Source organism: Cysteiniphilum sp. GTC20157, from assembly GCF_055396795.1.
This window is the reverse complement of sequence record NZ_AP044698.1, coordinates 1,151,170-1,208,840: the sequence shown is the minus strand read 5'-3', so window position 1 is coordinate 1,208,840 and position 57,671 is coordinate 1,151,170. Positions and strand designations below refer to the sequence as shown.

Annotated in this window: 62 protein-coding genes (2 of these 62 only partly in view); 21 read left to right on the top strand and 41 right to left on the bottom strand. The window is 37.7% G+C overall.

Going from position 1 to position 57,671, the window contains the following annotated elements; translation table 11 throughout:
- Nucleotides 1–1,097 carry the 5' portion of an MFS transporter gene (locus tag ACZ5V8_RS05500; protein WP_440616083.1) on the bottom strand. 196 nt of this gene lie to the left of the window's left edge, so the window shows 1,097 of its 1,293 coding nt (coding positions 1–1,097); it begins with the start codon at nt 1,095–1,097; its stop codon lies off the left edge, out of view.
- A 177-nt stretch (nt 1,098–1,274) separates the two neighbouring features.
- Here ACZ5V8_RS05500 and ACZ5V8_RS05495 point away from each other — a divergent pair, with 177 nt between their 5' ends.
- The 5 genes from ACZ5V8_RS05495 (at nt 1,275) to ACZ5V8_RS05475 (ending at nt 6,427) form a co-directional block, all read left to right on the top strand.
- Entirely contained in the window at nt 1,275–1,577 is a 303-nt protein-coding gene (locus ACZ5V8_RS05495) for an ArsR/SmtB family transcription factor (protein WP_464218678.1), read from the top strand.
- Between the two features lie 29 nt (nt 1,578–1,606).
- Nucleotides 1,607–3,793 carry a heavy metal translocating P-type ATPase gene (locus ACZ5V8_RS05490; RefSeq protein ID WP_440616086.1) on the top strand — a complete coding sequence of 729 codons (2,187 nt, stop codon included), beginning with the start codon at nt 1,607–1,609 and terminating at the stop codon, nt 3,791–3,793.
- 262 nt (nt 3,794–4,055) lie between these two features.
- Entirely contained in the window at nt 4,056–5,213 is a 1,158-nt protein-coding gene (locus tag ACZ5V8_RS05485; protein ID WP_440651682.1) for an iron-containing alcohol dehydrogenase, read from the top strand.
- A gap of 150 nt (nt 5,214–5,363) precedes the next feature.
- Nucleotides 5,364–5,825, top strand: coding sequence for an excinuclease (locus ACZ5V8_RS05480; RefSeq protein WP_440616087.1), 462 nt, complete (start codon nt 5,364–5,366; stop codon nt 5,823–5,825).
- A gap of 68 nt (nt 5,826–5,893) precedes the next feature.
- On the top strand, nt 5,894–6,427 hold the full coding sequence (locus tag ACZ5V8_RS05475) for a hypothetical protein (RefSeq protein ID WP_440616088.1): 534 nt from the start codon (nt 5,894–5,896) through the stop codon (nt 6,425–6,427).
- A gap of 6 nt (nt 6,428–6,433) precedes the next feature.
- On the opposite strand, the gene ACZ5V8_RS05470 is transcribed toward ACZ5V8_RS05475, so the two are convergent.
- The gene (locus ACZ5V8_RS05470; RefSeq protein WP_440616089.1) at nt 6,434–7,297 is read right to left on the bottom strand and encodes a class I SAM-dependent methyltransferase; all 864 of its coding nucleotides are present in this window, start codon (nt 7,295–7,297) and stop codon (nt 6,434–6,436) included.
- 9 nt (nt 7,298–7,306) lie between these two features.
- Entirely contained in the window at nt 7,307–8,242 is a 936-nt protein-coding gene (gene pyrB, locus ACZ5V8_RS05465; protein WP_440616090.1) for an aspartate carbamoyltransferase, read from the bottom strand.
- A gap of 97 nt (nt 8,243–8,339) precedes the next feature.
- Here pyrB and coaE point away from each other — a divergent pair, with 97 nt between their 5' ends.
- Nucleotides 8,340–8,945: a dephospho-CoA kinase gene (gene coaE / locus ACZ5V8_RS05460; protein ID WP_440616091.1), complete on the top strand. Its 606-nt coding sequence runs from the start codon at nt 8,340–8,342 to the stop codon at nt 8,943–8,945.
- Here the strand turns inward: coaE and truA are convergent.
- From truA to ACZ5V8_RS05435, 5 genes are all read right to left on the bottom strand, one after another.
- The gene (truA, locus tag ACZ5V8_RS05455) at nt 8,909–9,706 is read right to left on the bottom strand and encodes a tRNA pseudouridine(38-40) synthase TruA (protein WP_440616092.1); all 798 of its coding nucleotides are present in this window, start codon (nt 9,704–9,706) and stop codon (nt 8,909–8,911) included. The two genes, coaE and truA, sit on opposite strands and share 37 nt — an antisense overlap.
- 52 nt (nt 9,707–9,758) lie before the next feature.
- Nucleotides 9,759–10,289: a M15 family metallopeptidase gene (locus ACZ5V8_RS05450; RefSeq protein WP_440616093.1), complete on the bottom strand. Its 531-nt coding sequence runs from the start codon at nt 10,287–10,289 to the stop codon at nt 9,759–9,761.
- A complete protein-coding gene (locus tag ACZ5V8_RS05445) occupies nt 10,282–10,863 on the bottom strand; it encodes a DUF4823 domain-containing protein (RefSeq protein ID WP_464218677.1) in 582 nt (193 codons plus the stop codon). The genes ACZ5V8_RS05450 and ACZ5V8_RS05445 overlap by 8 nt, the downstream gene beginning before the upstream one ends.
- A gap of 88 nt (nt 10,864–10,951) precedes the next feature.
- A complete protein-coding gene (gene folE / locus ACZ5V8_RS05440; protein WP_440616096.1) occupies nt 10,952–11,527 on the bottom strand; it encodes a GTP cyclohydrolase I FolE in 576 nt (191 codons plus the stop codon).
- A 13-nt stretch (nt 11,528–11,540) separates the two neighbouring features.
- Nucleotides 11,541–12,317 carry a type III pantothenate kinase gene (locus ACZ5V8_RS05435; protein WP_464218676.1) on the bottom strand — a complete coding sequence of 259 codons (777 nt, stop codon included), beginning with the start codon at nt 12,315–12,317 and terminating at the stop codon, nt 11,541–11,543.
- Between the two features lie 174 nt (nt 12,318–12,491).
- Between ACZ5V8_RS05435 and ACZ5V8_RS05430 the strand changes: the two genes are divergently transcribed.
- Nucleotides 12,492–13,682: a Bcr/CflA family efflux MFS transporter gene (locus ACZ5V8_RS05430; protein WP_464218675.1), complete on the top strand. Its 1,191-nt coding sequence runs from the start codon at nt 12,492–12,494 to the stop codon at nt 13,680–13,682.
- 1 nt (nt 13,683) lies between these two features.
- On the opposite strand, the gene ACZ5V8_RS05425 is transcribed toward ACZ5V8_RS05430, so the two are convergent.
- The 7 genes from ACZ5V8_RS05425 to ACZ5V8_RS05395 form a co-directional block, all read right to left on the bottom strand.
- Nucleotides 13,684–14,316: a hypothetical protein gene (locus tag ACZ5V8_RS05425; RefSeq protein WP_464218674.1), complete on the bottom strand. Its 633-nt coding sequence runs from the start codon at nt 14,314–14,316 to the stop codon at nt 13,684–13,686.
- 261 nt (nt 14,317–14,577) lie between these two features.
- Nucleotides 14,578–15,744, bottom strand: a complete 1,167-nt coding sequence (locus ACZ5V8_RS05420; RefSeq protein WP_464218673.1) for an acyl-CoA desaturase — start codon at nt 15,742–15,744, stop codon at nt 14,578–14,580.
- A gap of 108 nt (nt 15,745–15,852) precedes the next feature.
- The gene (locus tag ACZ5V8_RS05415; RefSeq protein WP_464218672.1) at nt 15,853–16,863 is read right to left on the bottom strand and encodes a glucokinase; all 1,011 of its coding nucleotides are present in this window, start codon (nt 16,861–16,863) and stop codon (nt 15,853–15,855) included.
- A gap of 38 nt (nt 16,864–16,901) precedes the next feature.
- Nucleotides 16,902–17,786, bottom strand: coding sequence for an SGNH/GDSL hydrolase family protein (locus tag ACZ5V8_RS05410; RefSeq protein ID WP_464218671.1), 885 nt, complete (start codon nt 17,784–17,786; stop codon nt 16,902–16,904).
- On the bottom strand, nt 17,770–18,489 hold the full coding sequence (locus ACZ5V8_RS05405) for a glutamine amidotransferase-related protein (RefSeq protein WP_464218670.1): 720 nt from the start codon (nt 18,487–18,489) through the stop codon (nt 17,770–17,772). The genes ACZ5V8_RS05410 and ACZ5V8_RS05405 overlap by 17 nt, the downstream gene beginning before the upstream one ends.
- 25 nt (nt 18,490–18,514) lie before the next feature.
- Complete coding sequence (locus ACZ5V8_RS05400) at nt 18,515–19,423, bottom strand: ParB/RepB/Spo0J family partition protein (protein WP_440616107.1); 909 nt, start codon at nt 19,421–19,423, stop codon at nt 18,515–18,517.
- Entirely contained in the window at nt 19,420–20,061 is a 642-nt protein-coding gene (locus tag ACZ5V8_RS05395) for an AAA family ATPase (protein ID WP_440616109.1), read from the bottom strand. Before ACZ5V8_RS05395 ends, ACZ5V8_RS05400 begins: the two co-directional genes overlap by 4 nt.
- 182 nt (nt 20,062–20,243) lie before the next feature.
- Between ACZ5V8_RS05395 and ACZ5V8_RS05390 the strand changes: the two genes are divergently transcribed.
- Both ACZ5V8_RS05390 and ACZ5V8_RS05385 read left to right on the top strand, forming a co-directional pair.
- Nucleotides 20,244–20,846, top strand: coding sequence for a UPF0149 family protein (locus ACZ5V8_RS05390; RefSeq protein WP_464218669.1), 603 nt, complete (start codon nt 20,244–20,246; stop codon nt 20,844–20,846).
- 27 nt (nt 20,847–20,873) lie between these two features.
- Nucleotides 20,874–21,743: a MipA/OmpV family protein gene (locus tag ACZ5V8_RS05385; RefSeq protein WP_464218668.1), complete on the top strand. Its 870-nt coding sequence runs from the start codon at nt 20,874–20,876 to the stop codon at nt 21,741–21,743.
- 149 nt (nt 21,744–21,892) lie between these two features.
- On the opposite strand, the gene ACZ5V8_RS05380 is transcribed toward ACZ5V8_RS05385, so the two are convergent.
- The 7 genes from ACZ5V8_RS05380 to ACZ5V8_RS05350 form a co-directional block, all read right to left on the bottom strand.
- Nucleotides 21,893–24,145: a heavy metal translocating P-type ATPase gene (locus ACZ5V8_RS05380; RefSeq protein WP_464218667.1), complete on the bottom strand. Its 2,253-nt coding sequence runs from the start codon at nt 24,143–24,145 to the stop codon at nt 21,893–21,895.
- Complete coding sequence (locus ACZ5V8_RS05375) at nt 24,138–24,587, bottom strand: heavy metal-responsive transcriptional regulator (protein WP_464218665.1); 450 nt, start codon at nt 24,585–24,587, stop codon at nt 24,138–24,140. Before ACZ5V8_RS05375 ends, ACZ5V8_RS05380 begins: the two co-directional genes overlap by 8 nt.
- Before the next feature lie 173 nt (nt 24,588–24,760).
- Nucleotides 24,761–25,276 carry a peptide deformylase gene (gene def / locus ACZ5V8_RS05370; RefSeq protein WP_464218663.1) on the bottom strand — a complete coding sequence of 172 codons (516 nt, stop codon included), beginning with the start codon at nt 25,274–25,276 and terminating at the stop codon, nt 24,761–24,763.
- Nucleotides 25,277–25,355: 79 nt separating this feature from the next.
- On the bottom strand, nt 25,356–26,030 hold the full coding sequence (gene ung, locus ACZ5V8_RS05365) for a uracil-DNA glycosylase (RefSeq protein ID WP_464218662.1): 675 nt from the start codon (nt 26,028–26,030) through the stop codon (nt 25,356–25,358).
- Nucleotides 26,031–26,035: 5 nt separating this feature from the next.
- On the bottom strand, nt 26,036–26,536 hold the full coding sequence (locus tag ACZ5V8_RS05360) for an SEL1-like repeat protein (RefSeq protein WP_464218661.1): 501 nt from the start codon (nt 26,534–26,536) through the stop codon (nt 26,036–26,038).
- A 14-nt stretch (nt 26,537–26,550) separates the two neighbouring features.
- Nucleotides 26,551–27,330, bottom strand: coding sequence for a 23S rRNA (guanosine(2251)-2'-O)-methyltransferase RlmB (gene rlmB / locus ACZ5V8_RS05355; RefSeq protein WP_464218660.1), 780 nt, complete (start codon nt 27,328–27,330; stop codon nt 26,551–26,553).
- A gap of 6 nt (nt 27,331–27,336) precedes the next feature.
- Entirely contained in the window at nt 27,337–27,795 is a 459-nt protein-coding gene (locus ACZ5V8_RS05350) for a hypothetical protein (RefSeq protein ID WP_440616120.1), read from the bottom strand.
- A 211-nt stretch (nt 27,796–28,006) separates the two neighbouring features.
- Here ACZ5V8_RS05350 and ACZ5V8_RS05345 point away from each other — a divergent pair, with 211 nt between their 5' ends.
- A complete protein-coding gene (locus tag ACZ5V8_RS05345; protein WP_464218659.1) occupies nt 28,007–29,458 on the top strand; it encodes an APC family permease in 1,452 nt (483 codons plus the stop codon).
- 20 nt (nt 29,459–29,478) lie between these two features.
- Here the strand turns inward: ACZ5V8_RS05345 and ACZ5V8_RS05340 are convergent, their stop codons facing one another.
- From ACZ5V8_RS05340 to pstC, 18 genes are all read right to left on the bottom strand, one after another.
- Nucleotides 29,479–31,200, bottom strand: coding sequence for a BatD family protein (locus ACZ5V8_RS05340; protein ID WP_464218658.1), 1,722 nt, complete (start codon nt 31,198–31,200; stop codon nt 29,479–29,481).
- Entirely contained in the window at nt 31,193–32,341 is a 1,149-nt protein-coding gene (locus tag ACZ5V8_RS05335) for a tetratricopeptide repeat protein (RefSeq protein WP_464218657.1), read from the bottom strand. Before ACZ5V8_RS05335 ends, ACZ5V8_RS05340 begins: the two co-directional genes overlap by 8 nt.
- On the bottom strand, nt 32,332–33,354 hold the full coding sequence (locus tag ACZ5V8_RS05330) for a vWA domain-containing protein (RefSeq protein WP_464218656.1): 1,023 nt from the start codon (nt 33,352–33,354) through the stop codon (nt 32,332–32,334). Before ACZ5V8_RS05330 ends, ACZ5V8_RS05335 begins: the two co-directional genes overlap by 10 nt.
- On the bottom strand, nt 33,351–34,358 hold the full coding sequence (locus ACZ5V8_RS05325) for a vWA domain-containing protein (RefSeq protein WP_464218655.1): 1,008 nt from the start codon (nt 34,356–34,358) through the stop codon (nt 33,351–33,353). Before ACZ5V8_RS05325 ends, ACZ5V8_RS05330 begins: the two co-directional genes overlap by 4 nt.
- Nucleotides 34,355–34,825, bottom strand: a complete 471-nt coding sequence (locus tag ACZ5V8_RS05320) for a DUF4381 domain-containing protein (RefSeq protein WP_464218654.1) — start codon at nt 34,823–34,825, stop codon at nt 34,355–34,357. Before ACZ5V8_RS05320 ends, ACZ5V8_RS05325 begins: the two co-directional genes overlap by 4 nt.
- Entirely contained in the window at nt 34,815–35,744 is a 930-nt protein-coding gene (locus tag ACZ5V8_RS05315) for a DUF58 domain-containing protein (protein WP_464218653.1), read from the bottom strand. The genes ACZ5V8_RS05320 and ACZ5V8_RS05315 overlap by 11 nt, the downstream gene beginning before the upstream one ends.
- Nucleotides 35,745–35,765: 21 nt before the next feature.
- On the bottom strand, nt 35,766–36,722 hold the full coding sequence (locus ACZ5V8_RS05310) for an AAA family ATPase (RefSeq protein ID WP_440616132.1): 957 nt from the start codon (nt 36,720–36,722) through the stop codon (nt 35,766–35,768).
- A 182-nt stretch (nt 36,723–36,904) separates the two neighbouring features.
- Complete coding sequence (locus tag ACZ5V8_RS05305) at nt 36,905–37,711, bottom strand: ABC transporter permease (RefSeq protein ID WP_464218652.1); 807 nt, start codon at nt 37,709–37,711, stop codon at nt 36,905–36,907.
- Nucleotides 37,701–38,636 (bottom strand): ABC transporter ATP-binding protein, encoded by a 936-nt coding sequence (locus ACZ5V8_RS05300; protein WP_464218718.1) that lies wholly within the window; start codon nt 38,634–38,636, stop codon nt 37,701–37,703. The genes ACZ5V8_RS05305 and ACZ5V8_RS05300 overlap by 11 nt, the downstream gene beginning before the upstream one ends.
- A complete protein-coding gene (locus ACZ5V8_RS05295; protein WP_464218651.1) occupies nt 38,629–39,837 on the bottom strand; it encodes a NosD domain-containing protein in 1,209 nt (402 codons plus the stop codon). The genes ACZ5V8_RS05300 and ACZ5V8_RS05295 overlap by 8 nt, the downstream gene beginning before the upstream one ends.
- 85 nt (nt 39,838–39,922) lie before the next feature.
- Nucleotides 39,923–40,456, bottom strand: a complete 534-nt coding sequence (locus tag ACZ5V8_RS05290; RefSeq protein ID WP_464218650.1) for a nitrous oxide reductase accessory protein NosL — start codon at nt 40,454–40,456, stop codon at nt 39,923–39,925.
- Between the two features lie 166 nt (nt 40,457–40,622).
- Nucleotides 40,623–41,309: an MBL fold metallo-hydrolase gene (locus ACZ5V8_RS05285; RefSeq protein ID WP_440617346.1), complete on the bottom strand. Its 687-nt coding sequence runs from the start codon at nt 41,307–41,309 to the stop codon at nt 40,623–40,625.
- 5 nt (nt 41,310–41,314) lie between these two features.
- Complete coding sequence (locus tag ACZ5V8_RS05280) at nt 41,315–41,842, bottom strand: rhodanese-like domain-containing protein (RefSeq protein ID WP_464218649.1); 528 nt, start codon at nt 41,840–41,842, stop codon at nt 41,315–41,317.
- A 74-nt stretch (nt 41,843–41,916) separates the two neighbouring features.
- Nucleotides 41,917–42,213, bottom strand: a complete 297-nt coding sequence (locus ACZ5V8_RS05275) for an ArsR/SmtB family transcription factor (protein ID WP_464218648.1) — start codon at nt 42,211–42,213, stop codon at nt 41,917–41,919.
- Between the two features lie 208 nt (nt 42,214–42,421).
- A complete protein-coding gene (gene pstS / locus ACZ5V8_RS05270; protein ID WP_464218647.1) occupies nt 42,422–43,483 on the bottom strand; it encodes a phosphate ABC transporter substrate-binding protein PstS in 1,062 nt (353 codons plus the stop codon).
- Nucleotides 43,484–43,514: 31 nt separating this feature from the next.
- The gene (gene pstB, locus ACZ5V8_RS05265) at nt 43,515–44,381 is read right to left on the bottom strand and encodes a phosphate ABC transporter ATP-binding protein PstB (protein WP_464218646.1); all 867 of its coding nucleotides are present in this window, start codon (nt 44,379–44,381) and stop codon (nt 43,515–43,517) included.
- A 31-nt stretch (nt 44,382–44,412) separates the two neighbouring features.
- Nucleotides 44,413–45,240: a phosphate ABC transporter permease PstA gene (pstA, locus tag ACZ5V8_RS05260; protein ID WP_464218645.1), complete on the bottom strand. Its 828-nt coding sequence runs from the start codon at nt 45,238–45,240 to the stop codon at nt 44,413–44,415.
- Nucleotides 45,240–46,181, bottom strand: a complete 942-nt coding sequence (pstC, locus tag ACZ5V8_RS05255; protein WP_464218644.1) for a phosphate ABC transporter permease subunit PstC — start codon at nt 46,179–46,181, stop codon at nt 45,240–45,242. Before pstC ends, pstA begins: the two co-directional genes overlap by 1 nt.
- 183 nt (nt 46,182–46,364) lie before the next feature.
- On the opposite strand from pstC, the gene ACZ5V8_RS05250 reads away from it, so the two are divergent.
- The 7 genes from ACZ5V8_RS05250 (at nt 46,365) to trkA (ending at nt 52,596) form a co-directional block, all read left to right on the top strand.
- Nucleotides 46,365–47,954, top strand: a complete 1,590-nt coding sequence (locus ACZ5V8_RS05250; RefSeq protein ID WP_464218643.1) for an FMN-binding glutamate synthase family protein — start codon at nt 46,365–46,367, stop codon at nt 47,952–47,954.
- Between the two features lie 232 nt (nt 47,955–48,186).
- Complete coding sequence (locus tag ACZ5V8_RS05245; RefSeq protein ID WP_464218642.1) at nt 48,187–49,314, top strand: calcium:cation antiporter; 1,128 nt, start codon at nt 48,187–48,189, stop codon at nt 49,312–49,314.
- Nucleotides 49,315–49,430: 116 nt separating this feature from the next.
- Nucleotides 49,431–49,667 carry a hypothetical protein gene (locus tag ACZ5V8_RS05240; RefSeq protein ID WP_440617358.1) on the top strand — a complete coding sequence of 79 codons (237 nt, stop codon included), beginning with the start codon at nt 49,431–49,433 and terminating at the stop codon, nt 49,665–49,667.
- Entirely contained in the window at nt 49,655–49,939 is a 285-nt protein-coding gene (locus ACZ5V8_RS05235) for a type II toxin-antitoxin system RelE/ParE family toxin (RefSeq protein WP_464218641.1), read from the top strand. Before ACZ5V8_RS05240 ends, ACZ5V8_RS05235 begins: the two co-directional genes overlap by 13 nt.
- A gap of 73 nt (nt 49,940–50,012) precedes the next feature.
- The gene (rlmE, locus tag ACZ5V8_RS05230) at nt 50,013–50,639 is read left to right on the top strand and encodes a 23S rRNA (uridine(2552)-2'-O)-methyltransferase RlmE (protein WP_464218640.1); all 627 of its coding nucleotides are present in this window, start codon (nt 50,013–50,015) and stop codon (nt 50,637–50,639) included.
- Nucleotides 50,640–50,650: 11 nt separating this feature from the next.
- Nucleotides 50,651–51,226: a cob(I)yrinic acid a,c-diamide adenosyltransferase gene (locus tag ACZ5V8_RS05225; RefSeq protein ID WP_464218639.1), complete on the top strand. Its 576-nt coding sequence runs from the start codon at nt 50,651–50,653 to the stop codon at nt 51,224–51,226.
- On the top strand, nt 51,223–52,596 hold the full coding sequence (gene trkA, locus ACZ5V8_RS05220) for a Trk system potassium transporter TrkA (protein ID WP_464218638.1): 1,374 nt from the start codon (nt 51,223–51,225) through the stop codon (nt 52,594–52,596). The genes ACZ5V8_RS05225 and trkA overlap by 4 nt, the downstream gene beginning before the upstream one ends.
- A 99-nt stretch (nt 52,597–52,695) precedes the next feature.
- On the opposite strand, the gene ACZ5V8_RS05215 is transcribed toward trkA, so the two are convergent.
- Nucleotides 52,696–53,001: a helix-turn-helix domain-containing protein gene (locus tag ACZ5V8_RS05215; protein ID WP_464218637.1), complete on the bottom strand. Its 306-nt coding sequence runs from the start codon at nt 52,999–53,001 to the stop codon at nt 52,696–52,698.
- A gap of 614 nt (nt 53,002–53,615) precedes the next feature.
- Between ACZ5V8_RS05215 and ACZ5V8_RS05210 the strand changes: the two genes are divergently transcribed.
- From ACZ5V8_RS05210 to ACZ5V8_RS05195, 4 genes are all read left to right on the top strand, one after another.
- Nucleotides 53,616–53,750, top strand: coding sequence for a hypothetical protein (locus tag ACZ5V8_RS05210; RefSeq protein WP_464218636.1), 135 nt, complete (start codon nt 53,616–53,618; stop codon nt 53,748–53,750).
- A 299-nt stretch (nt 53,751–54,049) separates the two neighbouring features.
- Complete coding sequence (locus ACZ5V8_RS05205; RefSeq protein WP_464218635.1) at nt 54,050–55,966, top strand: non-ribosomal peptide synthetase; 1,917 nt, start codon at nt 54,050–54,052, stop codon at nt 55,964–55,966.
- 83 nt (nt 55,967–56,049) lie between these two features.
- Complete coding sequence (locus ACZ5V8_RS05200) at nt 56,050–57,330, top strand: PAS domain-containing protein (protein ID WP_464218634.1); 1,281 nt, start codon at nt 56,050–56,052, stop codon at nt 57,328–57,330.
- A gap of 26 nt (nt 57,331–57,356) precedes the next feature.
- Nucleotides 57,357–57,671, top strand: partial view of a PAS domain-containing protein gene (locus ACZ5V8_RS05195; protein WP_464218633.1) — the 5' portion only. The gene runs 549 nt beyond the window's last position; 315 of the gene's 864 nt are visible here — the first part of the coding sequence; the start codon lies at nt 57,357–57,359; its stop codon lies beyond the right edge, outside the window.

Below are 57,671 nucleotides of genomic sequence, written 5' to 3'. Positions count from 1 at the left end.
GAATTCATCGACACAATACTTGTTGCAATGGCATTATTTTTCATCGGGTTGGTTTCACCAACAAATGGATAAGCAACGGTTTGCGCACTCGTAACAAACCCTAGTAAGAAAAATAATACTGATAATTGTGCAACACTCACTGTGCAAAACATAATAATGGCAATGATGATCACTGATGTTACACCGCCAAGAATCAGTGGCTGTTTACGGCGACGCATACGTTCAGTCAACCAACCCCAAAACGGATAAGCAAAGATCATACCTAAAAATATATACCCCGTAATCGAACGCGCTTCTAGCATGCTAACATCATGCGTTTTCATCAAATATTCATTTGACCACATGCCACCCAACATCCATGTGCCAATATTGATCAAGCCGACATAAAGACCAGCGTACCAGTTTTGTGGCTTGGATAACACAAGCTTTAAGGTTGCTAAGATAGACTCAGATCGCAAAGCTTTAGTTTGCATTGTACGCGCTGCTACTAATTCTTTTGGGGCATTACGCACAACAATAAAAATAAGGATTGCTAACACTAAACCAAACAAGCTAATTATGCGTAAGGTCTGGGCTAAACCAAAAGCGTCAAGCAAATAGCCAACAGGCGCTTGTGCTGCATAACCACCTAGCATACCAATCGCAATAATAATACCAATGACAAAACCTAAGCGATTTGCTGGGAACCAGTTTGTTGCGATGCGAATACAACCGACAAGACTAAAACTCGCGCCCATACCCATAAATAGGCGAGAAATACCCATCACATATATACTTGTTGTCAATGTCATTGCAAAAATACTCAATGCACAGACGAGTAAAGCGATTGATATAGCTAAACGCGGTGAGAATCTATCTAGAATATATGCTGCAGGAATTAAACACGCGATATTCGTATAAAAATATAAACTGGCAATAAAACTCACACTTACTGGGGTCAAATCTGGATAAGCGTTTAAAATAGCAGGTGTTAATGTATTAAAAGCATTACCTAAGCCAAATTCAAAGAAAAAGAAAAATGAAATTAAAATTACCACTGCCCAAGATTTTGCCAATGGCATTTGAGCTAGTTTTTCCTGATACGAGGTGGAAGTCATAACACTCCGAATTGTGAACTGTATTTTCAAGGGCGACAAATATAACAAAAAAATAATTTTTTTACAGTAAATTTTTAATTACTGGCATCAACACGAATGTGATATTAACTGCTTTACATCACTGACCTTTTCATCTAAATTGTATAAATTATTTTTTATATAAAAATTTATGGATTTATGATGAGTGATGTAGATGAACTTATTTTGACGAGAATTGCTGATGTGTGTCAGATCATGGGTGATGCCAATCGTATGCGCATTTTATTCTTATGCGCAAAAGAGGCAACGCCGGTTAATCACTTTGTCGAAAAACTTAGAGTCTCTCAGCCTCTGGTTAGTCATCATTTAAAGCTAATGAAACAACAACGTCTGATTAAAGGTGAGCGTCAGGGTAAACAAGTACTCTATTCCTTATACGACGAGCATGTGTATTGTATTTTACAAGATATGTATAAACACTGGTCGGATGAAACCCATTAATCAAACAAAGGGGAAAAAGGTGAAGCAAAATGTTTGAATATAAAATTTATGGCATGGACTGTTTAGATGAAGTTTCTGTAGTAAAACGAGAGCTTCTGCCTTATGTCAAAGATGAAAGCCTTTTACAGTTTAACCTATTGAAAGGCAAGCTTATGATCCACAATCAAACACAACAATTTACACAAGCTGAAATTGAAAAAAGGCTCAAAGCGACAGGCTACCAATTTATCAGTTGGCAACAATATGAAATCAAACAACAAACCAATAGCGAAAGCTTTTGGCAAAAGCACATGCGCAGCCTATTAACACCGATTTGTGCACTGTTTTTAATCATAGGTTTTGCCATCCATGGCAGCTATCATGGATTTTTAGATGCCCTTATTGGTGAGCATGGTGCAGCAACTGCTCAACCTGTTAGCTCGATTGTTTTTTATGTTTTGGCGTTAATCGTTGGTGGCTTTTTTATTTATCCTAAAGCATGGGCAGCGTTAAAACGTATGCGACCTGATATTAATCTTTTAATGACCATTGCTGTTATTGGTGCGGTATGTTTAGGACAATGGCTAGAAGCTGGCATGATTGTCTTTTTATTCTCGATCGCTTCACTATTAGAATCTTGGAGTGTTGGTAAGGCTCGAAAAGCGATTCAATCATTACTAGAAATAGCGCCTGAAACTGCTAATGTTTATTGCTCACACCATAAAAATATCGATGTTAAGAAGGTTGAAGAAGTTAACATTGGTGCAACAATCGTCATTAAACCCGGTGAACGTGTTCCTTTGGATGGTGTTGTTAAAGAAGGTGAGAGCTTTATTAATCAAGCACCAATCACTGGAGAGTCATTACCTGTTGAAAAAAAATCAGGTGATCCTGTCTTTGCCGGCAGTTTAAATGAAGATGGTCTCTTATACGTCCAAGTTACAAAACTTGCCACTGAATCAACGCTGTCAAACATTATCCGTCAAGTGGAATTAGCGCAAGCGAATAAGGCAAAATCCGAGATGTGGGTTGAGCAATTTGCCAAATACTACACTCCTTTGATGATGCTATTTGCCCTGCTAGTCGCGATTACCCCACCATTATTATTTGGTGGCAGTTGGTACAACTGGATTTATGAAGCCCTAGTTATTCTCGTCATCGCCTGTCCTTGCGCTTTAGTTATTTCGACACCTGTGAGTATTGTTTCAGGCTTAAGTGCCGCTGCTAACCTTGGTATTTTAATCAAAGGGGGCAGTTTTCTTGAGTTACCCGCAAAGCTTAAAGCGATTGCTTTTGACAAGACAGGGACGATTACCCAAGGAAAACCGGTTATTCAGTCAATTATTAATATCTCAAAAGAGTATAGTGATAATGAATTACTACAACTTGCTGCTGCACTTGAAGAAGGCAATAATCACCCCTTAGCACATGCTATCTTTAATAAAATGGCGGCGCTTAAATTAGAAAAAACCTTTAATGCTTCTAATATTCAAATTATTAAAGGTAAAGCGATTACCGGACAAATTAATGATCACAATTACTGGATAGGAAGCCATAAATATCTACATGAAAAAACAGAAATCACAACAAGCCTAAGCGCTTTTCATGACCAAATTCTTGCATTAGAGAAAACAGGACATTCATTATTAATCTTCGCTAACAGCAATCATATTCTAGGGCTTTTTGCCGTTGCTGACAGCATCAAAGATAATGCAAAAGAAACCCTAACTAAACTCAATGCTCTTGGTATTAAAACCGCGCTATTAACCGGTGACAATAAGGGAGCTGCACAGTTTATTGCAGAGCAAGCCGGACTTGATGAGGTTTACTCTGAGCTTTTACCCGAAGATAAAGTAGCCAAAATCAAAGCGCTACAAGCACAATATCAAACAGTTGCAATGGTTGGTGATGGTATTAATGATGCCCCTGCTTTGGCAACGGCTGACTTAAGTCTTGCTATGGGGGATGCCGGCAGTGACGTTGCGATTGAAACAGCTGATATTGCATTGATGTCCGATGATTTAGCTAAATTGCCATGGTTAATCAAACATGCCAAACGTGTTAAAACCATTATTCAGCAAAACATCACCTTTGCTTTGGGACTTAAAGTCATCTTTATGGCACTAGCACTTCTTGAACTTGCTAATATCTGGATGGCTATTGGTGCTGATATGGGGGCATCTTTACTCGTAGTCTTTAACAGTTTGCGTTTATTAAAAAGCAAAAGTCAGAATTGATTTTGTAACAAAACTGAAACGTCGGTTTCTTTTGACTTCATCGGTTTTTTATGCGCTTGAATCCTTACGCCAATTGTCATTTTACACCATAATCTAAACAGTGAGTTTGGCGTTGTTTATCGCGGAATGCCTTATGGTATTAGCAATGAAATACCTCATAAATAAGCGCAAATCGCTATAAAGCCATGAGGGGATATGCTACACTTTGACTCCGTTAATGCCACCGAATCGATGATGGCATAAATCTAAAATGGAGCATCTTATGGAAAACTTTATCTATTACAACCCAACTCGTATTTACTTCGGTCAAGGGCAAATTGCACAATTAAGTCATGCCATTGCCAAAGATCAAAAAGTACTATTAATCTACGGTGGTGGCAGCATTAAACAAAATGGTGTTTATGACCAAGTAAAAAAAGCGTTAGCTGACCATCAAGTAACTGAATTCTCAGGTATTGAACCAAACCCTGAATATGAAACCTGCCTTAAAGCAGTTGAACTCATCAAACAAAATAATATTGATTTTGTATTAGCTGTTGGTGGCGGTTCGGTTATTGACGCTACTAAATTTATAGTTGCAGCTGCTAAATTCAAAGGTGATCCATGGGATATTTTAGCTAAACATGCTGATATTACTGAGGCTGTACCTTTTGGCTGTGTGTTAACACTGCCTGCGACAGGTTCTGAAATGAACTCAGGATCAGTTATCTCGCGCCGAGCGTTGAATAAAAAACTTGCCTTTATGCATGAAAAAGTATTCCCTGTTTTTTCAATTCTTGATCCCGAGACAACTTACACCCTGCCGGCAAGACAAGTTGCCAACGGTGTTGTTGATGCCTTTGTCCATGTGATGGAGCAATATTTAACTTATCCGCAAAATGCTCAATTACAAGATCGTTTTGCTGAAGGCATTCTCAGCACGTTAATTGAAGAAGGTGAAAAAGTACTGACTCAACCTAATGACTATGATGTGCGTGCTAACATTATGTGGGCAGCTACTTTAGCACTGAACACGCTCATCGCTCAGGGTGTAAAAACCGATTGGGCAACACATATGATTGGGCATGAATTAACAGCCTTTTACGGCTTGGATCATGCGCAAACCCTTGCGATTATTCTACCAAGCATCATGGAGTATAAGAAGGATAAAAAACAAGCCAAATTAATTCAATACGCTGAACGTGTATGGCAGGTTGATAAAGCGCTTGATGATGAAACAAAAGTGCAAATCGCTATTGAGAAAACACGCGCCTTTTTTGAGCAAATGGGCAACCCAACCAAAATTAGTGCTTATCAATTAGCTCAGGATAAATTTGACGACATTATTAATAACCTGAAAGATAATGGTCTTATTGCATTGGGAGAGCATGCTGACATCACCCCTGAGGACAGTTTAAAAATTTTGCAAATGAGTTACTAAATAATAGTGACAAACCTTCACCTCTCCCCTTGCGGGGCCGCTCGTGCAGCATAGGCTCTACGGGTGAGGGGTAATTGAATTTATTCTCTTTCACTTATTAAGACATCCTGATAAAATTCACCCACTAATATCATACTTATTTATCAAAAAATGAAAAAATCTAAACTCATCAACATAACCTTGCCAATATTTGTTGCAACAACAGCTTTGGCAATAAGCGCTTGCTCATCAAATACTGGATTAGGCAATTACAACATCAATCAAGCGATGAGCTCAATGCCTACAAAGGTAAAAACGCAAACAAGTGATTTTAAATTTTACTTCGGCAAAAACTCAGCTCCCGCAGGCGCTAAAGACTTAGGTGAGATTACAACAAGCCGTCGTTCTAATGCTTTTGCTAAAGATCCTGTCGCTTCTTGTAACTGGGTATTCTATTCAGCACTGCTAAGCTTAGAAAACCAAGCCAAAGAAATGGGTGGCAATGGCGTTGCTAATATTCAATCGAATTGGAAAAATAACACGACATCAAGCACAGATACTTATGTGTGTGAAAATGGTTTATGGATGTCAGGCGTGGCATTAAAAGGTAATGTAATAGCGTCAAGAGTTTAACAGCTTTAGATTAATACCATTTCTTTAGCTATACTCAACAGCATATTAATAAGATTAAGGATTAATCAATGAACACATCAAACAAACCAGTTAGAGCTCGTCGTTATTATAAGCTTATCATTGCAATATTATTAATCTTAACTTTATCAAGTTGCGCAAAGCTGATCTCCTACCCTGATAAGTCTATTGAGAACATATCCAAAGCCCAATCAATAATTGAACAAGCTATTATGGAGCAACCTGAAAAATTTAAACCTGCAGCAGTCTATTTTAACGATGATTACATATTACTATCTTATGGTTTAGCGACCGCCTCCAGTGGAAGAGGTTATAGCTCCGCAACTCCAATATTAAACTCCACTACTGTCATAGCTGGAGGAAGCAGTTCATCATCTTCATTGACATATGAGAAACATAAACGTATTTACTATACTTCAATCTCTAAAGTTAAACTTTACAAGAAAAATAGTTATTTCATTATCAACATTATTAACACATCAAATCGTGCGCTGTATAAGATCTATATCTACGATAAGATTCAGGCATTTGATGTTGCAAATGCTTTAAATTTATTAGCTTCAAAATCAAGCAGTAAAAAATAGCAATCTTTAGCGCTTTCTGACACAAATAAACCGATGTGGCATCTCTTTTTGATCCTCTAATACATCAAATCCTGCTTCAATAAATAATTCATGTAAATCCAACTGATGAAATGCTTTAACAAAGGGTTCATTTAATTTGCGTGCTAATATTTTGAAATAAACACCTGTTACCCCATGGCTTTTACATAATTGCCATATTTTATCTTGATACTGCACTGGTGATGGTTCAGCAATGACAAATAACCCACCCTTTTTAAGCACACGTGAAGCTTCCGCGATGAGTTGTTTGATGTATTTTGGTGGAATTTCATGTAACACATAGCATGCACTTAATCCATCAAAGCGCTCATCAGCAAATGGCAATGCCTCAGCAACACCTTGAATAAATTTTATATGTGGGTAGTCTAAAGCAGCATGCTTTAGTAAATAGGGACTAGGATCAATCCCCCAAGTATCGTAAGCGCCTTCTTGATAAATTACATTGGCAGTTTTTCCACCACCACAACCGATATCCAAAACTGCATGACAATCTTTAAGATACTGTGATATTTTTTTGCGTATGGAATCAACTTGATTAAGCATCGCAATATCAAAGCCTTTGATATAACCACGAGTTAATAGCTTTGAATAGTTTCCACAAGGAATATTATGAAACTCCTGTAAAACATACTTAGGAATAGGCATTGCCTGCAATAATTCCTCATCTACACATACCGTTTTATGCTTTGGATAAAAAATAGCTTTTATTAGCTTAGCCCATGCAACAGGTGATTTAAAATTTAACTCATCAACCCAGCTTTTAGGTAAATCCAATTCATCCCAATTTTGGATTTTAGGATCTTGGGAAGTCTTATTATCAACTTGCTGCATGATTGAAAATCATACCTTTAACAAATTATAAAGGATCGCTTGACGCATAAATACGCCATTTTTAGCCTGCTGGAAATACCACGCGTATTGAGTGCTATCAACCGAATTGCAAATCTCTTGCACACGTGGTAGTGGGTGCATAACAATTAAATCATCATGCGCACCATTGATTAACATATCCGCCGTAAGCACATAATCCATCGTATGCCCATCTTCTTCGGAAAAACGCTCTTTTTGCAAACGCGTCATATATAATACATCAACCACACCAATGACATCAGCTAAGCTTTCAACACAATGCACCGTTATGTTTTTCTTTTTAAGTTGAGTTAAAATTTCTTCCGGGATTTGTAATGCCTGAGGTGCCACATAATAAATAGTAATATCTCGATAATTCAATAACGCATAGCTTAATGAATGCACGGTGCGACCATAACGCAAATCCCCAATCATCGCGATTTTAACACCATCAATCTTTCCAAACTTTTGTTCTATCGTAAAGAGATCAAGCAAGGTTTGCGAAGGATGTTCATTAGCACCATCACCAGCATTAACCACAGGAATATGCGAGACATTTGCAGCAATTTCAGCACTCCCTGCTTCAAAGTGACGCATAACAATCGCATCCGCATAGCCATTAAGCATTTGGATGGTATCGCTTAAGCTCTCGCCTTTCTGACCAAAAGAGGTATTATGCGCATCAGCAAAACCAATGACTTTAGCACCTAAGCGATGAATCGCTGCTTCAAAGGATAAACGTGTGCGTGTCGATGCTTCAAAAAAACAGCTGGCAATAATCTTATCACTCAAACTATTTATGAGTTTACCGTGCTCGGCATCATGCGCAAGTTTCATCAGTCGATCAAAATCATCACGTTTTAAATCTTTGATACTGACAAGGTGCTTTGTTGTGTTCTTGGCGGTAGATAATATCGTCTCAGGCATATTGTGTCCCTTAAGGTGTTAATTACTTTAATTACTCTATGCATATCAGGTAAACAGCGCTATCCTATCAAGAAAAAATAACAAGGTATATTAAAACATGTTTCCCGTTGCATTGACTGGCGGTATTGGTAGCGGTAAAACAACAGTTGCTAATCTTTTTCATGAGCTGCATAACATTGATATTATCTGTGCGGATCAAGTTGCTAGAGAAGTTATCCTCTTATCTGAAGTCATTGAAGCGATTATTAATGAGTTTGGCGATACAGTCATAACTAACGGTATGATTGATAGAAAAGTCTTACGCAGCATTATCAGTCAAGATACATCAGCACGCACTTGGTTAAACAATCTTATGCATCCGATTATTCGCCAACAGATCGAATTAAAACTCTCAAAAAGCCAATCCATCTATACGATCATCGATATCCCACTTTTAACAACGGCAACACTTGCTAACTATCCTTATCTTAAGAAAATCATCTCGATATGCGCCTGTATGGAAACCAAACTTGATCGCATTATAAAACGCGATAACCAAACAAAATCACAAGCTTTATTAATGATTCAAAGCCAAATTAGTGATGATGAACGCCACACATTTAGTGATTTTGTAATTAAAAACGATGGTGATATTTCTGATCTTATACCACAGATTAATGCTACTCATCACAGTATATTGTCATTCTTAAACGGCACTTCTTGATAGGCAATAATATCTAATTCTCGTGGATAACCCACTTCAATTAAGTACAAACCTTGAGGAGGTGCTGTAATACCTGCTTGCGTGCGATCTTTTGCATTGGTCAATTCTTTGATCCAATCGGGTGATTTTTTGCCTAAACCCACCTCTAGCATTGATCCGACAATATTTCTGACCATATGATGCAAAAATGCATTTCCTTGAATATCAAAAATAATAAACTGTCCATGCTGAATAAAGTGCGCATGATGGATATTACGCTTGGCACTAATTGATTGACATTGTGATGAACGAAAGGAGCTGAAGTCCTGCTCACCAAGCAAATACGCGCAAGCTGTATTCATTTTGCTTATATCCAATGACTGATTAATCCAAGTTACTCGCTCATGCCATAATGCACTGGCAGTTTTATTCTGATAAATCACATATTGATAGCGTCGATATAATGCACTAAAGCGCGCACTAAACTCCGCATTAACCTCATAGACAGCAGAGACATTAATATCATTAGGCAAATGCGCATTAACACCCAATACCCATGCCTTTTCTTGCCTGATTGCTGAGCTAGAAAAATTTATCACTTGTGCTGTAGCATGCACACCGGTATCCGTTCTACCGGCGCAGACCACTTCAATCGGTTCATTGGCAATAATGGATAATGCTTTTTCTAAGCGCGCTTGTACACTATCGCTATGATTTTGGCGCTGCCAGCCACAGTAATTGGTGCCTGCATATTCAAGTATCAACGCATAATGTTTTAACATACTTTAATGGTTTAAAATCGGTATTCACTAAGATCGTGAATCATAGCACAACTTAAGATGTTTTATAACACCAATGCCAAGGTTCATAAATAAACCCATAAACATTGTCTCGTGGATAGCTTAAAGTGAATTGAAACTCATGGGCATGCATTGACAGCCATTTAAAGGCTTTGGTTTGCTCAAAACTTTCTGTTAGCACTTCACACTCCTCATCTGAGGTGAAATCCAAAGCGCAGCCCGTATGATGTTCACTAAACCCAGGCAAAGCAGAAACTTTTAAAATATGTTCTAGCAATAAGCCTTTATTTAACTTATTTAAAATAATATTGGCTTGATACAAGTAACTACGAAATGCTGAAACAACCATCAAGTTAACACCTTCTTGCAAAGCGCTTTGCTGCATTTTTTGCCATGCATGATATGCCTCATGCTGCATATAATAATCTCGATCAAAAACATCTTTACCGCCACAAATGAGTCTCGACTCTGGACACTCTTTAAAAAATGGTTGATTTGTATTATCTGCAAATGCTATTGGCAAAATTGCATAAGCACTATCAAGTTTGTGATTATTACTAGGCATCAGCTGGCTTTCCTTGCATAAATAAATTCTCGGCAATTGCAGTTAATGGTTCATGCAATAACTCAAGCGGTGTTTTCTCAAAGCCTGGCATTTTTGAGCTTGTGCTGTTAATATGCACTTCATCAATGAGTTGGTTCGTTCTTAGATCATATATTTTAATACTTAACTCAACTTGATCGGCAACACCGGTTAATAATGTATAACTTTCTGTCCATTTACTGATTCTAGGCAAAATAAAGTAGTCATATTTTTTATTCCGCGCGGCTAAGTATTCAAACTGTGCCGATTGGAAATGTGATGCAAGCGTCAAGGTTTTAAAGTGATCTTTTAGTGCATCATTCAAAATTAACAGTGTTTCCTTGGCACTTTCAGGATAACTGCGTAAATCATCATAACCATTATTGGGATATGCCATATATGCCGTAGCATCCTTAGGTAACTTTACTAACCCATCACGAAAATGGATATCATTACTTTGAGCTGCAACTGTCTTTTGCATCGAGTTAGCAACGATTTCATGCGTGCTCGCACAACCTGTCATTAAAAAGCAGAGACCTAAAAAAAGCTTTTTCATTGTTGTTAAAAATAAAACTTACGATACAAATATTATACAGACTATAATGCTTAGACCAAGTAAACGCAGCGCTTTTTTTTAACTTTTCTTACAGCCCTGAAATCAGTGACATCAATTCACTGCGACTTTTCTCATCTTTTCTAAAAATTCCACGCATACAACTTGTGACTGTAGAGGTTTCAGACTTGTGTACCCCGCGTGTTGTCATGCACTGATGCATTGAATCAATAATCACTGCAACACCTTTGGGCGCTAATGCTTTTTCAATTGCCAAGGCAATTTGCATTGTCAAACGCTCTTGTGTTTGTAAGCGTTTGGCAAACACATCTAACACACGCGCTATTTTGCTAATGCCTACGACTTTGCCGTTAGGCAGATAAGCAACATGTGCTTTACCGATAATTGGCACCATATGATGCTCACAGTAGGACTCTAAGCGCATATTTTTTAAAAGTACAATTTCATCATAGCCTTCAACATCTTCAAATGTCTTTGATAAGATTTCATCTGGTTCTTCCTCGTACCCCTTGAAAAACTCAGCATATGACTTAATAACACGCTTTGGTGTTTCAATTAACCCTTCACGATTAGGGTCTTCACCGATGTATTCTAATAAAGTTTTTATTGCTTCTTCAGCTTGTTTAGCGTTTGGTTTTTTTATCATGATTTGTACTTCATTATTTATTTTTATCAAATGCTATTTTAATGCCTTGCAATACCAAGTCTGGCACAATGGCATCAAATAATCCTGGAACATTAAATAATTGTGAAAAACCGCCGGTTGCAATCGTTATAACCGCATTTAGGTCTGTTTTTAATTCCTGAATCATTGCTGATTTAAGCTCTTTTAATGCACCCAAATGCCCATAGTAAATACCTGATTGCAGATTAGTATCAGTATCTTTACCTATTGCCATCATTGGCTTGACAATACTCACTGACGAAAGCTGGGCAGCATTACTACTTAACGCTTCTAGAGAAATACGTACTCCTGGCAAAATAGCACCACTTAAATAGGCTTTATCTTTACGCACGACATCAAAAACTGTCGCTGTACCCAAATCAATCACCAAAATATCTTTGTTAGCAAATAACTCAACAGCGGCAATGCACCCTGCAATTCGATCAGCACCAACATCTTTGGGTGTCGCTACTTGCATCTTTAAGCCTGTTTTGACACCAGGTTGCAAGAAAAATGGTTCAAAATCAAAATACTTTAAAATGGCAGAACGCAGTGAATAATTAATTGCCGGCACCACAGAGGCAATAGCAACACCCTTTATTTTATTTGGATCAAGACTATTTTCACTCAATGCTTGCCTTAGAAAAATACCTATTTGATCTGAGCTACCATGTGCTGATGCCGTAGTATAACGAAACTGTAATATCAATTCATCATGGTCAAAAACACCCGCATGAATATGAGAGTTGCCAACATCTAAAGTAAGTAACATTTATCTTTTTCTGTCTTTTAAATATTTCTGCTTAGTTTAAGTCGCAGTATATACACATCATTCATTCATTTACAGCATTAATCCATGTTTTTTCAGTGTCTGAGGCTATTATTTTTTATGGTTTGCGTTATGATGGCGGCAAGTTTATTCAACCCTAGTTATTGAAGTATAAACATGGCTAATTTTGATCGTCATTTTTATCGCATTTTATTGCTTATTATTTTGCTCACTGCCGCAGGGCAAATGACCAATACCATTTACGTACCTGCATTAACGCAAATGGCACATGAGTTTTCCGTTAGCGTTGGGCGCATGCAAGCGGTCATCGCTTGTTACCTATTTCCTTATGGTTTATTGCAATTCTTTTATGGTCCTTATTCCGATCGCTTTGGTCGCAAACCAATGATTTTGATTGGTGTTTTCTTTTTTGCACTGGGATCTATCTTAGCTGTTTTTGCAACGCACTTTGCCACACTGTTAATGGCAAGCTTCCTACAAGGAAGCGGTATTGCTGTTGCGGGTGTCATGGCGCGAACTGTAATGCGTGATCTATATTCTGGTACGAAACTTCATAGCGCCAATAGCATTATGGCAATTGCACTTATTTTTGCACCATTACTTGCCCCATTACTAGGGGGGATTTTTACTGATCTTCATAGTTGGCGCGCTATCTTTATCTTTCTTACGATTTATGGCATTCTGCTGCTTATCATTCAATGGCTTTTTTTTCCTGAAACTAATAAGCAGAAATCAAGCAAAGGCAATCTTTTAGCTAAATATAAAACCGTATTAACCAATGGTAACTTTATCATCAATCTTATTTTACTGATCGTTGCCAATGCTGGCATTGCTGTATTTGAAGTTAGCTCAGGTGCTTTGTTTACCTCTGTTTTAAAACTTTCTCCGGCAGTTGCTAGCTTGTTGTTTATTATCCCTTTGCCTTGTTATATGTTTGGAAGCTTCCTCTCAGCGCACCTGGCACGACGCTATAGCCTTGATTATCTATTGCTCAGTGGTTGTTTTACCCTTTTGATTAGCGGTATTGCACTTGGTTTGTCCTATTATATATTTGGCGTAACAAGCTTAAGCATTATTCTGCCAGGCTGTTTGTATTTCTTAGGGTGCGGTCTGATTTTCCCTACTGCGACGACCAAAGCGTTAGAAGAATTCCCAAGCATTGCCGGAACAGCAGGAGCTGTTTTGGGTGGTGTACAAAACTTCGGTGCTGGATTATTAACGGCATTAGCTGCCTTTATTCCTTTAAAGAACCAGTTGCCTTTAGCTATTATTTTATCGGTATTATCTGTATGTGCACTAGTGAGCGTGATGATGAGTCAGCGCTCACGTATTGTGAAAGTAAGTTAAATTAAAAGTTTAAATGCATCTTTTGCAGTTCACTAACGGGCACTTTCTTGACTTCTTTTTGCATTTTGCCATCTTTGCCTAACCACTCTCTGGTTACTGTCGCAGTTTTGCCGTCTTGATTGGTTTGAATGCTTACGGCATTAAATGAACGCTGCATCTGATTAGCATTGGCATTCGGACTGGCATTTGATACTACCGTTTTTTGTGCAGGCTGAGCTGCTGCTTGCGTTGGTACATTTTGTGACTGTGCTTGACCCATTTGCTGCTTCAGCTGCTGCATTTGCTGTTGAAGCTTATGTGCTGCTTGTTGATATCTTTGCTCAAATGCTTGACGTTCAGCATTTAACTGTTTTTGCTGCATATTAAGTGCATTGACTGCTTGTTGGTATTGTGTTTGCATTTGCGCATGCTTAACTTGTGCCGTATTCACCCAGCCCACTTGTCCTGTTTTTGTATCGGCAACTTTAATCCAATCACCTTTTTGGAAGAATTGAATATATTGATTTTGATTCTGATCGGTGAGCTCAGACACCACTTTAGCATTAGTAGTTGGCTCATTGTAAACTTGATATGTAGCGGCAAAAGCGGCACTAGAGACGGCAATTAAACCCAAAGATAATAATAATTTTTTCATGCTAATTCCTTAAGTGTTAAGTTAATTTAAATCACCAATCAAAAGATTGATTATGCTTAAAACATAACAAAATTAAAAGGGAAATCTTAACGAAAACTTAAGGAAACAAGCACTAGATATAAAAGATTGAAATGCATTCTAAGTAATAATGCAAAAATAAGTTGAGCTTCAATTGCACCCCTCACCCGTGCAACTTAAGCTGCACGACCTCTCTCACAAGGGGAGAGGTACTAGCTGACGCAAATTATTATTGATTCATTACTAAGCAGCACGTCCATTTTGTGACTTAGCAAATTTAGCTGATGAATATGCCATCACACGCCATACTTTGCGTTCAGTTTTGAATTGACGCTTTAATTCCTTATAGCGCTCTTTAAGTTGAATAATTTGTGTTGAAGACAGTTTATCCTTTTTTGCTTGTAGACAAGCTTGCTTGGCTTTTGCCCAATCTTTGATGCTATCAAAAAGTAACTTGTATTGCGTCTCTAGACGCTGCTCAAAATCAACAACCAATTTAATATAACGCTTATCTTTAAGTTTGTTTTGTGCTTGTTTTAATTGCATCGACGCGCGAGCTGCTTCAATCACGGGTTTTGGTGTGGTTTTCAGATCATATGCCCAGCCAATTTTTGACGCGCTAAAAATAATCCATTTTGAAGGATCAAAGTCATACCATTTAACACCATTACGATAGTCACCAGCGTATTTGTGATGATAGTTATGATAGCCTTCGCCATAAGTTACTAATGACAAAATAGGATTATCTCGCGCAGTATTCTCATCTGAGTATTTTTGTTTACCCCAAACGTGCGCCAACGAATTAATAAAGAATGTAAAATGATGATTAAGCACTAAGCGCAGTAAGCCTGCCAACAACAAACAACCTCCGATACTACCATAGGTCGCACCGATAAGCATTGGCAGCAATACACACATAAAGATAGCTAATGGCACATAATATTTATGTTGGAAAGCAACAATTTTATCTTTCTCAAGATCATTAACGTTTTCGATTTTGCCTACTTTCTTTGGTAATTCTCTTAACATCCAAGTGAAATGACTATACCAAAAGCCCTTCGTTGCTGCATAAGGGTCTAGTTCTTTATCATCAACATGGCGGTGATGCTTACGATGGTCTGATGACCATTTGATAATACTGTTTTGTAAAGCTGCCGCACCAAATAGCATAAAAAAGATCTTAAGGGGTGCTTTTGCCTTATAAGCGCGATGCGACCATAAGCGATGATAGCCTGCAGTAATCGACAAACCGGTTGCTATCATAAAAAAGGCAAACCAAAGCCAATCAGCTAACGAAAAGCCATAAGTGACGGCATAATAGGGAATGAATATTAATGCCGCAATCGGTGTTAATGTTAAAACCGACACACTGACAATGTCTAGTGGTCGTTTTTCTGTATTGTTTTGCATATATCTCCTTTTTTAAGTTAATTCAGCAAAAAAAATGTGAAAGCGTAGAAAAAAATAATCAAAAAGCTTCACTACCCATCTTATCGCAAATATCTAAAAATACTAGGATTATTTTTCGCACAACGATAAGGCAAAAGCGCTCGCCCCTTTAATACCAACATCAGTATCCATCACAACAAAAACCGGAATCTCTTTCATTAAGCCTGTCATACGTCCTTTGTCATGAAAGTTTTTCATAAAGCGACCATCTTGCATTTGTGTAATAAGCTTTGGCGCAATGCCACCGACAATATAAAGCCCACGTTTTGGCAAAGTGGCAAGCGCCATATTCCCAGCAACTGCACCATAAACCCGAATAAAGATATCCACAGCCCTTAATGACATCGGATCACCCTTTTCAACAGCATATTGCGTGATTAATTGCGCTTGATCGCCACCTTTGTGCATATCACGCCTTAACTCAGGTGACTCCGGCTGATTGTATAAAGGGTTAGCAACCACATATTTATAGATGTTAACAAGACCAGGGCCGCAGCAAATACGCTCAATTGAGACGCGATGAAGTTTCTTCTTTAAAAATTGAAACAAACCAATTTGTTCATCGTCTACAGGGGCAAAGTCTTGATGTCCTCCTTCACTTGGGTAAACAAAAGTCTTGTTGTCATGTTTAGTGACGATTCCCATACCAATGCCCGTGCCAGCACCAACCATCGCAATAGGTGCATTTTGATCAATTGGTGTTTCTTGTAAACAGATCAAATCTTTAGCTTCTAGCGAATCTAGACCATAGCCAATCGAGGCAAAATCATTGATCAATTTAACCTTACTAATATCTAGGGTTAATACTTCAGCTAATTCAGTTTCCGTGAGCCCCCACGGTAGGTTGGTAAACTCAATCGCACCATCTTTAACAGGGCCTGCCACTGCAATGCAAGCGGCTTTAATCAGCACTTTATCAACTTTAGATTCAGCAAGAAACTTCTCAATAATGGCAGATAAACTTTTAAAATCAACCGCCAAATATTTTTTAGCAAATAATACTTTTGACTTTTTATTGTTACACTCAGTCAATTGCAAGCGTGTATTGGTTCCACCAACATCACCAGCTAATACGATCATCTTGTTTATCCTTGTTATTTAATATGGTTAATAATTCACTACAGCGGATGTAGTAAGTCAAATATTTTTTCAGCAAGCATCTTTTGTGCTTTTGTTGTTGGATGCACATAGTCCCAAAACAAGTGTGTTTGTGGATCATGCTCAATGGGAATGTCTGTTTGGATTTCACCATTAGCATCAACACCACCAAAGCTTTTAATACAGGCTTCAGTTGCATTATCAAAACCAAATGCCATTGGTGTTTCTAACGCTTCGTGCAATAAGGTATAAGCATCAAATAAATAAATCTGTACGAAAGGGTATTTTTCTTTAAGCTTATTGACACCGCTTTCAAGCTGCTTATTTTGCTTAACAATATTGCGCTTGATGTATTTCTTAAGCCAAACAACTATCGGTTTTGGAAAGGGGGTCACCTCATAAGCGGGTGCGACAGTCACATCCGGCACATTCCAAACAACAATCCTCTTAGCCCCTAGCTTAATAACGCGATCAATGCTAGAAAGTAAATCACTGGCAACGCGATAGACTGCGGGCAGGTTTAAAAAAGGCTTTTCATTATGCACGGCAAATAAGAAATTATTGCCACCTCCATTTAGCATAATAAGTGCGTCATCAGCAAAGCGCCCTTGTTGTGCAACATAGCGATCAATCTGATTTTGCACTGAAAAAGCATGCACTGTTAATAGTGATTTTGGATTTTTACCTGAGGTGCATGCGCCACCTATAGCATAGTTATTTACGTTAATATCCGCTATTGTTTGCTGCTTTTCTTTGAGCATCTTGCCAAGATACTCACAGGCGACCAATCCATCACTAAAGCGACCACGATCATAAGGCTCGCCCGGAATTTCCAGTGTTTTAATTATATTGCCATTATCTTGTAGGCTATCGCCAAATACTACAATACTACCAACAGTCATCATCAGCTCCTTCAAAAAAATTAACCATCCATTGCGCAACTACCCTACCGTGATCACGCATTCTCAAGCTATCTATACCTGACTCAAAGCAATGTGATAATGCTTCTTTTTGCTCTTTTATTAATAAATGATTATGCGCACGCAACATTTCAGGATGAGCTTGCATTCCCCATACCAAATTATCAATGATAAACATCTGTACAGGACAAAAGGTGTTTGTGGCAATTAAAGTGGCACTTTTTGGCAGCTCAACCACTTGATCTTGATGATAGAAAGCCAAGCTTAGATGATCGTTAAACGGACACATCCAAGTTTGTCTTTCAAGTATTTTAATACACTGTACACCAATACCCCAACCTTTCACAGAGCGCTCAACGCGTCCACCTAAGGCCTGTGCTAGGATTTGATGACCAAAGCAAATACCAATCATCTTTTTGTGTAAACTAAAAAGCTGCTTTATATAATCCTCTAGCACACAAATCCATGGCAGGCGTTCAAATGATGTCGCTTTACTACCCGTAATAATAAACTTATCATAATGATTAATATCTTTTGGGTAATTACCAACGGTCACATCAAAAACATCAATATCGACAATGGTTGAGACTTTCAAAAAAAGATTGGCAAACATATCAGGGTAATTTCCCCCTGAAACACAGTGGCGATATTCCGGAATATGATCCGCTTGCAGTAAGGCTATTTTCATTAAGATCTCTTTGAACCTCAACTCGTTAAATCATCTCTTTGAGCTGCATCAAAGCCGCTTTTGATAACTTGAACGTATAGAGTTTACTGGCATGTTCTTTATCTGCTTTAAAACCAATTAAGCCATCATCTAAATTCAAGATTTCCTCAATCTGAATGGAGCTTTCTTTATTGTCAAGCTTTTCTTGTTTCTTATACCATGTTTCTTTAGCACGCTTGATCGCTTGACGATAAGCGCCATGAATTTTATTCTCTCGCACTTTTTGCACAAATTGATTGGCAACTTGCGGTAATTCATCTTCAAGCTTTTTCAATTCATACAATGTACGGACATCATCGATCAAACCATCCTGACTTAACAGGCGAATTGCTTGTGACGATTTGGCAAGTTTTAAGCGCATCGATACCCAACTTGGTTCACGCCCTAAAGACTCAGCAACTTCTGCTTTATTCACTTTACGCTTCATCACCAGCTCAGTCAAAGCGTCCGCTTCTTCAAAGGGAGAAACTTTTTCACGTTGCTCATTCTCAAGCAGTTGGATAATTAAAATATCATTGTCCGCTTCATCACGTAAAATGCATGGCACACTTTCAAGCTTGAGCTCTTTTGCCGCTCTAAACCTACGCTCACCGGCAATGATATGATAAAAACCATCATCTTTTTTAGGTGTTACAATAATCGGTTGGATAATACCCTTTTGCGCGATACTCTGCGCTAAAGTGTCAATATTTCTAAAGATTTTACGCGGCTGATTGGGATCTGGCATTAATTCATTTAAATTGATATTAAGCAATCCACCTGATTGTGCTGCATGCTCATTTAAGGTTTTAAGCTTAAGCGCCAGTAGCGCTTCCTTTTTATTATCAGCACTGCCATCAACACTGCCTAATTCATGCACCCTTTTTCTATTGGCTAAGGATATTTTGGCACTCATGCAGTCACCCTTAAGAATGAGGCCACGATTTCCTTGGCTAATCTTCTGACCTGAACATGTACATTGCTCTCAGGCGCGTAATCACCGATATACATGCCAGAGGCCTCAGCTTCAACAAACTTAACACTTTGTGGAATAAACGTACTAAAAGATTTACCCTCTTCTGCAAGCACATTAAGCAAACTGCGTGACATATTCGACCCTTTAACAACGCGATTAGCAAGTAGCTTATAAGGGCGATCAGCAGTTAAAGCTAAATCCTTTGCTTCCAGAAGTCCAGATAAGTCCATACCACTAGGGGCTGCTGGAATAATTACTAAATCAGCTAATAAAGCAGCCTTTAAGGCAGCTGTTTGGAAATTCGGTGGTGTATCAATAACGATATAATCCACCTTTGATTTGACTTCTGCAATTGCCTCTCTGGCGTGCTTTTCATCCACTTGAATAACATTATCAGCCGAATCTTCATTTTTAGCCGCCCACGACCAAGCATCTGGCTTGTCTTTATCCATATCAACAACTAATACAGAATGACCTAATTCCTTAAGTCCACCATAAATATTCATTGCGGTTGTTGTCTTACCAGAGCCCCCTTTTTGCTGTAAAAGGGCAATTACTTTTGCTGTCTTCATCTTCAACTGATTAAGTTACGTTTAATGCTTGTGTCAGTATATAACACTCATCAAGCATTTTACAGACTTTCTGCCATGGCTTTTTTGCTTTATTGTTCATGTAACTTAGTGTTTATTTTGATTCGCTTGCTAAGTTTAACTATACTCTCCAGCATCTTTCAAAAAATGATAAATAACAAGGATGCATTATGCATAACAAAGCCTCAAGCAAAGCCACTAAATTTGATTCAAATAAAGCCAACGAGCTCGATGATCTGCTTCTTAATTTATATCCGGAGCCTGCCGATGATTTTGATAAAGATGAGCATATTTTTTCTTTATCCATGTTAGATGGGTATCTGACAGCTGTATTGCTTTGCCCTGACATGATAGATCATGAAGATTGGTTAGAAGGTGTTTGGCAAGAAGACGCACTACCTCAATTTAAATCTGAGACAGAAAAAGAAAAGCTAATTAAACTGTTAATTGCTGAACACAGTCGTCTGAAAAAAGCATTTGCCAATGAACTAACTGAGTTTGAACCACTTGTTTATCACGAGATGCATAGTGATCAAGCATTACCTGCAATTGATTTATGGCTTGATGGTTTTGAACGTGGCTTTGAGTACTTCGTAGATGCTTGGATATTAAACCCGCAAATTGAAGCCGTTATTGATGATATTTTAGGGTTTGATGATGATTGCGATTTCGAGCATCTGTCATTAGATCAACGTAATAAATCATTAGAGAGACTCACTGATTTGATCATTCAGTTATATGCATTAATTTGCAGCAACCCGAGCGCAAAATAAGACAAAATAAAATAGGACTATTTCTGTATGATGAAAAAAGACCTCGCTAAAACATCTTTTTGTCTTTTGTTGGCGCTTTCTTCGCTTGCATACTCTGACATCCATACCGCAAACAACAATACCAAGATAATCTCAGAAACTGACAATAGCAAAACGAAACAACTGAATACTGAATACAAAGCATTCAAACCAGAAGCGTATCCTTTTGGCATTGGCTTTGGTGGTATTTTCTCGCCAAACCCTTACAAAAACACCTCGCCAACCATCTTACCCATCCCCGTCATTAGCTATCAAGGTGAAGATCTCTCGATCAATGGTCCATATATTGCTTACCGGTTTTTAAATACTAAGCACACTAAAACACAGGCACAGTTATTTCTATATCCTGAGACATTTAGAGCTAACCAAAGTGATGATCCGCAGTTACAACAGCTTGATAATCGCAACTACCTTGTGATGTTGGGACTAACGCAAGGCTTCAAAAGCACTTATGGTGACTTAGCATTCGCTGCTAATATTGATGTCACAACGCGCACCAATGGTTATTTGCTAAGCGCTGAATATCGTAAGCGCCTAATATTGCCAGTAAATAAAAATTTGCTTTTCTTTGTCACTCCTTCAATTGGTTTAAGTTATAGCAGCAAGGCAATCACCGATTATTACTACGGGATTACAGCATCTCAGTCACAACGATCAGGTTTGCCACAATATACAACAAATGGCGCACTTAGCCCTTATGTTGGTTTGATGACAGCAGTAAACTTCTCAAAACATTGGAATCTTTTCATTGCCACCAGACTAAATCGCTTATCGAATGACATTTACAATAGCCCAATGGTTAGCAATCAATATATTTTTACAACGGTTGTTTCGTTTACTTATAACTTTGCTCTATAACATCTACTAATTACTCAACAACTGTGCCTTGATACATATTCATCTGGCAACTAAAGTAATAAACTCCTTTGGGGGAGCTTATGACAGCCAAAACCAATACACTACAAACATGGCGACAATGATTAATAGAACATTCACAATAACCGTAATCATGCTGCTTCTCCTTGAACTGTATTATTGTTTTCAATTCTTTTAACTTTAAAAAATCGTAAACGGTTGGCGTTGGTTACGACTGTTAACGATGATGCAGCCATTGCCGCTGCTGCAATCATCGGACTTAAAAGCACACCAAAAATAGGAAATAACACGCCAGCTGCCACTGGAATACTTAAGCCATTATAAATAAAAGCGCCAAATAAATTTTGTTTGATATTCTTCATCGTAGCGCGTGAGACTAAAATAGCATCAACAACACCTATAAGAGAGCTGCGCATCAAGGTAATATCTGCACTTTCTATCGCAATATCCGTACCATTACCAATGGCAAAACCCACATCGGCTTGTGCTAATGCTGGCGCGTCATTAATCCCATCGCCAACCATGGCAATAATCACTTCATTTTTCTGTTGTAAGGTTTTGATATGCATGAGTTTATCCTCAGGCATACTTTCGGCTAAGACATTATCTATACCAAGTGTTTTAGCAATTGCTTGTGCGGTTTGTTTATTATCCCCTGTGATCATCGTAATTTGGATATTATTGCGTTTAAATGTATCAATAGCTTCTTTAGCATCTGCTTTAATAGGGTCAGCAACGGCGATAATGCCAATTAATACCTTGTTAATTGCTACATACATTACCGTTTGACCTTCATAGCTTTTAGTTGTGGCAAGTGCTTTTAACTTGAGATTTTCAAGTCCATGATTTGCCATAAGTTTATGATTACCAATAATAACAGGCTCATTATTAACCTCGCCTGTCACACCAAGTCCGGTATGACTCTGGAAATTATTGACGGGTAATAACTCTGCTGAGTTTAACACTTTTTTGACAATTGCCTCAGCCAATGGATGCTCAGAATGTGCCTCTAAACTTGCCGCTATTTTTAATAAATCCTGTTCACTCATGCCATCTACACAAGTTACACTAACAACCTCAGGTTGCCCTTTCGTAATCGTACCGGTTTTATCTAATAGCACATGGGTGATTTTACTTGCAGTTTGTAAGGCTTCACCATTCTTGATTAAAATACCCAATTGTGCGGCTTTACCCATACCAACAATAATGGAAATTGGCGTTGCCAAACCTAGTGCGCATGGACAGGCAATCACAAGTACCGTAATGCCTGTCACGAGCACAAAACCTATGCCAAATCCTAAATTAAACCAAACAAGTGCTGCTGCAATTGCACACAATATGACAAAAGGGACAAAATAACCTGATACCGTATCGGCAAAGCGTGCAATAGATGGCTTGGTATTTTGTGCTTGTTTCACCAAAGCAATGATTTGCGAAAGTACCGTATCTTTAGTCAGTTTGGTCACACGATAGCTAAAACTACCTGTTTTGTTAATAGTACCTGAGAATACGTTGTCTGCTGTGGATTTTGCAACGGCGACAGGTTCACCGGTTAACATCGATTCATCAACATAAGAGCTGCCCTCGACAACTTCACCATCTAATGCAATTTTAGATCCTGGCTTAACACGGATTAGATCACCCAGTTTCAATTGATCAATAGCAACCTTTTCTTCTTGTCCATCAGCATTAATACGATAGGCAAATTTGGGTTTCAAATCAATAAGTTGTTTAATCGCTTCGGATGTTTTGCCACGCGCTTTTTGCTCTAACCAAGCACCAAGATTAACCAGTGCTATGATAATGAGTGCTGCCTCAAGATAATTATGTCTGGCATTTTCAGGAATCATCTCTGGCAGCATAATCACAATCATTGAATAAATCCACGCAGCTAATGTGCCTAGGCTGATAAGTGTATCCATTGTTGCATGATGCTGCAAAAAGGCTTTATAGGCTGATTTATATATGTGTCCTGCTGCCGTTACCATAATAACGACTGTTATCAAAGACATAATCAGCCAAAATATATTGATACTATGCGGCATAATTGCTGGTGAGTATGGGCTCATACCATAGAACATTAAAAATAAGCCAAAAATGCCAGGGATAATTACCTTTTGCCATAGCTTAGGTTTTTCAGCTAATGTGTCTTTCTCTGAGTCCTCTGTAATTTGTTCGGCAATATAACCTGATTGCTTTAGGCATTGAATAATATCTAGTGCTTTAAGGCTGGTCTTAACATGCAGGGTTCTCTCAGCAAAATTAACACGCCCTTCTGTGATTTCTGGTGTTTTAATAAGAGCCGATTCAATCTTACCAACACAGCTCATACATGAGACATTTTTCAATGCAAACGCATACTGATTTATTCTTGCATCACTCATTATTAGCTTGCTCCTTTTTACTTCTTGTTGTTCCTTGCAGCTTTTTCCCATTTTTTTGATTTTGATAAAGGTCTTTTAAAATTGGACAGTCTTTGCTTTCTGCCTTGCCGTCACAAGACTGCTCAAGCTTTGTAAGATGCTGCTTTAACTTTGTCAATAATGTGATTTTCTCATTAACATCTTCTAGTTTTTGTCCGACTCTTTGCTTAATTTCAGCACTTGATAGGTTTTTACCCTCCATGGCAAATAACTCAGAAATTTCTGCCAAACTAAAGCCTATATATTTGGCATTTTCAATAAATTTTATTTTATCAATGGTTGATTCATCATACTGACGGTAGCCACTGGTACTACGCTTGGGTTTTAATAAGCCAATCTTTTCATAATGCCTTAAAGTGACCGTTGTAATCCCTAATTGCTGCGAAAGCTCACCAATATTCATAACATCTCCAGATGATTTACGATGGGTATAATATAAGATTAACCTTAGGGTTAAGGTCAATGAATTAGTTTGAAATTATTTAAGAAATTTAAGTTAAGCAAAAAATAGTACACTTTAAAGTGATGAAAATAACCAATAAGGTAATGAGTACTTAATAAATATATCTATGCAGTTTAACCTTCCGCATTTTCCTGCATCAATTTTTTATACTTTTTCTCAATCATCTTGCGCTTAAGTGCCGATAAGTGATCAAAGTAAGTAATTCCATCTAAATGATCAATCTCATGCTGAATGCAACGCCCATGATAGCCATCACATTCCATTTCATATGCTTCACCAAACTCATTTAAGGCGCGCATTTTAACCCATTCGGCACGCTTAACCTTAGCTGAGACGCCAGGAAATGATAAACACCCTTCCTCGTCATCAATTTCACCCTTGCGTTCAATGATTTCAGGGTTAATGGCTACAATTTTTTGATCTTTATTCTCAGAGCCATCCATAATAAACAAACGCATATTGAGTCCCACTTGTGTGGCAGCTAAGCCACCGCCATGCTCGACATACATCGTTTCAAACATATCAGCAATCGTTTGACGCAAATCATCATTAATCGCATCAATAGTAACAGGATCTGCCTTTTTCTTTAGAAAGGGATGTGGATATTTTAATACAGTTAATCGTGCCATGTTGATAAAGCTTCATTTATAACAGTTTGTAATTGCTAGTTAGTCTAACATAAATTGCTTTTGAGCTTAACCACTTGCCTTACACTTTCCAATCAATTGGCAATAAACCATGCGCTAATAAGTAATTATTTGTTTGTGAAAAATGTTTTGAGCCAAAAAAGCCACGATGTGCTGATAAGGGTGACGGATGAGGGGATCTTAAAATAAAATGCTTATTGTGATCGATTAACTGCGCTTTTTTTTGTGCCGGCGCGCCCCACAATAAAAAAACAACATGACTTTTATGTCGACTAATCTGACGAATGACATGATCGGTAAATTGCTCCCACCCTTTATTAGCGTGCGAATGCGCTTGGTGCGCCTCCACAGTTAAAACGGTATTGAGTAAAAACACACCTTGTTTTGCCCAAGCACTTAAATCACCTGATGATGTAACTTCAATACCAAGATCATTCTGTAATTCTTTATAAATATTCATAAGCGACGGCGGTAGCTTAACACCTTCTTGTACTGAGAATGCTAAACCATGTGCTTGATTGATATTGTGATATGGATCCTGCCCCAAGATAACGACTTTGAGCGATTCAAATGGACATAATTTAAATGCGTTGAAGGTATCTTCCTTTTGCGGAAAAATTTGTTTTCCTTGTTGTCGCGCATTATCAACAAAAGCCAATGTTTCTTTAAATTCAATGCTTTTTTTATAATCAGTTAAAACATCTGACCATGAGAGCAATGAGAGATCTGCTTTCATTTTAGTTATGCTCTGATGACATTAAGCTCACTGGCCATACGAAACCACTCAGCAGCCATTGCATAATCACCGCTATTATATGCATGCAAGCCTCGCAGCATCGGTGATTTATTATAGGTATTACGTTGTACACCAATATAATACCAAAGACTGGCTGTCTTCATATCCTTGACAACACCACAGCCAAACTCATACATATAGCCAATCACTAAACTCGCATTAGTATCAGCACTTCGCGCAAAAGGCAAAAGCTGTTGGTAAGCAAGAGGGCAATTGCCCTGCTCAAAGTTGTGATAGCCCAACTGATAGTTTTGCGGCTCATCATTTGTCAATTTAATTGACGACAATAAGGCATTTGCATCAGCTTGAACCTGACGCTGCGAGGTATTTAAAGTTAACTTACTTTCATAACGACTATGCAAAGCATCTACCATAATGCCAGCAAAGATAAACAATAAAATGACCAGAATAACCCACTGCATGGGTTTTGACTTTTTTAATTTCAAAACAATCTCCTAGTTTAATAGTTTAGGTTTTCTGCCAATAGTTCACGGCGCTGACGCACGACCTCATACATAGCAACGCCTGCCGCAACTGAGACATTCAGACTCGATACCTGACCTTGCATTGGCAATTTTGCTAGATAGTCACACATCTTACGCGTACCAAAGCGAAGACCTGAACCCTCAGCACCCATCACCAAAGCTATCGCACCGCTAAAATCGCTATCATAAATCAGACTCTCTGCTTCACCTGCTAACCCAGTAATCCATATACCTTCATCTTTTAAGACACCAATAGCACGCGCAAGATTAGTGACCGAGACAAGCTTCATGCTACTTACCGCACCACTGGCAACCTTCTCAACCGTTGCATTGATGGTTGCACTGTTATCTTTTGGGAAAACAATAAAATCAACCCCAGCGGCTTCCGCGCTTCTAATGCATGCACCCAAATTATGCGGGTCTTGAACGCCATCAAGAATTAAAATAAAAGGCGTTTTTGAGCAGGCAGCTACCAGATCAGATAAATCACTCTCTTCATATAACTTAATATCGCTTTGGCAAACTGCCAATACATTTTGATGTACCACACCTTCAAGTGCGTGAGATTGCAATAATGATTGAAACTTTTCTTTATTGACAAGCTCAAACTCAATATTTTTCTTAGCCATCAATGATTTTAATTCACCCAACCTTGGGGATGTGTCTTTACCTTTAAGACAATAGATGACTTTAATACCATCGGCATGTAGTTTAAGACGCGCCTTGATCGCGTGTATTCCATAAAGTAGTGACATAATTAATTAAAAACTCTCTTTTCTTTGACTTTTTGGCGCACGTAAATATAAATGGCCAATAGGAATTCCTTCAACCTGTAACCCATGGGTAATCCGGTCGACGATTTCTTGGCATTTTTCTTTACACTCCTCACCACGAAACCCTTTGGTTACCAACCAATCCGCAATTTCATTCAAAAACATTTTAAGCTCAGATAATAATTTTTTATTACGCTCGTTCGGACTATAGCGAAAGCGATTAAAATCAAGTGGTTGACTCCACTGGCGATACAAATTACTTAGCTCAAATACCACATCAGTGACCATTTGCTCAATCGCAAGCTCAAGTTTCCCCTCAGGCATAATATGCATTTCACGCATCGATTGAATCTGCTCACGTCGGACATCTGCAATGGTTCTAACAGGCTCATTTTGCAGCTCACTTAAACGCTTCCTGTTCGATAAAGTGACTTTATTCTTGGACATAATTATTTAGCTTATGAAGATATATGCCAAGCATTATATACTTATCACTTTATTTTTTGCAGCGTTTTCTTGGCGTTTTACACTATCCCTTAAACAACGATTTAGCACTTGAATAATATTTAAATAAATCAGCAAAATTTATAATGATTTTTATCCAGAGACTGATACGATATTGACGTCTAGGGTATAAAATTTTAGGGAGATTACTTAAGTGCAAGCACACAAAATAGGATTATTTTCAGCCATCGCCATTCCGGTAACGTCAATGGTTGGCTCTGGCTGGCTTTTTAGCGCACAGCTCAATGCACAATTAGCAGGAAACTACGCATTTATCGCATGGATAGGAGCGGCTTTTATCGCCATTATTGTTGGGCTATGTTTTGCAAAACTTTGCGCATTATTTCCTGAACGTGGTTTAAATGCCAAGTGTGTATCATTAAGCCACGGCAAAGATTTTGGCATGGTCTTTGCTTTTGCTATCTGGTTTGGATTGTTGGCAATGATTCCAACCGAGGCGCAAGCAACCGTGCAATACTTAAGTCCCTTTATCAAGTTTACGACTTTATATCATGGTGAAAGCCTGACTTGGTCAGGCAAGCTATTTGCCATTATTATCTTAGCGGTCTATTTTATTGTGAATTACTTTGGCATTAAGCTATTAGCCTATGTCAATAACATCTCTACCGTCTTTAAAATCAGCATCCCAACGCTAACCATTATCGTTTTATTAGCTGCACACTTTGATACAACAAATCTTAATCTTGCGGTTAATCACTACACAGCAAGCTCAATTCAAACGGCACTTATTGGTGCTGGTCTTGTCTATGCTTTTAATGGCTTTCAGGTGGTTGCTTCCTTCGCTAGTGAGATTAAAAACCCAAAGCGCAATATTCCATTGGCTATTGTTATTTCCGTAGCCATCACGCTTGCTTTATATATGCTACTGCAATTTACCTTCATGACGGCAATGCCGCACGATGTTGCTGCTAAAGGTTGGGCTGCTCTTAATTTCTCAAGCCCTTTGGTCAACTTAACCATGCTACTTGGTTTAAACTTTCTAACCATTTTATTAATTGCTGATTCGATTGTCAGCCCATCAATTACTGGCTTAACCTATATGGGATCTTGTTCAAGAATGCTTTTTGCGATGGCTGAAAAAGGACAAATGCCACGTTGGATTGCCAAACTTTGTCCAGTACATCATTTATCTAAGCGTTCTTTGTTTTTAAACTTCATCATTGGCATTATTATCCTACTAAATTCAGCAAGTTGGGCATCGTTAATGGTAATCACCACCGCCTTTAACGTGCTAGGTTATATGGGTGCGCCACTTTCGCTAGCTGTATTAGGTAGTCGCAAGCTATCGACAAAACTGATGACTTTATTTGTGTTTATCATATTGGCACTGCTACTAGCAACCTTACCAGAAAAGGACTTTTTACTGAGTAATCTTGCTGTCACTGTGATGATGGCAATTTATGCTGTGCTACAAATAAAACAAGGTGGATTTAACTGGTTCGCAGTGAGCTTTGTCATATTCTTATGGATTTTGATGTTAGTAGCAAGCTCAGCCATTGCCACTATTATTTTGGCAATTGTTTTCTTTTTAATGGTTACTAGTCAACGTTTTGTGACCAAACTGGGGCATTCACTGAATAAATAAAGATAGATATTTATAAGAACCTACTTTGGATAAAGTGGTGTTAATACTTCTTGATCCTTATCACCTTTTCTCTTGTATGACTTGATATGTTGATATAACGCATCATATTCATCAAACTTGCCATTAGCATATAACGCTTTATTGACTAAGATAAGCATTTCCTTAAACTCTTCATCATCAATAACAGAAGCAATATCCATTGCACTGTAAAAGTTTTGACTGAATAAGGCATTACCCCAAGAGACAATTGCATTATTGACGGTAACTAAACCCTTATTGTCACACGCCTGTTTAATATCTTTAAGCGCCTGATTAATATCCGGCTTTGCAGGTGATGTTTGTTTATGTGACGTGGGCAATACTTTCTGAGTTTTAAACTTTCTCACAACAATAAGCAATAAAATCAATGTTACTAACCATAAGATCGCAAAGATAATGGCTGACACCATCCATAGTTTGCTATGCACCACTTTAATGACTGTCTTTGCAGGCTGTGCTACGGGTGTTGCATTTACCGCACTAGTTTGCACAGGTGTTACCACTTTACCTGGTAATACTTTAAAGGTTTGGGCTGGCAAAATGGCAGTTTGCTCTGTTTGTGATTTGACGTCAAACCAATGCACTTTGATCTGTGGAAACTCAACAATACCTTTCTGTGTTGGGATATAGGCTACCTTAAAAACTTTACTTGCCGCTGGCAGATTATTCTCCACATAATCTTTGCTTTGTGCTTTATCTGGATAGGCATTGATGCTATCGGCATGCGGAAAGGTTAAATTAGGCAAGCTAGCTGCTTGTACACCTGTTGCTGTTAATACGATCGTGCGCGTCACCGGCTCACCAACAGTTAGTTCATTTGAATCACTAGACCAACTGTCCTTTAACGTCACCGAGTTGGCAGGCAACCAATCATTGATATCAATATTTTGTGGAATGGGTTTCACATGCAGCGTTAATGGGTTTGACTTCACCAATATTGGTTTGGCACTTTGCATCGCAAAAAATGAATTGGGATTGTTTTGTAAAACCGCTGCCTGAATAATGCTTTGTGGAATACTAATCTCACCAGCTTGATTGGCTGTAATTAAAAACTGCTGCTCAACCACATGATAGGTTTTGCCATTTTGTTGTGCTTGATATTGACTATTTTTGCCAAAAGGCTCAATACTTGCATTGGCTAATTGCAACGGCTGCATACTTAAATTAGATAATGGCTCTGCATAATACAGCTTTAAGGTATATAACACAGGTGTGTTAACATAAGCACTATCACTTGAGAGAGATGCATCTAAAAAGACATTTGCTGTTTGTTTACCCTGAGTTCCTTGTGCTGCCTTTGTTACCGTAATTGTCAATGGCTTAGTTTGCTCACTCCCAACAGTTAACGCTGGAATAGTGATGTTTCCAACTCTTTTAGGCAATAAAGTCACAATGTACGAAATATCTGAAGTGCTTTTACCATTGATAACACTAGTCTGACTACTGGTACTGGTACCATAAACATCAAAATCTTTCTTCAATGGTGCCAAATCAGGCTGCTCATTCATATCATCAAGCTTAATCGTCAATGTCAAACTCTCACCATCAGCTATCTGTGTACGATCAACTGACGCAGAAACCGTGGCATACAACGACTGTACCATGAAAATAAGTAAAGCAGGTGCAAGCACAAGAATATTTACTATTGTCTTTGTCTTACTTGTTTTTCCTATTTTGCGTATTTTGCGAGTAAACCTAATCATTATTCCCTCCATTTTGCGATGTTTGACGTCGCTCATAGTCTCTTAAGAATTTCTGCTTTAATAAGCCACCTGGATCATCTGGAATCTGTGACAAAATCGCATCAACCTTCTTCTGACGCAGTGCATCTTCACGCGCTTGAGCACTTGAAATTTCGACCTTTTGCGGCAGATCCTTAGATTCATTTTTGTCTACTTCATTCTCTTTTGCTAATGTCTGCGAATGTTTGTCTTTTTGATTTTTATCAGTTTCATTGTTTTTCTCACTTTGAACACTTTGATCATTTGGAGTGTTTTCAGTTGAGGATTTATTATCTTGTTGCCCTTTTTGTTGATTCATATTCTGTTGATTGTTGCTTGGATCACTTTGACTCTGATCATTTTGCTTATTTTGCTTATTTTGCTTATTTTGCTCATTTTTCTTATTTCTTTGACTACCTTTATCGCTCTGTTGTTGATTAGCATGTGATTGATTTTGTTGATTTGACCTATTCTGTTGATTCTGATTATTTTTATTACTTTGTTTATTTGACTTACTTTGCTCATCTTGCTGATTTTTCTGATCACTATTTTGTTGATCATGCTGACTCTGCTGATCTTGATCTTTTTGATCCTTTTGATCTTGCTTATTATTTTTTTGATTGTTTTGCGTATTCTGCTGTTTATTCTGCTGATCTTTATTCTCTTCATTTTGAGATTTTTTCTGATCCTGCTTTTGTTGATTTTTTTGTTGATTTTTTTGCTGATTCTTTTGCTGTTGCTGCTGTTTTAATAAATTCTCAACATACTCAAGATTGGTCTTGGCGTCAGCAAAATCGCTATCTTTGGCTAATGCCGCTTTATACGCATCTATTGCTTTTTGATACTCATGCAATTGTGCTAAAGCATTGCCTTGGTTATACAGACCCACTGCTGAATCATCTTTTTCAAAAGCACTCAACGCCGCTTTATAATCTTTAGCACGATATAATGCAGCGCCTTGCCAACGACTATCACGAAACATCGCTGCTGCTTCTTTGTTTTTATGCTCATTAAATAAATTCGCAGCTTGTTGATTTTCATTCAACCACAGATCTTGCCATGTATTTGCCCATAATAACGTTGGCAACAACAATACAAGTCCGCTAATACGTTTTATCGACATACTCTCTCCAACCAGCCTTTTCGTGCAATCAATGCCATCAGAATAATCAATAACCAAATAAGCCAATGTCCTTGATCTTTCCACAATGCATTGGCTTTTTGTGCTTCTGTTTTTTGCGTCTTAGCATCACCATCATGGCTTAATATTTTTGTGACATCTTGATCATTATCGGTAATCAAGCTAAATTGCCCATCGCCTGAGCTTGCAAGTTTTTGTAATTCAGCAGCATTCATATTAGCAAATACAATTTGTCCCTTTTTATCAGTAACAAAACCGCCATCGCTATTTTTGATCGGTCCACCTTGTGCCGTCCCAATCGCTAATACAGAGGTTTTAATACCTTCTTTTGCTAAATTTTTGGCTTCCGTCAATGCCACAGGTGATGGTGTACTATCAGTAACTAAAACAATCTGACCGTGAGTAAATCCCGCTTGTTTGATGAGTTTGGCTGATTCTACTAATGCTTTTTGGATATTGTCACCGGCAACGGGTACAACGCTTGAATCTAACGAGGGCACCATATTGGCAATGGTATTGCTATCAGCCGTCAGTGGTGACACCACAAAGGGTTCACTCGAAAATACGATCATTCCTGTTTGCCCTTCTTTAATAGATTTAAGTAAATCCAGCACCTTAAAGCGTGCCCGTTCTAAACGTGTAGGAGGGACATCATTGGCATTCATCGTTTGCGAAACATCCAAGGCAATCACACGTGCTGCTACCTTTTGATAAACCGGTTGTGGGTATTGTGACCAAGTCGGTCCTGCCAATGCGACAATTCCAATACACCACAATGAGAAAATCATCACTGGCAACATACGACGCTTACGCGCTTGCCGACCTACTAATAAATGTTTTAATAAATGTGGATCACAATGCATGCTCCAATTATTAGCAGATGTTTTTACCCTTAAAATCATAATGAGCAAAACAATTGCAGGTATGATCAGTAAAAACCACCACGGACGTAAGAAGTGAAATGAGTGAAATAAGTGAAAATCACTAAAGCTCATATGAAACTCCTTTGACTTGTTTTAATCCATAACAACGCCAGAATAAAGCTTAAGATCATAGCTACACCCAAAGTCCATGGATAAAAAGGTGTCACCGGACGAATGGTAATCTTATCGGATTTGACAGGCTCTAATTGATTGATCTTATTGTAGATTGCTTGCAACTCTTTACCATCTTCAGCGCGGAAAAACTCGCCACCCGTCATTTGTGCAATTTTTTTTAAACCATCAATATCTAAATCACTCGATGGATTGACGATCTGTGGACCAAACATCGTCTGCACTGTCATCTGCTTTGCCCCTAAACCAATAGTATAAATCTTTATATGCTCATCTTTGGCAAGCTTTGCTGCTGTTTCAGGATCAATAACACCGGCGTTATTGCCGCCATCAGTTAAGAGAATAAGCGCGCGTGATTGTTTGGGATAATGCATCAACTGCTTAATCGCAAGACCAATCGCATCACCTATCGCCGTTTGAATACCCGCAATACCGACGGTTGCATCATTAAGCATTTGTCCAACCGTTTTGCGATCAAAAGTCAAAGGAGTTTGTAAGTACGGTTTAGATCCAAATAAAATAAGTCCCAAACGATCGCCTTCGCGCTTTTGGATAAATTCATTAGCAACGGTTTTTACCAGATCAATTCTTGATTCTGCTTTGCCATTAACCATCATATCAGGTGTACGCATACTGCCTGAGAGATCAACTGCCAACATCAAATCACGCCCTGTTTGTGGCAAAGTTAAAGGCGCACCTAACCATTGTAGACCCGCGCCTGAAATTACTAATAAAAGCCAAATAATCAACAATATATATTTAAACCATGACAAATGTTGCGTGCGTTTTGCTTCACCTTCAGCCATTGTTTGTTGCAATGAGGCATAAAACGGAATCTTAAGTCCTTGTTTTGCATCACTATTGTTTACTTTTGGCAAGACATAACGAAAGATGATGGGAAGCAATAATAAAACGAAAACCCAAGGGTAAGCAATTGTTATCATAACACTTTCCTTAACCATTTTTTCGATAATGCAATGAGTGCTTGACGCTCATCAGCACTTACTTCTTTTGACGTATAGCTATCTAATAACAAACGTCCATCACCTTGACTAAAATCATCTGTTTTAAGCTGTTGATCTAGGAACTTCAACCAATTCTCACCAAAGTGTAAATGTACATTGTCAACTTTAAGCTTTTGCATAGCTACCTGCTTTAAAAAAATAGAAACCTCTGATATCAATGCTTGTGGATTTTCTGTCTGAGCAGTTTGTATCGTTTTATCAAACATCCTTATTATTGCTTGCTTGTGGCGATATCCTTTAATCTTTTTGACTAAGAGCCATATCATCAGCACAATCACAAATAAGACAATAACAGCCACAATATACCATCCCATTGCCAGAGGCCAAATCGATACCGCAGGCGGAAGATGAATATCCTTTAACCCTGCTAATACATCAGTAGCCATAACGCATTACTCCATGATTTAAGGTTTTAACCACATCATCATTCGTTGCCAATGCAACAAATTGCATATTGTGTTTGCTTGACAATCCTTTGATCCTATCTAGTCGCTTATTAAATGGCTCGGCATAGCGCTTATGCACCTCTTTATCCGCGGCATTTAACTCCAAGAAATGCAACTGCCCATCACTAAAGCAGTACTGTCCTCTATCAGGTAAGCTTGCTTCTAATGCGTCATAAGTAAATACTTGGATGATCTCACTCTTGCGATTAATTAATTTCAAATATTGCTCCGCTTCATCATCAAAATTCACAAAGTCACTGATCACAATCACAACGCTGCCACTTTTAAGCGTTTTGGATAAATTCTTCAGTGTCATAGCCATTGAATGGCTATTTGATGGTTTTAGCATATTATCTGGGTCACTTAAGCATTTAAAGAATTTCAGCAAGTGTGTGCGGCTACGCGCTGGTGTTAACTGATATAAACCATCGTCTGAAAATACTACACCACCAACTTGTTCATGATGATTCAGTGCTGCCCAGCCTAATAATGCACAGACCTTAGCCGCTAACACACTTTTAAAACAAACGCGCGTTCCAAATTGCATCGATGCAGTTTGGTCGACAATAAAATAAATAGCACGTTCTCGTTCTTCTTTATATACCTTGGTGTATGGCTTTCCAAGACGCGCGGTTAGTGGCCAATGCATTAAACGAATATCATCTCCTGGCTGATAATGTCTAACCTCTTCAAAGTCCATTCCCCGCCCTCTAGCGCGTGAGACATGCTGACCAACCTGATTGGTATTAACACGTTGACGATTAAAAAATTGAATATTTTGCGCATAAAAGCGCAAACTCAATAATTCATTAATGTCTGCCGTTATCCCTTGTTGATCACTTGTGTTTTTTGAACTCATTAGCGTATTCTCCTTTTCCACTTATGGAATCGGCACGGCTTTTAAGAGTGCATCAATCACATCATCACTGGTAATATTATCAACTTCAGCTTCAAAGCTTAAGAGTATTCTATGCCTTAACACCTCATGGATCACTGCATGCACATCATGTGGTGAAACATAATCCTGCTGATTCAACCAAGCATGCGCGCGTGCCGCGCGCTCAAGTGCAATCGTACCACGTGGACTTGCACCAAAGCGGATCCATTTGCCAAGATCTTCACTGTATTTCACTGCATCGCGCGTGGCTAATACCAATTGAATCATGTACTCCTCAACGGCACTAGAAACATGCAGATCCAATACTTGCTGCTGCGCTGTGAAAATTTGCTGTTGTGTGATCAGCGGTGGTTTTTGTAAGTTCACAGAACGATTGCCACGATTTAATGCCAAAATTTCTTTTTCCATTGCCGCATCTGGGTAACCAATTTTAACATGCAGCATAAAGCGATCTAATTGCGCTTCAGGTAGCGGATAAGTCCCCTCTTGCTCAATTGGGTTTTGTGTCGCCATCACTAAAAATAAATCAGGTAGTGAATACGTTTGTTTACCAATGGTAATCTGCTTTTCACCCATGGCTTCTAAAAGTGCAGATTGCACTTTGGCAGGTGCGCGATTAATCTCATCGGCTAATAATAAATTATGAAATAAAGGACCGGTTTGAAATTCAAAGCTTTGACGCTCAGGAATATAGATCTCAGTACCTGTTAAATCAGCAGGCAACAAATCAGGTGTGAATTGAATCCGATGATAAGAACACTCAATACATTCAGCTAATGTTTTAATTGCTGTGGTTTTAGCAAGACCGGGCGCGCCCTCAACCAACAAATGCCCTGATGATAATAAGGCAATCAACAGACGCTTTGTTAAAGCACGCTGCCCAACAATACGTGCATCTAAATACGCTAATAAACTTTCAAAATCCTGATATACCGACATAAACCCTCCTAAGGTTTTAAAGACTTTATATAAGGCTCATAGATCAGCTTATAATACCTCCATCATCGAATACTTCGATACTAAGCACTATAAAATGATTTTTCTGAGCTGCACATAGTTTTAATGGTCTTTATTTTATAAATCCATTCATGAATTTCAAGCCTCGTTCTGCTGAATTTTCTTTACAAGACGTATTTTCTAAACATAGTAATGACAAGTGGGATAACGCTCCAAAGCACTAGCCAAATGACACAATAAGTGAAAGATAAAGGTGCCTCACCCACACCATAAAATTGCTGTATTGATTGTGGAGCAATACTTAATATCCCCTGTATTCTAAACAAATCTATCGGGCTAAGTAGCAATAAAAAACTAATGCTTTGCGAACTTATAACACCATTAAAAGTTACAACCAATAACACAAACAATAAATCAAAAAGAAAAATAAAAAACAACCAAATAATGATTGTCAATGCAATCGTATAGGTGCGGTTTTGGGAAACCGTTGATATAAATAACCCAATTGAAATAAAGCTTGTACTTAATAAAATACAACTCAATATGAGATTCAAAAAGACAGACATCGTCACAGCAAAAGGACTCAACACGTATAGTGATATTATAAATGCTATTATGATACTGATGATTAATGTGACTGACTGCCCTAACCATTTACCCAAAATAAATAGACATGAGGATACCGGATAGGTCAATAACAATTCAAATGTTTTCAATTCACGTTCTTTTAAAACCGTGTCATAAGATAAAATCATTGCAAACAGCGGAATAATATACATATAAATGTGCAGTAATGACAATAAAGTAACCGCTTGGTTATTGCTCATATTTTCTGCTGAAAAATTACCGCTAAAGTGAATCATTGTAAAATTAATCAGCAAAAATAACAGTGTTACGATAGCCGTCCAACCATTTTTTAATAATGCAAGGTACTCTCTTTTGGCAATATGATAAATTAGTTTAAACTTCATGTGCATGTGACCGTAATTCGTTTTCAATTTCTAAAGAGTCGACTTGGATATCTGCAATCGCATAACCGTATGTTTGCAATAGACCAATTAGTTGCTCAACCTCAACAGGTCTCAAAAGCGTATTAAACGTATATTCATCCAAATAATTTATTGATGCTGTGATTTTTGATATTTGACCTTTTATAGACTGATCAAGCGTTTTAGGTACTCTCACCCAAAGTCGCTTATTGATCGCATTGGTATCATTGATATTAACATGTCCAAACTTAGCATTGAATTGACGTATAATTTTCCCTCGGCTCATTAATAAGATATTATCCGTATTATCCCAAAGCTCAGAAAACAAATGTGAGGTAATTAAAACTGCAGCTCCCTTTTTTGCAAGTGATTTGATCACAGTGTAAAACAACTGCACCCCTTTGTAGTCAAAACCATTTGAAGGCTCGTCAAAAATAGCAACCTTAGGTTGATGAATGATTGCTTGAGCCAAGTTTAGGCGCTGTCGTAACCCTTTAGATAGCGCAGATACTTTTTTATCTTTATGCTTTAAAAGTCCAACCTGATCAAGGGTCTTTAAGATTATTTCTTTGGAAGGTCGGCACTGGCGAAGATATGCAAAAAAACTTAGCACATGATGTACTTTCTCATTAGGATACATATTCAAATCTTCAGGCATATAGCCAAGTACCTTATGATAATCATTAATATTCTTTTGAGTTAAGCATTGACCATCATAAAAAATACCACCTGACTGAGGGGGTAAAACACCTGTAATCAGCTTAATTAATGTCGTTTTACCACAACCATTTTCACCAACAAGTGCTGTAATTTTCCCTGAATTTAAAGTTAAGCTAACATCTTTCAAAATACTTTGTTTTCTATGATAAGCAAAGCTTACATTTTCTAGTTTTAATCCGTTACACATCACGAGAAACTCGTTTGGTTAGTGGGTACTTATCGATAAGTGAGTTACTTTGTAATACTGGGAACATATTTTCAATACCTTGTAAAACTTTCATAATAGGGCTATCAAATATCACATGCAAAATAGGGTAAGAAAAACTAAGCCATTGCGCTAAATTATTAACATAATAAGGACTTGGGCCTGTTGCGCCACGACAATTACCATAACAGCGATAACTTGACCAATAATTACCACGCCCCTTATATCCCCAATAAGTATTTTTAAAATTACCGTATTTGACCTCTAAGCGATTATTAATAAAATTATTGTTATAGACACGATTATTAACACTGCCGAAGCTTATGATTGCACCATAAGTATTATTGATGATCTCATTATTATGAATCACATTATCATGACTTGCACTTAACACAATCCCATCTTCGTTTGTATCCGCAAGATTATCAAAAAAGGTTGACTGACTAATTTCACGCAACACATATCCATGTATATTGTTATGCTTAGCGATGTTGTTTTTTATCATTAAACGTTTTGAATACATTAAATTCATCGCAACCGAAGCATTATAAATGGCATTGTTGTCTATAGTAAGATTTTGACTATTCATTACATGGAAACCAAAGCGTGCATGGTGAATCGTGTTATTATTCAGATGAACATTGTAAGAATCTTCGATATAAATGGCATCTCCGCCATAACTTAAAAGATTATCTTCAATCGAGCTATCATGTGTTGATAGTATTTTAACAACCTCTCCTCTTAAGGATAAATTTGATCTATCATCCGCAATAAAAACATTGTTTTTAATCCAATTGTCCCAAGTATTTTTCAGTACCATACCAACAGAGCAATCTCTAAGTGCGTTATTGAAAAAAGTAATACTACCATCCTTAACATCAATACAGCTATTGTTTGTATTGCTATTGAGTTTACCGATAAATTCAACACCATGTATTTTAAATGTTGCATTGTGAATGCTAAGAATTGGCTTATCCTCAATTGCACTTATCATCGGCATATTTTTACCAACTAAATCAATTGATTTAGTCAATGTAAAGTTGCCTTCATATTTCCCACCATTAAGCACAATTACGTCGCCATTTTGAGCTTTTTTAAGTGCTATTTCTAGCCCCTTATCATCACTTTTATCAACGTGAAATGTGTCAGCATAAATACGATGAATACATAACAAACTTAACATAAGCGCTATGAGCAATAGATAGTAAAATTTCCTACAAAGCCCATACCTGTTAACAAGAATCATCTTGTACACTTTTTGTCTTTTACTAATTATTTTTATGTTTTTTGTGCATCATTGGACCATATCGTTGTGGATCACTTTGCATCAGATCAATTGAATTTTGCACAACTTGCTGTGTAATATCTTTAAACTGAACAATCTTTCCGCCATGTTTTTGCTCGAATATCTTCGCATTATCAAGTGATTTAAATGGAACATAACTGATACCCATCGCACTGCGCTGTTTACTATCAATGACAAAATAAAGGTCTTTTACAAGCATCCACTCATCATCGTAACTAGCCCACGCTTTATCATCAAAGTTTTGTACATAAATAGCTGCCATACGCTCTCTATCTGGTTTGTTCAAGATAATAGACATTGCTTCAAATAAATCACAATAGAAGGTGTGCTTACCATCTTTCCAAACAATTTGCACATGCGGTCCTGAATAGTTAAGTATCACCATACCGCATAAACTACATATATCCGCTTTCGTTAGATCTTGAGGTTGAGTTTCACTCTGCCTACCACAACCAGATAATGCCGCAGCAAATAATATCACAACACTAAATAACATAATAACAGCACAATATTTTCTTTTGAAAATGCTCATCACTTAAATACCCGTCATCCATTTTTCGTATATGGGTTAAAGCGGATTAGTCTACTTGATGTCGACAATATTATAAACTGGTAACTACCAAAATTTTTATCTAACCCTTATCCCAATAAACTTTTAAGGATCATTTATCCAATCCGCATCTGAGATTTGCAGGGACAGCAATATCCATATACTTTGGATTGGGTAGATTTAAATTTGCCATTAAATCGGCATACTCAGAGGCACTACTAACCTGTAATCTTGGATTGAAACGTTTTTCCTCATAAATACTGCTTGAAGTGCGACCGCTATAGTCGTGACCTGGATAAACGATTGTGTGCTCATCTAAACTCAATAATTTGTTTTTAATGCTGTCATATTGTGCATAAGCATCGCCATTTTGAAAGTCAGTTCGCCCTGTTCCACGAATAAGGAGGGTGTCCCCTGTAAAAACAAAGCCATCTAAAACAAAACTATAAGAGTCATCGGTGTGCCCTGGTGTGTATATGGCTTTGAGTTTAAGTCCATCAAAATTAACGGTCTCATCTTCTTTAATTTTAATCGACACGCAATCAGCTTTTGATTGCTCACCCATTATGCTTTGACAGGTTAACCGCTCACGAAGCGTTCCAATTGCGGTAATATGATCAGCATGCACATGAGTATCAATAGCAGCAATTAATTTCAAATCTAATTCATTAATCAGTCTTTCGTACTCATGCTCATGACCTTTCACTGGATCGATGATAACGCCCTCGCGCCCAATACCTGATGCAAGTAAATAGGTATACGTATAAGTATCAAAATCGAATAACTGTTTTAAAATCATGATCATTATTCCTTGTTTTTTGTTTTGTTAAACGGTAGAAACATTAATACGTTTGCAAGTGCGCAAGTACCAGATAGTCCTGCAAATAATAATCCCGCACCAAAAAAAGCGCTCAAGATATTGAACCATGGTGAGATGATATAGGACAGAACAATACCTAGTACAACCATAAAACCAACAATAATTTGCACCTGACGCATAATAGGAAAGGGAGCTTTAGCATTAATAACCGTTTGTAAATTTGCTTTTTTCCATGCACTCATTCCTCCTTTTAGAATATATACTTTTTTGATAGGGAGCTTTGAAAAAAAGCCTTCTGCTTGACGCGTTCTATGACCAGACTGGCAATGAAACACAATAATCCCATCTTCTGAAAAAACATGCGAATTTAACTCGTTTAGCGTTTTGTTAATGGCGCCTTTTATGTGCTCTTTTTCATACTCCTCTGGTGCTCTGATATCAATTAACTTGACGCATTGATTCTGACAAAGCTCATTATATTCATCGATTGAGATAGTTTGGCAGTGACTCATTATTTTCTCCTTGCTTTGTAGGTTATTCTAAATTAGCAAACTCTAATATTTTGGCGAAATTTTTTATTTATTTTTTATTTACAGTAAATCTCGTAAAGTGTGCTTATAATTTTTTTTACATTTTGGTCTTCAAGCTGATAATAAACCGTTTGCGCTTCTTTTCTTGTGGTAACAAGTTTCTGTTTGCGTAGTACAGATAAATGTTGTGAAAATGCAGATTGACTTAGATTTGAATATTCTGCAAGCTCACCAACAGAAAGCTCACCTTGTGTTAAAAGACACAGAATCATTAATCTTGACTCATGTGAAATAGCTTTTAACAATTTGGCAGCTTTTTGTGCATTCTCACGCATCACGATTAAATCACTCATGCTATAATCCTTCGGACAAATTGTACACCCAAAAATATTAGCACATACTACATTAGATTTAAATAATATACTATGATGTTTTTAGCTTATTTATGAATTTCAAGCCCCACGATTGGGATATGGTTGATATAAATAAATTGAAATAAAGCTTTTACTCAACAAAATATAACTCAATATGAGATTTAAAACATAGGGAGTACTATATTATCTACCCCTTATCCCAATAAACTTTAATGCCTGCAACCACATTTTGTGGAATACCAACATAATCAAGTTTCTGAGCGATCTTGTCACCTTGCGCAGAATAGGCAAAAGTAAAGAATTGCTTAATATCTTGATTGATGCCTTGCTTTGCTTTCTCAGGTAACAAAACAAATGTCGTTGCCACAATTGGCCAACTATCATTTCCTGGCTGATTAACCAATAATAAATTGTAGTTATTCTTCGCTTGCCATGATGCATATTTTGCAGCACTTGCAAAACTATTTAAATCCGCAGTCACCGTTTGACCACTTTGATTGATTAGTTTAACCGTTGGAATATTCGCAGTTTTGGCATAGGCATATTCAACATAGCCAATACTATCACTGACTTGTTGTACTTGTGCTGCCACTCCCTGATTGCCTTTAGCACCAATACCTACCGGCCACTGCACTGAGGTATCAACACCGACTTGCTGTTGCCATATAGGATTAACCGATGCTAAATATTGCGTAAAGTTATAGGTTGTACCTGAGCCATCGGCACGATGTACCGTAATAATCGCATTGTGTGGTAACTTAAGCTTTGGATTTAACGCAGCAATCGCTGGATCATCCCAATATTGGATCTTACCCAAATAAATATCTGCTAATACTTTACCGCTTAAGACAAGCTCATTCGTTTTAATACCTTGCACATTAATCACCGGCACAATACCGCCAACGATTGCAGGAAATTGTAATAAATTGTACTTGCTAAGCTCAGTATTGCTTAATGGTTGATCTGATGCTGCAAAGTTAACAGTCCCTGCAAAAATCTGACGTTGCCCGCCACCTGAGCCAATTGGCTGATAATTAATTTTTACACCTGTTTGATTATAATATTCATTTGCCCAACGTGACATCGCAGGATAGATAAAACTTGAACCTGAGCCCATAATAACTGATTGGCTTGATGCCGCCTTGCCATCACTTTCATGCGCTTTTTCACTGCATCCTGATAATATTAATAAAGCACTACCCGTCAAAGCACCAATCAATATAGTTTTCTTAAATTTTGCTCGTTTCATTCATTTATCCTTATGTTTTAAGTTTAAACCGTTATTCATTATGAATATAATCAACCGTTCGTGGATCCTTAGGTGCGTTAAAGAATACATCAGTTGAGGCATACTCGACAAGCTCGCCATTAATCATAAACATCGTACTGTCTGATAAGCGCTCAGCTTGTTTTAAATTATGCGTCACCATTACAATTGTATATTGAGCCTTTAACTCTGTGAGCAACCCTTCTATTTTCTTTGTGGAAATAGGATCAAGCGCTGATGTTGGCTCATCTAATAATAAAATCTTAGGTTTTACCGCCAGTGTACGCGCAATACAAAGTCGCTGCTGTTGTCCACCTGAGAGGCGTGTACCTTGCTGTTGCAGCTTATCTTTAACCTCATCCCATAAAGCGGCTTGTTTTAATGCCTCTTCAACGCGCAGTTGCAATTCAGCCTTGGGTAACTTCTCATGCAACTTAATAGCAAAGGCAATATTATCAAAAATACTCATCGGAAAAGGCGTTGGCTTTTGAAAGACCATCCCAATTTCTTTGCGCAGTTGATTCAAATCAATGTTTTTTTCTAAGACATTTTGCCCTTGTAACAAAATCTGCCCTGTGGCTTTTTGCTTAGGATATAGCTCATAGATGCGATTTAACGTTCTAAGCAAAGTTGATTTTCCAGATCCAGACGGACCGATTAGTGCGGTAATTTTATTTTGCGCGAAGCTTGCGTTAATATCATGCAATGTCTTGCTGTCACCATAATAAAAGTTCAGATTTTTTACTGATAAGTACTGCTGATTTGGCAAATTTAACACCCTCCCTTGTGGCTCAAGTTGACTATCATCAGTTTGCGCCTGTGCTTTATTTTCTATGCTTTTTGTGTTTTCTAAGTTTTTAAAATCTGTCGATTGTTGCATGATCATCTCTTATTCTTTACTTTATTACCAGTTATTTATCTTTTGCAATCCAACGAGCCGTTAGATTCATCATCAATACTAATGCGGTAACGATAAGTGCTGCTGTCCAAGCCACTTGCTGAAACTCAGGATATGGTTGCATCGCATTTTCAAAAATCATCACCGGTAAGCTCTCAATCGCTTGCCCCATATTGAAACTTAAAAAGCTGTTTTTTGCTGAGGTAAATAATAATGGTGCGCTTTCGCCCATCACTCTTGCGGTAGCTAGTACCACCGCAGTAATCAGCCCTGTCTTTGCTGAGCGAAAGCCAATCATCACAATCACACGCCACTTTGGCACACCTAGTGCAATAGCTGACTCCTTTAACATCGGAGAGACAAGGTATAATACATCCTCCGCTGCACGCGTAATCATCGGCATCGCAATAACTGCGAGAGCAATGATTCCGGCATATCCTGAAAAACTGGTATTAACAACAATAAGCGTATAGATAAACAAACCAACAATGACTGATGGCGTGCTTAACATCATGTCATTGATAAAGCGTAAGACTTTAATCGTGCGTCTGAACTGTCGAAACTCGACAAAGAAAGTCGCCGTTAAAATCGAAATCGGTGTCGCGATCACGATGGCACCAATCGTTAACATCAGTGAGCCAACTATCGCATTTCTAAGTCCAAGCTCTCTGGTGTCATGTGTAAAAAGATAAGTGCTAAAGCTAGGCATACCACGCACCACCAATTCATATAAAATACTGCACAAGAAAAGTATGCTAATAATCGCACTAAGCCAACACAGTGAGACAAAAATATTTGATTTAATACGGCGCTTAAGCGCGACTTGTCCAATCATACTCATTATGCCACCCCTACTTTGTAGCGCTTTAAGATCCAACGTGATATCAATAAAACCACTAAGGTAATTAAGAACAATATCAAGCCCGTTTCAACCAATGCGGCAGGATACAATGTGCCTAATGCTTCATTAAACTCATTGGCAATGGCTGATGAGATAGTCGCACTTGGCATAAACAAACCTTGCAAACTATGGACATTACCAATCACAAAGGTCACCGCCATTGTCTCACCTAGCGCGCGTCCAAAACCTAAAATAATCGCACCCATCATGCCCGGTAACGCATAGGGGAAAATAACATTTTTGGTCACCTCCCACTTAGTCGCGCCAATACCAAATGCTGCTTCTTTCGTCACTTGTGGAATCGCACTAATCACATCACGCATCACCGATGATATTAAAGGAACCACCATAATGGCTAAGATAATACTGGCGGCAAAGATACTACTTCCCGTTGGTAAGCTTTTGATAAAGAACATTATTAATGGTTCAAAATGCGCCCAAAATGAGCCACTTTCAGCAAGAGCCGAAAACTTAGCCTGCCATGATAGCGATAAAGGCATTAATTTTAATTGCAATGATTTCACCCACGGCAAAAGCACAAAAAGCCCCCAAATACCATAAACGATACTGGGTATTCCTGCCATTAACTCAATTAAACGCGCAAAGATTCTACCTATACGTCTTGGTAATAACTCATCGATTAAAAGTGCCACTCCCAAACTAAAAGGCACAGCAATTACAAGCGCCAAAATGGATGTAACCAGCGTACCAATGATGACTGAATAGGCACCAAATTGCTCAGTCACAGGATTCCATGCATCACTCCACAAAAAAGAAATGCCATACTGGCGAATGCTTGGCCAACTAAATACAATAAGACTCATTAATAGCAACACGAAAATAATCAGTGTTAGCGATGCCAGAGCTATTAATAACTTCAAGAAGTTTTTATCCCCACTTTGCCTCAAAACCTATCCTTCCTACTTAATTAAGTCATTGCTAAGCATAAATATCAATTGTTACAGTTATGTTACAATTGATGGCGATGGTTGTTTTAAATTGAATTTCTCATATTTCTCACTATTATTCCATATGAACATAAGACTAAACATTAAGGAATATTTATGTTTCACATTTCAGAACGTAGAAAATGGTATATTGGATTTGGGATTGTCTTACTCATTATTCTTGCTTTTTTAGCTTTGTTGCACAGTGAGATTACGATGAGTATAGTGATCATTGCGCTTATTATTGTTGCCATTTACGATGTAACACAAAAAAAGCATACTATACTGCGCAACTTCCCTATCCTTGGGCATATGCGCTTTATCTTGGAGTTCTTTCGTCCTGAGATCCAACAATACTTTGTTGCGACAGATCAAAGTGAACGACCATTTGATCGACAAACTCGCTCTTTAGTTTATCAGCGCGCTAAAGGCATTGAAGACACACTTCCTTTTGGTACCGAGCGAAATATTAATCAACCAGGTTATGAGTGGGTTTTGCATTCACTAGCACCGATTCACCCAAAAGATGTTAACCCTAAAATTCAAATAGGCAATCATCAATGCACAAAACCTTATATCTCATCACGCTTAAATATTTCGGCCATGAGTTATGGTGCTTTATCTAAAAATGCAATTATGGCACTTAATAAAGGTGCTAAGCTTGGTGGGTTCTGTCATAACACAGGTGAAGGTGGCTTAACAGAGTTTCATCGCCAAGGGGGTGATATATGTCTGCAGATTGGGACAGGGTATTTTGGTTTTAGAACCAAAGATGGACGCTTTGACGCAGAAAAATTTGCTATTCAAGCACAGTATGATGATATTAAAATGATTGAGATTAAACTATCACAAGGAGCAAAACCAGCGCATGGCGGTGTTTTACCTAAGGAGAAACTCACCCCTGAGATTGCCAAGATTCGTGATGTACCGATGGGTGAGGATGTTTTATCACCTCCCGCTCATACTGCTTTTTCAACACCTGTTGAACTATGTCAATTTGTGCAGAAGCTGCGAGAGCTCTCAGGTGGCAAGCCCATTGGTTTTAAACTGTGCATAGGTCGCAAAACCGAGTTTTTCGCCATTTGCAAAGCCATGTTGAAAACACAAATTTTCCCTGATTTTATTACCATTGATGGTGCTGAAGGTGGTACAGGAGCCGCCCCTGAAGAATACGTCAATCATATTGGTGTACCACTTGAAGATGCTTTAGCGTTTGTCCATAATGCATTGGTTGGTTGTGGCATTCGCGAGCATATCTGCATTATTGCCAGCGGTAAAACTGCTACAGGCTTTGACATGGTCAAGCGTATTGCCTTAGGTGCTGATGTGATCAATAGCGCCAGAGCCATGATGCTATCCTTGGGATGCATTCAATCCAAACAATGCAATCGTAATACCTGTCCAACAGGCGTTGCCACGCAAAACCCACGATTGTACAAAGCACTCGATATTGATGATAAGAAGCAACGAGTTTACCGATTTCATGATGCAACAGTGAAAAGTTTTACTGAACTAGTTGGTGCCATGGGACTTAAAAACCCAAGCGAGCTTTCAGCGTCACGTGTTATGCGTCGTATTGATCAAAAAACCGTGCAATCACTAGATGAAGTCTATCAATACCTTAAAAAAGGTAGCTTACTAGATGATACTAACTTACCAATTCAATATGCAAAATACTGGCAACAGGCTTTAGCTGATCAGTTTTAAAAACAAGCTTTAGATTATGAGCGAAACCTCCTTTATAATGGCTTCTTCCTAAAAAGTACTTGCAAGTGAGCAACTAAAGATTGTAAGGTATCCACCGATGAATTATTGCTAACATTTTTGCTATTTATTGCGTTTTGCGTTAAGCAATAGGCTTCAATTTTAGTTCACCAAAAGCGTAATCATACAAGAAACTGATTTAAAATTTTAAATAACTGAATAAGCAGGAGGTAAAATGCACAAAACAATAAGTTTTATTAAAACCGAATATGGCGTTATTTTACCGATTACCCTCTTTATTCTATTGAATATGGTTTTTTCAAGTCTGGATCCATATAACATTAGTCATTTTGCAACTGCAGCAATAACCTTTGTTATCTTTGCAGTGATGCTTGTTTGCGCCTTTAATGTAGTCAAACATGCTGATTGGTTAGCAGAAAAATTTGGTGAGCCTTATGGCACCTTGATTCTAACACTTTCTGTTATCTCAATTGAAGTGGCACTTATTATTACGATGATGCTTATTGGCAAAGGTGACCCAACGCTTGCCAGAGATACGATGTTTGCTGTGATTATGATTGCTGTTAATGGTTTTGCTGGACTTAGTCTATTAACAGGCGGCATTAAACATAACACGCAAATGTATAATACCGAAGGTGCAAACATCTATATCTCCTTGCTTATTCTTTTATTAACCGTTTGCTTAATACTTCCTAATTATACGGTTGCGACTGATGCCGGCACTTTTAACTTAAGTCAATCCATTGTCGTCATTATTGTTTGTGTGATCCTTTATGCTGTTTTCTTGATTAAACAAACCGTAACACATAAAGATTATTTTCAGTATCGGCATGAAGACGATGCTGATGAGGAACACCACAACCCAATGGGCTCAGTACTTTATCATGTCATTATGTTACTACTTGGTCTTGTCGTGATGATTGCTCTATCCAAAAATCTCGCAAGCTTTCTTGAGTTCAGTATTCAAGAGGCAGGTCTTCCTAGTAAGCTAGGTGGTTTTATTATTGCGCTTTTAGTGCTAACCCCTGAGGGTGTGAGCGCCATTCAATCCGCATACAAGAACCAACTACAGCGCTCTATCAATCTATGCATGGGCTCCGCCGTTGCTACTATTTGTCTTACCGTGCCGTCGGTACTTGTAATAAGCCTTGTCCTTGGTCAACCATTAGTTCTTGGATTGAATAGTACATCGATTGTTATTATGGTACTAACCTTTTTAATTGCTTTGGTTACCTTTACCTCACGACGCACCAGTGTTTTTAATGGCATGGTACTTCTGAGTGTCTTTATTATTTACTTTGCGTTGATTTTCGATGTTGCTCAGCCTTTATCGCAATTATAAACTTACCTAAAAAAGCAACTATTTAGCAAAATTTAAAATAGCCTTCTAAAAGAAATTTGCAAATTGCAACAATTTGCTCTAACCTTTCCACATGAGACAAACTTTGGAGTATTACCATGGGATTTATATCAGTCAGACTTCCTGAAGAATTTGTTAATGAAACGAAAGGTTTTGCAGAAAAAGGTTATCGCACAGTACCGCAACAAATTCTATATTGGGCAGAACTTGGTAGACAGCAAGAGCTACGAAACTGGCAAGTTGAGAAAATGAGACTCGGCTTGCAACAAGCAAAAAATGCTCAGATTGCCACAGAACACGATGTTTCACGAGTATTTAGTAAATGCAAAAAATAAACTGGTCACTTGAGGCACTTAACGACTTTGAAGACTATGTTGATTGGTATTTAAAATATGCTGATGAAATTGTGGCTATGCGCTTCATGGACAGTATTGAAAGTGCTTTAAAGTATATTTCATTAAATCAACATGCCTCACGTATGGTAGGTGAGATTCCCGAGTTAAGGGAATATATTGTGTATGACTTTCCTTTTTTAATTTCTTATTGGATTAAAAATCAAGACGAAATCATCATTACTTCTTTTCTACATCAAAAAATGAAAAAGTAAAAAAGTAAGCTACTGTATATTTTCCTAGGTGATATACTGTTGACATTAATTAGCACGACACCTTTATTTGTTAATGTCAAAAAACAAACATAGCAAAAGTAGCAAGCGCTGGCTTGATGAACATCATAATGATCATTATGTTAGCCAATCTAAAAAAGATGGTCTAAGATCACGCGCAGCTTACAAACTCATGGAATTACAGCAAAAAGATAAACTCTTCAAATCAGGCATGACCGTTGTTGACTTAGGTGCTGCTCCTGGTGGTTGGTCACAGGTTTTAACGGATTTCGTTGGTTCTAAAGGCAAGGTATTTGCCCTAGATATTTTGCAGATGGATCCTTTGCCTGATGTAACCTTTATTCAAGGAGATTTTACTGAAGACGAGCCTTATGAGGCTTTAATGCAATTAACAAAAGGCGAGTCTATTGATTGGGTGATCTCTGATATGGCACCAAATATGAGTGGCAATCGTAATACTGATCAAGCCGGATCGATGTATCTGGTTGAATTGGCACTTGATTTTGCCGATAATACACTAAAATCACATGGCAATTTCTTAGCTAAAGTTTTCCAAGGTGAAGGCTTTGCCCCCTTTCTAAAAGCCGTTCAAGAACGTTTTCAAAAAGTCGTTATTCGTAAGCCAGATGCATCTCGTGCTCGCTCACGTGAGGTCTATGTGATTGGGTTTAATAAACGTTAAGGATACTATTCATGGGTTATAGGCTATCAAAAATTTACACCAAAACCGGAGACAAAGGCACCACTGCCCTTTCAGACAATATTCGCATTGATAAATGTGCGCCGATTATTGAAACCATTGGGCAGATTGATGAATTAAATGCTGCTATTGGTGTCATTGTCGCTTTTTCAAACAATTTTGAGATCAATAGACAATTACAAAATATCCAACATCATTTATTTAATATTGGTGGCGAGCTATCTTTCCCTCAATTTAGTCAGCTAACAGATCATGCCATTGTGGTGCTTGAAGCCCAGATTGACCAATGGAATGAAACCTTACCACCGTTAAAAGAGTTTATTTTACCCGGTGGATCGAAGTGTGCAGCTTTAAGCCATCAGGCGCGCACCATAGCACGTAAAGCCGAACGCCACTATGTTGCCTTGACTCAAGATCAGGCAAAAGCGTATAACCCACTTATTTTAAGTTTTTTAAATCGATTATCTGATTATTTATTTGTGTTGGCACGTTTTTTTAATCAGCTAGATCAGCATGATGAAGTGTTATGGAAGAGTCACAAAAGTCATAAAACGCAGGAAAAATTATGAAAATCATCATTTTAGGTGCCGGACAAGTCGGCAGTTCATTGGCTAAGAATTTACAAAAAGATCACAACATTAGTGTCGTTGATGAAAAAGCTGAACGACTAAGACATATTCAAAATCACTTTGATGTCAAAACGATCTGTGGCTCGGCATCACACCCCAACATTCTTGAAGAAGCAGGCGCAAATGATGCGGATATGATTATTGCGGTAACAAATAACGATGAGGTTAATATTGTTGCTTGCCAGATTGCGTATAGCCTCTTTAAAATCCCAACGAAAATCGCACGTTTACGTAATAAAAACTACGCACGCTATCCGCAAATTTTTAATAATGATAATATTCCGATTGACCTTATTATTAACCCATCCGAGTTAGTTACTCAACGCTTAGTGCGTTTAGTTGAGCATCCTGGCAGCTTCCAGATTGTTGATTTTGCCAATGGTCGCTTGCAACTAGCAGGGAGTGAAATTGCCGAGGACTCACCACTTCATGGCATGAGTATTCGTGAATTTCGACAAGAGCTTCCTGATATTGATGCGCGTGTCGTTGCCATCTATCGCAAGAAGCAAAACCTGCTTATATCCGCTGATACGGTTTTACAAAAAGCAGATGAAGTGTTTTTTATTGCTGAACGCATTAATATCCCTGCCATTTTACGCGAATTCCAACCGCAACAAACCGCGTTCCGTAAACTATTTATTGCAGGTGGTGGCAATATTGGTATGGGGCTTGCCAAGAAACTTGAGAATGATTACTTAGTTAAAATCGTTGAACGCAATTATGAAAACTGTCATTTAGCCGCTGAAACATTAAACAATACCACCGTGCTTTCAGGTGATGCCTCAGATGCAGAGTTATTAAATGCTGAGAGCATTGATGATACCGACCTTTTTTGCGCGGTGACCAATGATGACGAGGCCAACATCATGTCTGCGATGTTAGCTAAAAAAATGGGTGCTAAAAGCACTATCGCTCTGGTTAATAGTCTAAGCTATGCGGCTTTAGTTGATGAAACACATACCATTGATCGCGCGATTTCACCACAGAGAATCACCATTGGTGTGATTCAAACTTATTTACGCAAAGGCGATATGCTAAATATCTACTCCCTATATGGAGGGCATGCGGAGGCTTGCGAAATTGTGGTGCATGGAACTGCTGATAGCTCACCCATTGTCGGTAAAAAGATCAGTGAACTGAACTTACCTAAAGCAATTATTATTGGCGCTATCGTTCGCGATGACACTATATTAGTCGCACATGATCACTACGTGATTGAATCAGGGGATCACGTCATTGTGACGATTACTGACCTTGACCATGTTTATACGATTGAAAAACTCTTTCAGGTATTACCTGTTTTCTTGTAATTTTCTCACACGATCTGACACATAGCGTTACCGAAGCACGGTCATATGATTTGTAGTGCTTAAACAATGTATGCTTTGTTGGTTGAAGTAGATACTTAACTAAGCTAGCTTACTATGCTGACTATCCCTAATGGGTGTTGAATGAGGATCATTAAACAAGTCATCAATTTTAATTTCTAAATACTGCGTTATGCTATAGATTGTCAACAAGTTAGGCATGCATTTTCCATTTACAATCTTACTTACTGTGCCGGTAGAAATGCCTAAGTTGTTGTGTAGCTCCACACTATTGACGCCTTTACTCAACATATACCTTCTGAGATTAAAGCCAACAAGCTTAAGCTGTCTTTCACACTCTGTGTTGTCAGTATTGGTATAGGTTAAGTCGTGATCAAGCTTTCCCATATTTCCGATCCTAATGACCTACTTCATAAGTAAAAATTATAACTAAACGCTAAAAAATAGCAAGTTATTCTTGCCATATAACTAAAAACCCGTTACGATAATAGCGGGTCATAGTTAAGCCCCCATCTTGACTGCGTTAACCCCCATAAAACTAGAAGGAACTAGATAAAACGCAAGGATTATGACCCAAACGCCTCAAATCTTCCACAAAGAAGATAATACACTTTTCCTAAGCTAATGCAATAGCATATTGATATAAATTTTAATTATATTCCACTTTAGTCAAAATGTACTCTTCTGTAGATTCCTATATAGTCTCTACCACCTGAAACCAAAGATTTCTTAGCAAGATTGACATTTTTATTACTGAGTTATTAGTAACCAATGGTATTATATATTTTGCTTATAAGTATTGATGCGTGGGGTAATCGATTTGTTGCAAGAATACATGTAATCAAAATAATTTAAATGTAATAACAACATCATGGTTATCTGACCATTTCATTTATAAGCTTTACTTATTACTAATGGCTTGACATTAATCGATTGGCAAGTGGTTTGTGATAAGTCATTAACTTTATTCAATATCCATAATAACTAAAGGGGAACTAGTTATGAAAAACAAACAAGTATCAATCAACAATACCTATTGGTCTGATTATTTAAAAGACTGCACACAAAATGATATTGTCAAATATCGTCATGCTATTGAAGATAAAGAAGTAAAAAAAAAAAGGAAATGCATTTAGTTTCAATTAATACAGTTAAATACTCTGATTATTTAAGGTCAAACAACATAAAGCCATTTATCTTTTTTAGTGGCATCGTTGCCACATTTATGCAAAGATGCTTTTCTTTAAAAGAAAATATCATCTCCTATCCTAAGACCAACCAAAAAGTCACCAACTTTTATCCACTTAAAGTAAAATTGTCATCTTCACTGACCTTTATTGAGCTGCTAAGCAACATTGCCAAGCAATATCAACAGGATTGTGCTCATCAGAGAACGACTCAAAAGATCGCAATGGATTTCTACCCTAATGTATCGATGATTGATAAAAAAACATGGGATGTTCATACGGAAAGCATTGAGCTCACATCAAATATATTGACCTTTATCTATGATCTCGATGCGCAAGCTTATTATATCTATTGTGATAGTGACTATATCCCTGCGTATTTTGTCGAATATTTTGAGCGATTAATTGATTCTGTCGTATCTAAAGCAAACAGCAATCTAAGTGATTATGCATTGATATCTCAAAATGAGCGACACAAAATGCTGTATGACTGGAACAACACTGATAAGCCTTATCCAACAGACATAACAATACATGAGTTATTTCAACAGCAAGCAAAAAAGACACCAGATAATATTGCTGTGGTGCATCATGACCAGCAGTTAACCTATCAACAATTAAATGAGCAATCTAATCAACTGGCTCGATATATTAGAAAGAAATATTGTCAAAAGAAAAATAAGTCACTTATGCCAGATACGCTTATTGCAATCTATATGGAAAAAAGCATTGATATGATTGTTGCAATATTAGGTATCTTAAAAGCAGGAGGCGCATATGTACCGATTGATCCGTCTTATCCAAAGGATCGTGTTCATTATATTTTACAAAACACAAAATTCTCAATGATACTTACACAATCAGACATTAAGAGTCAATTAATTCAACTTATTAAAGGTTTAAGCTTAATGCCTACTCTATTATCGCTAGATCAGCAGACTTACTTTGAGGACTCTCGTTTAGACCTAAACACCTATTACAGTCGCTCAGATTCACTGGCTTATGTGATGTATACATCAGGGACAACAGGAAATCCTAAAGGCGTAATGATTGAGCATATGGGTATCCATTCATTACTATTTAATCAAGACCTCATTAGCATAAAAGAGCCTCAAAATACTTTGTTTTTATCAAATTCAGCATTTGATGCTTCTACCTTTGAAATTTATACTAGTTTGTTAAGTGGAGGCAAATTATTTATTCCTAATTACCAAAGAATATTAATTTCAAGCCCATATAGATTAGAGCAAGCTTTAAATGCTCATGATATTAAAACACTGTGGTTAACTAAAACTTTATTTGATTATTTATATATTAACAAGCCCGATATGTTTCAAAAACTGAATGCTTTGGTTATTGGAGGAGAGGCATTAAATGCAAATTTAATTTCGCAATTAATCAATAGTAGTTATACCCCAAAAGTAGTTCTCAATGGCTACGGTCCAACAGAATCAACTACTTTTACAACAGTGTTCCCATGCAAAGAAGATTTTATTGAAAATGTGCCAATAGGCAAACCTCTTTCCAATAGGAGAGTTTATGTATTAGATTCTAGGAAAAATATAGTTCCTACAGGAGTAGTCGGAGAGCTTTATATCGGTGGTTTAGGTGTCGCGCGGGGGTACTTGAGACAGTCTAAGCTAACCGATAAATCATTTATTCTTAACCCATTTGCCAGTCAAAGTGATATCGAAAAAGGTTATACACGTTTATATAAAACGGGAGATTTAGTTCGATGGTTACCTGATGGCAACTTAGAATATATTGGGCGTAATGATGCTCAGGTAAAAATTCGAGGATATCGCATTGAGCTTGATGAAATTGCATCCAGACTCATCAAAGTTAAAGATATTCAACAAAGTGCAGTTATGGTTCAATCTAAAAATTATAAGAATGAATACAAAGATGTCTTAATTGCATATTATGTTAGCCTTACCCCTCTTTGCCATCGATTTTTAAGAAAAGCTCTATCAAATAAGTTACCGCCTTATATGTTACCTCAAAAATTTATTCACTTAGACAAGTTTCCACTAACTATAAATGGCAAGCTAGACAGTAGCGCACTACAACAAATGTATACTCATCAAAACGGGACATCTGATACTGTCAAAGCCCCCCAATACTATCAAAGGAAATACAGAACTGTTGCTCATTATGTTGGATAATTTTGCAAAAAACACCCTAAACAAAAGCTTCATAATAGATTTTTGGTTACGTATAATATTTAAAAACATAAGGATAGCTATCAATGGATAACGTGAATCATCTAAAGTATGAACAGCTAAACAATCAGTTGGAGCAAAGTGAAAACAGGGTGAAACAGCTTGAAGAACAGATCATAATGTTTCAAGAAGTTCTTGATTCTTTAAACTCCCCTATATACTGGAAAAATCTAAATGGAATATATATGGGATGCAATGCACAAATGCTCGCACTGTATGGCAAGAAATCAATGGATGAAATTATAGGACATAACGACTTTGATTTAACAACAGAAGATATGGCAAATTTGCATCGCAAAAATGATCAAGAGGTAATAGAAACTGGTATTCCGTTGTCTATTGATGAAGACACTATAACGGCAAAGAATGAAAAATTGCACTTTATCTCCACGAAAAGCCCACTTCTTTTAAATCAAAAAATATTAGGTACCATTGGTGTTTCTATCAATATTACCGAGCGTAAAAAACTTGAACTCGAGCTACGAGATAAAAAAAACCAGCTTGAGAAGCGACTTGCTTTTCAAAAGCACTATATTAAGTCATATGGCTATGATTATATTAGTGCACTTAAGCTAATTTCCGAGTCGATAGAGAACATTGAAGCGCGATTAATGCAGTTAGATATTCCTCAAACTGTGCGTAGTGATCTAAACGATGAGTTTTATCAAGTAAATGAAAGCTTATCAGAAATTTATACGCTATATCAGAAGATTAATACCGCCATTTTGCAGCAAGATGAACGTCAGAAAATCGTAACCGTTGAGTCAACTTTGGAAGAAATAATTGAGAATGAAGTTAGCCTTGCCAACACTTTTATCAGCAGTGATTTAAAAACCAAAGTTGTGTATCAGATTGCACCATTAGCACGTCAAAAACTATTAATTGATTATGCTAAGCTGCGTCATATTGTTCGCACCTTTCTATCTAACTTCACAAACTCCGTAAGTGCAAAAAATAATCATGATATCAATTTAACCGTTACTGCCAAAGCGAGCTTTAAAAGCGATACCTTGTATGTCACTTTTTCTTTTGGTGGTGGAACGCCTTTTTTAGAGATTGAGGGGGATACGATTCGTGCCGAGCATTTGATTAATCACTCACTTAATCATATCCCAGGCAGTAAGCATAGTTTGGCTTATGAGCTAGCATTAGCAAATTCTTACATCGAGCTACTATGTGATGGAGAAGAATTAAATGATGCTATACTTGATCAGCAGCAGTTGTCATTTACCTTACCCTTTAAAAAAGTGTACTATGAGGACAAAGCACCAAAGCTCACAGCAATCATTAACGAGGTCAGCGATTAAATTTAATTAAGCTAGAGGGGTTATGGATGAAGCTAGCAAATAATAACCAATATTTACAACAAACATTCAAAGAGACTCAACAGACAATGGCTCCATTTGAACAACAGTTGCTTGATGGTGGAAATATAGCTTATGAATTACAGCAAGTTATTGATTGTCTTGATGCTCATATTTATTGGAAGGGACTGGATGGTGACTATTTAGCCTGCAATCAAGCAGTTGCTCAGTTTCATGATAAGCAGAGTATTCATGAAATTTTAGGAGCTACAGATAGTCAACTTTTTCCTAAACATATTGCAGAAATTGTCATCGATCACGATTCTCAAATTAAAATATCTAAA

Bases quoted from the DNA above. Each gene is read 5' to 3' on its own strand.
- ACZ5V8_RS05495 (WP_464218678.1), top strand. From the start codon at position 1,275: ATGATGAGTGATGTAGATGAACTTATTTTGACGAGAATTGCTGATGTG.
- ACZ5V8_RS05490 (WP_440616086.1), top strand. From the start codon at position 1,607: ATGTTTGAATATAAAATTTATGGCATGGACTGTTTAGATGAAGTTTCT.
- ACZ5V8_RS05485 (WP_440651682.1), top strand. From the start codon at position 4,056: ATGGAAAACTTTATCTATTACAACCCAACTCGTATTTACTTCGGTCAA.
- ACZ5V8_RS05480 (WP_440616087.1), top strand. From the start codon at position 5,364: ATGAAAAAATCTAAACTCATCAACATAACCTTGCCAATATTTGTTGCA.
- ACZ5V8_RS05475 (WP_440616088.1), top strand. From the start codon at position 5,894: ATGAACACATCAAACAAACCAGTTAGAGCTCGTCGTTATTATAAGCTT.
- ACZ5V8_RS05470 (WP_440616089.1), bottom strand. From the start codon at position 7,297: ATGCAGCAAGTTGATAATAAGACTTCCCAAGATCCTAAAATCCAAAAT.
- pyrB (WP_440616090.1), bottom strand. From the start codon at position 8,242: ATGCCTGAGACGATATTATCTACCGCCAAGAACACAACAAAGCACCTT.
- coaE (WP_440616091.1), top strand. From the start codon at position 8,340: ATGTTTCCCGTTGCATTGACTGGCGGTATTGGTAGCGGTAAAACAACA.
- truA (WP_440616092.1), bottom strand. From the start codon at position 9,706: ATGTTAAAACATTATGCGTTGATACTTGAATATGCAGGCACCAATTAC.
- ACZ5V8_RS05450 (WP_440616093.1), bottom strand. From the start codon at position 10,289: ATGCCTAGTAATAATCACAAACTTGATAGTGCTTATGCAATTTTGCCA.
- ACZ5V8_RS05445 (WP_464218677.1), bottom strand. From the start codon at position 10,863: ATGAAAAAGCTTTTTTTAGGTCTCTGCTTTTTAATGACAGGTTGTGCG.
- folE (WP_440616096.1), bottom strand. From the start codon at position 11,527: ATGATAAAAAAACCAAACGCTAAACAAGCTGAAGAAGCAATAAAAACT.
- ACZ5V8_RS05435 (WP_464218676.1), bottom strand. From the start codon at position 12,317: ATGTTACTTACTTTAGATGTTGGCAACTCTCATATTCATGCGGGTGTT.
- ACZ5V8_RS05430 (WP_464218675.1), top strand. From the start codon at position 12,492: ATGGCTAATTTTGATCGTCATTTTTATCGCATTTTATTGCTTATTATT.
- ACZ5V8_RS05425 (WP_464218674.1), bottom strand. From the start codon at position 14,316: ATGAAAAAATTATTATTATCTTTGGGTTTAATTGCCGTCTCTAGTGCC.
- ACZ5V8_RS05420 (WP_464218673.1), bottom strand. From the start codon at position 15,744: ATGCAAAACAATACAGAAAAACGACCACTAGACATTGTCAGTGTGTCG.
- ACZ5V8_RS05415 (WP_464218672.1), bottom strand. From the start codon at position 16,863: ATGATCGTATTAGCTGGTGATGTTGGTGGAACCAATACACGCTTGCAA.
- ACZ5V8_RS05410 (WP_464218671.1), bottom strand. From the start codon at position 17,786: ATGATGACTGTTGGTAGTATTGTAGTATTTGGCGATAGCCTACAAGAT.
- ACZ5V8_RS05405 (WP_464218670.1), bottom strand. From the start codon at position 18,489: ATGAAAATAGCCTTACTGCAAGCGGATCATATTCCGGAATATCGCCAC.
- ACZ5V8_RS05400 (WP_440616107.1), bottom strand. From the start codon at position 19,423: ATGAGTGCCAAAATATCCTTAGCCAATAGAAAAAGGGTGCATGAATTA.
- ACZ5V8_RS05390 (WP_464218669.1), top strand. From the start codon at position 20,244: ATGCATAACAAAGCCTCAAGCAAAGCCACTAAATTTGATTCAAATAAA.
- ACZ5V8_RS05385 (WP_464218668.1), top strand. From the start codon at position 20,874: ATGATGAAAAAAGACCTCGCTAAAACATCTTTTTGTCTTTTGTTGGCG.
- ACZ5V8_RS05380 (WP_464218667.1), bottom strand. From the start codon at position 24,145: ATGAGTGATGCAAGAATAAATCAGTATGCGTTTGCATTGAAAAATGTC.
- ACZ5V8_RS05375 (WP_464218665.1), bottom strand. From the start codon at position 24,587: ATGAATATTGGTGAGCTTTCGCAGCAATTAGGGATTACAACGGTCACT.
- def (WP_464218663.1), bottom strand. From the start codon at position 25,276: ATGGCACGATTAACTGTATTAAAATATCCACATCCCTTTCTAAAGAAA.
- ung (WP_464218662.1), bottom strand. From the start codon at position 26,030: ATGAAAGCAGATCTCTCATTGCTCTCATGGTCAGATGTTTTAACTGAT.
- rlmB (WP_464218660.1), bottom strand. From the start codon at position 27,330: ATGTCACTACTTTATGGAATACACGCGATCAAGGCGCGTCTTAAACTA.
- ACZ5V8_RS05350 (WP_440616120.1), bottom strand. From the start codon at position 27,795: ATGTCCAAGAATAAAGTCACTTTATCGAACAGGAAGCGTTTAAGTGAG.
- ACZ5V8_RS05340 (WP_464218658.1), bottom strand. From the start codon at position 31,200: ATGATTAGGTTTACTCGCAAAATACGCAAAATAGGAAAAACAAGTAAG.
- ACZ5V8_RS05335 (WP_464218657.1), bottom strand. From the start codon at position 32,341: ATGTCGATAAAACGTATTAGCGGACTTGTATTGTTGTTGCCAACGTTA.
- ACZ5V8_RS05330 (WP_464218656.1), bottom strand. From the start codon at position 33,354: ATGAGCTTTAGTGATTTTCACTTATTTCACTCATTTCACTTCTTACGT.
- ACZ5V8_RS05325 (WP_464218655.1), bottom strand. From the start codon at position 34,358: ATGATAACAATTGCTTACCCTTGGGTTTTCGTTTTATTATTGCTTCCC.
- ACZ5V8_RS05320 (WP_464218654.1), bottom strand. From the start codon at position 34,825: ATGGCTACTGATGTATTAGCAGGGTTAAAGGATATTCATCTTCCGCCT.
- ACZ5V8_RS05315 (WP_464218653.1), bottom strand. From the start codon at position 35,744: ATGAGTTCAAAAAACACAAGTGATCAACAAGGGATAACGGCAGACATT.
- ACZ5V8_RS05310 (WP_440616132.1), bottom strand. From the start codon at position 36,722: ATGTCGGTATATCAGGATTTTGAAAGTTTATTAGCGTATTTAGATGCA.
- ACZ5V8_RS05305 (WP_464218652.1), bottom strand. From the start codon at position 37,711: ATGAAGTTTAAACTAATTTATCATATTGCCAAAAGAGAGTACCTTGCA.
- ACZ5V8_RS05300 (WP_464218718.1), bottom strand. From the start codon at position 38,636: ATGTGTAACGGATTAAAACTAGAAAATGTAAGCTTTGCTTATCATAGA.
- ACZ5V8_RS05295 (WP_464218651.1), bottom strand. From the start codon at position 39,837: ATGTTAAGTTTGTTATGTATTCATCGTATTTATGCTGACACATTTCAC.
- ACZ5V8_RS05290 (WP_464218650.1), bottom strand. From the start codon at position 40,456: ATGTTATTTAGTGTTGTGATATTATTTGCTGCGGCATTATCTGGTTGT.
- ACZ5V8_RS05285 (WP_440617346.1), bottom strand. From the start codon at position 41,309: ATGATTTTAAAACAGTTATTCGATTTTGATACTTATACGTATACCTAT.
- ACZ5V8_RS05280 (WP_464218649.1), bottom strand. From the start codon at position 41,842: ATGAGTCACTGCCAAACTATCTCAATCGATGAATATAATGAGCTTTGT.
- ACZ5V8_RS05275 (WP_464218648.1), bottom strand. From the start codon at position 42,213: ATGAGTGATTTAATCGTGATGCGTGAGAATGCACAAAAAGCTGCCAAA.
- pstS (WP_464218647.1), bottom strand. From the start codon at position 43,483: ATGAAACGAGCAAAATTTAAGAAAACTATATTGATTGGTGCTTTGACG.
- pstB (WP_464218646.1), bottom strand. From the start codon at position 44,381: ATGCAACAATCGACAGATTTTAAAAACTTAGAAAACACAAAAAGCATA.
- pstA (WP_464218645.1), bottom strand. From the start codon at position 45,240: ATGAGTATGATTGGACAAGTCGCGCTTAAGCGCCGTATTAAATCAAAT.
- ACZ5V8_RS05250 (WP_464218643.1), top strand. From the start codon at position 46,365: ATGTTTCACATTTCAGAACGTAGAAAATGGTATATTGGATTTGGGATT.
- ACZ5V8_RS05245 (WP_464218642.1), top strand. From the start codon at position 48,187: ATGCACAAAACAATAAGTTTTATTAAAACCGAATATGGCGTTATTTTA.
- ACZ5V8_RS05240 (WP_440617358.1), top strand. From the start codon at position 49,431: ATGGGATTTATATCAGTCAGACTTCCTGAAGAATTTGTTAATGAAACG.
- ACZ5V8_RS05235 (WP_464218641.1), top strand. From the start codon at position 49,655: ATGCAAAAAATAAACTGGTCACTTGAGGCACTTAACGACTTTGAAGAC.
- rlmE (WP_464218640.1), top strand. From the start codon at position 50,013: ATGTCAAAAAACAAACATAGCAAAAGTAGCAAGCGCTGGCTTGATGAA.
- ACZ5V8_RS05225 (WP_464218639.1), top strand. From the start codon at position 50,651: ATGGGTTATAGGCTATCAAAAATTTACACCAAAACCGGAGACAAAGGC.
- trkA (WP_464218638.1), top strand. From the start codon at position 51,223: ATGAAAATCATCATTTTAGGTGCCGGACAAGTCGGCAGTTCATTGGCT.
- ACZ5V8_RS05215 (WP_464218637.1), bottom strand. From the start codon at position 53,001: ATGGGAAAGCTTGATCACGACTTAACCTATACCAATACTGACAACACA.
- ACZ5V8_RS05210 (WP_464218636.1), top strand. From the start codon at position 53,616: ATGAAAAACAAACAAGTATCAATCAACAATACCTATTGGTCTGATTAT.
- ACZ5V8_RS05205 (WP_464218635.1), top strand. From the start codon at position 54,050: ATGATTGATAAAAAAACATGGGATGTTCATACGGAAAGCATTGAGCTC.
- ACZ5V8_RS05200 (WP_464218634.1), top strand. From the start codon at position 56,050: ATGGATAACGTGAATCATCTAAAGTATGAACAGCTAAACAATCAGTTG.